This window comes from Kribbella sancticallisti, assembly GCF_039530625.1.
Classification (GTDB): Bacteria; Actinomycetota; Actinomycetes; order Propionibacteriales; family Kribbellaceae; genus Kribbella; species Kribbella sancticallisti.
In genome coordinates, this window is record NZ_BAAAOS010000018.1 from 57,380 (window position 1) to 114,119 (window position 56,740).

The following is a 56,740-nucleotide window of genomic DNA, read 5'->3' on the forward strand; positions in this document are numbered from 1 at the left end:
CGCCAGCATCTTCATCCGCAGCCGACGGTAGGCCTCGCTGGGAGTCTCTGACTCGGACTCAGGGCGGCCGAGCCGCTCCCAGGCCGCCAGAGCCCGGGACTCACCGCGCTGCCGGAGGAGGTCGACCACCTCAGGCGGGTCATCCGGAGTGATGACCTCGTTGAGCACATCCTCGGCCGCCTTGTGAGCACCCTGCAGTACTGCGGCCTCCTGCAGCGCGTCCTCGGCCGGGTCAGGCCCAGGCAGACGCATCCGCCGAACGAGCCACGGCAAGGTCGATCCCTGCACCAGCAACGTGCCGGCAGTCACCACGAGCGCGATGAGCACCAGTACTTCGCGATGCGGCGTCTCCTCCGGCAGCACGAACGCCGCGGCCAGCGTGACCACGCCGCGCATGCCGGCCCACGACACGACCGCCAGGCTCTGCCAACTCACCGGCCCGGGGCGGGACCGGCCGAGGATCATCCGGGACAAATAGGTGGTCGGGAACACCCAGAGCGGCCGGAGCAGCACGACCGCGAGGTACACCCCGATCGTGGCGATCGCGATGGTGCCGGCCGACAGCGGGCTCTCGGACACGTCGTCGAGGATCCAGCGGGTCTGCAGGCCGATGAGCAGGAAGACGGTGTTCTCGAGCAGGAACTGGAAGGTTCGCCAGTTGGTCCGCTCGGAGATCCGGGACGCCGCCGACTGGATGATCGGCGCCTTGTGGCCGAGCAGCAGGCCGGTCACCACGACGGACAGTACGCCCGACGCGTGCACCTCCTCGGCCGCCACATAGGCGATGAAGGGCGCGGTCAGGCTGAGAGTGGTGTCCAGCACCGGGTCGGTGACGCGCTTGCGGATCTTGGCGAGCACGATCGCGACGACCAGGCCGATCGCGACACCGCCGCCGGCCGCGATCAGGAAGTCGAGGGCGACGCTGGCCACCGTGGGGGAGTCGGAAGCCCCTTCCTCGCCGCCGTGACCCGCACTGGCCGCGACTGTGGCGCCGGCGGCGGCGATCGCAGTACGGAGGCAGACCAGGGCGGTCGCGTCGTTCACCAGGCTCTCGCCCTCGAGGATCGTGACGACCCGGCGAGGCAGCCCGACCTTCTTGGCGATCGCGGTCGCCGCGACCGCGTCAGGCGGAGCGACAACCGCACCAAGGGCGAACGCGGCCCAGAGGGGGAGAGGCTCCATGCCCTGCGACCGCGCGGCCGCTCCCAGCAGCCAGTAGGCGACCAGGCCGACCCCGAGGGTGGTGAACGCGACCAGACCGACGGACAGCAGACCGATCGAGCGGCGATGCTTGGAGAAGTCGACCAGGCTGGTCCGGATCGCCGCCGAGTACAGCAGCGGCGGTAGGAAGCCGATGAGCACCACTTCGTGGGAAAGCTCGATCTGCGGGACGAACGGTAGGTAGGAAGCCGCGATTCCGACCACGACAAGCAACAGGGGAGCCGAGATCCCCAGCCTCCGAGCCAGCGCGGCACCAGCCGCGACCACGGCAACGAGGGCAACAACCTCGATCGCGATATCCACGCGCACAGTGTGTCAGGCGAGCCCGCGATCCCCGCCCAGGTTCACCCACAGCGGACGAACCCACCGGTAGCTTCCCCTGTTCACCACCCACCAGGTGATCTACCGTTTCCGCACGGAGACACCACGCTCACCGGGGGTCACAATGGTCCGCCACACCACCTTCACCCGCCTCGCCGCCACCCTCGCCCTCCTCGCACCGGCCGCTCTCCTCCCACCTTTCCCGGCGGCTGCGGTCACCACCGCTCCAACTACCACCAACGGCTGCGTCAACAGCGTCCCCGAGCCAGGCACCACAACCCCAGTCCGCATCTGCTATATCCTCTTCCAACCCGCGAACGCCACAGCCCGCAGTACCGTCCCCCTCATCTTCCACAGCCATGGCTGGGGCGGCAGCCGCACCAAAGACCCCGCCGCCTTCAAGCAGTACCTGGACGCCAACTACGGAGTACTCAGCTTCGACCAACGCAGCTTCGGCGAAAGCACCGGCGTAGCCCACGTCATGAACCCCGACCTCGAAGGCCGCGACGTCGTCGCCCTCGTCGACTTCGTAGCCACCCTCGACTGGGTCACCAAGCAACGCCCCAACGACCCCCTGATCGGCGCCATCGGCGGCTCGTACGGCGGCGGCTACCAATTCGCCGGCGCCTTCACCGAACTGAGAGACAAGGGCCGAACCAGATTCGACGCTCTGGCCCCAGAGATCACCTGGTGGGACCTCAAGCAAAGCCTCGCCCCCGACGAAGCAGCCAGAACGATGTGGCTGACCATCCTCTTCGCCGGCGGCGGCAGCCACCTCCCACCAGAAATCGCCGCCGGTTTCGTCGCCCTGATCACCACCGGCCACTGGCCGACAGGCCAAGCCGGCCGCGACCTCGACGCCTTCTTCGCCAAGAACGGCCCCGCCTGGCACGTGAAGAACGGCCGCAAACTAGACATCCCGGTCCTGATCGGCCAAGGCCTCCCAGACAACCTCTTCAACCTCAACCAGGGCCTGCAGAACTTCGACAAGGCGCTCACCCCGAGAGCCCGTTCCCGCTCGATCCTCGTCGGCTACAACGCCGGCCACATGCTCCCGAGCGTCATCCCGCCAGGTTTCGTGACCCCAGGCGACCCGTGCTCGATCGCCCTCGGCAGCCCGAACTTCACCGCCCTCGCCCAGCGCTTCCTGGCCCTCAACCTGAAGAACCAGGACACCGGCCTGCGCGGTTTCGGTGCCTACCACCTCGCCACCGCCGACGGTCGTTGCCTGACGCAACGCAGCCTCACCCCGAACAAGAGCTACCGCCTAGGCAAGATCAACACCGTGCTGCCGACGAGCATCGCCCTCGCCAAGGGCCCGATCACCGTCGCCGGCGTTCCCCAGTTGAAGGCCGACGTCACCAGCCTCGTCCCGAACGCCGCCGCCTTCTTCGCCCTGAGCGTCGGCACCACCCCGCTCGACGCGAAGATCATCCAGAACAACACCATGCCGCTCCGCGAGCAGCGCCCGGTCCACGGCGCCCGTCGTACGGTCGACCTGCCAGGCATCGCCGTCGACGTCCCGGCCGGCAAGACCTTGTACCTGACCGTGTCGCCGGTTGCCGACATGTTCGCCGGCCAGAACGGCACCATCCCCGGCGCTCTCCGACTGACCGACGTCAGCCTGCGCCTGCACAAGGTCCGCTGATCAGCGGATCTTGTCGAGGTAAGTCTTGTAGACAGTCAGAAAGGGCTCTTCGGTGGCGACGGCGGTGACGAGCCAGTCGCAGGTCTCCTGGGCCTTCGCGATGACGTCGGCCGGGTAGCCGTACTTGACCTGATGCTCGGCGAACTCGTCCTCGTCGTCGACGAGCACCGTGCCGTCGCGCTTGCGGATGACGTCCAGGTCGAGGTCGATCATCGTGACCACGTCGTCTTTGAACTCGACCGGCGTGGTGACGTCGCAGTAGATCTCGGTCGAGCGTGGTTCGTCGTTGAAGATCGCGGTGAACCACTGGTCCCGCGGAAAGAGTTGGACGTGTGGCTGCGTCTGAGTGACCTTGAGCTCGGAACCACGCTGCGAAACGGAGTTCGTCGGCGCGCCGAGCCACACGCCGTACTGGTCCTCGCCCAGCCAGTGGCACCACTGGTGCCAGTGGAGCTTCTCGTCGTACTTGCGGTAGACCACCCGGACGCTACGCATGGCGTCACCGTACCGGCGGGCCCGGTCACGTCGCCGCTGGATATCCTGACGTCATGCGGCGGATGCTGGTCACCGGCGGGGCCGGCTTCATCGGCTCCAACTTCGTGCACGACACGCTGCGGCGCGACCCCGACGCCGAGATCACCGTGCTCGACGCCCTGACCTACGCGGGCAACCAGCGCAACCTCGACCCGGTGTCGGACCGGATCGCCTTCGTCCGCGGCGACATCTGCGACGCCGAACTGGTCGACGGCCTGGTCCGCGACACCGACGTCGTCGTCCACTTCGCCGCCGAGTCCCACGTGGACAACTCGCTGAACGACCCGTCGCCGTTCATCAGAACCAACATCCTCGGCACCTTCACCCTGCTCGAGGCGGTCCGCCGCTACGACAAACGCTTCCACCACATCTCCACCGACGAGGTCTTCGGCGACCTCCCGCTGGACTCGGACGAGCAGTTCACCGAGAGTACGGCGTACGACCCCTCCAGCCCGTACTCCGCCAGCAAGGCCGGCTCGGACCTCCTGGTCCGCGCCTGGGTCCGCTCGTACGGCGTCGCCGCCACCCTCTCCAACTGCGCCAACAACTACGGCCCATACCAACACGTCGAAAAGCTGATCCCCCGCCAGATCACCAACATCCTCCTCGGCGACAGCCCCAAGCTCTACGGCACCGGCGCCAACATCCGCGAGTGGACCCACGTCCAGGACCACAACGACGCCGTCCACCGCATCCTCGCCAACGGCCGAATCGGCGAGACCTACCTCATCGGCTCCGGCGAAGAACTCTCCAACAAACAAATCATCGAACAAATCCTCACCCTGATGAACCGCCCCTCCACCGACTACGACCAAGTCCCAGACCGCCCCGGCCACGACCTCCGCTACTCCAACAACTCCACCAAACTCCGCACCGAACTGGGCTGGATCCCCAAGCACGACTTCACCACCGGCCTGAGATCCACCATCGACTGGTACCGCTCAAACCCCACCTGGTGGAAACCCCAAAAGTCCGAAACCGAAGCCACCTACAAACTCCTCGGCCGCTGATCGCGATCTGCAAAAGTTCGGAGCAAAGCCGCTCAAGCTAGACCCGCGCAGCAGAGGGCGCCAGCGCACGGTCGCCCAGCGGACTGCCACACTGCAGAAGCTGCCTACGTGCCCGGAGATGTTCGGCCGAATCAGTGGTGAGGAATTGGAGGAAATCTAGCCAGGGTCGGTGGTCGGGGGTGTTGGGTCTATCCAGTCGTAGCGGTGGCGGTGACTTGGTAGCTGGGGAGCGGCGGGGGTGGAGTTGACCTTCGCTCGGGCGGCGCGGAAGTGGAAGCCGCGGCGGTGGAAGGCAGCGAGTTCGTCGCAGCGGCTGGACCAGGAGTCGGCGATGTCGCGGGCAGCCTCACGGAGACGCTGTCTGGTCTCTGCGAGTTGACGAAGCTCCTTGGCCGCGGTGGCCAGGGTGGTGCGCTCGGTCTCGATGGTGGCGCGGGTCGCACGCATCATTCTCCGGTTGTCGCTGGCCGCCACGCTTCGTTCGTCGATGGCGGTGGCGGTCGCGTGCTCGAGGGTGGCGCCGAGTTCGGCGATGCTTGCCGCGCGGTGGTTCGCCAGGCCGAGAAGCTCGGCGGAACGCCGGTCGAGTTCCTCCAGGCGCGAGCAGAGCGCGTCGTCGATCTGGGCGGCGACCTGGTCCGCCTGGCGGTGCCACGCAGCGACCGCGGGCTGGAGACCGTCCTCGCCGAACGGCTGGTTCAGGTCCCGAGCGCCGCGGATCTGCGCCACCAGGTTCGCGATCGTGCAGCGAAATCCGCGACGGCGGGCGAACGGCGGTGCCTGCGGAAGCAGGATGGAGCGGGTCGAGCTGGGGATCAACATCGTCGTCGTACCTCCTCAACTGATCCAGTGATGAATGCCGCAGGTGTCACAGAGCAATCCAATGGCGCATCTGCGGCAGGGACCGGCCCGCCAGTCACCCTCGCAGGCCGGACAGGTGTCCACCTCGCCCTCGCAGGACGAGCAGCGGATCGCGGACTGCGCCGGCGCGGACAGCGAGGACCGTCGGCGCAGCCAGAACCATCTCAAGACCTGCCGGATCACGGTTCTGCCGTCCGTGCCTGCGCCGGCGCCTCGCCGGCCGGGAAGGTGAGCAGTTCGGCGCGGACCGACGAGATCTGCTTGCGTGCCTCCTGTACGGCGTACCCCAGTTGCTCGGCCAGAGACTCGACAGCGCTTGCGAACCGCCGGTCGAGTCTCGTCGTCATGGCCGGGTCGCCCGCGGCGAGCGTCAGTCCGCGGAAGTAGGCGTCGAGCCGTTCGACCCGGCGACCGTACTCGGCCATGATGGACGCGTCGGTCTGGTCGCAGAGCGAGCGCAGGACAGTCTCGCTGTTCCGCAACGCGTCAGTTGCCGCGGACTCCGCTTCGACCGCTGTGCGCAGCTCTGCCTTGCGACGTTCTGAGGTGTCGTGGAGCTTCCGGACCCCACCGACCAGCCGCTGTTCCGCAGCTTGTTCCGCCATCGCCTCGGCCGCGCCCGGCTCGGGCCGCGTCTTGGCGATGGTGATCAGGCCGAAGGCAGCGGGCAGGCCGATCGCGAAGGCTAGGATCGCCAGCTTCGTCACCGCAGACAGGCCCCCGTCGACCAGACCCTCCTCGACGGCATCCACGGTGTACCGGTAACGCATCACACCACTGCCGATGACGACTGCCGCGACACAGACCCCGAGGGTCGACGTCCTCAGCCGGCTGCGCGACTGAGCGATGTAGTAGCAGCCTCCGAGGATTGCCGCCGTGGTGGCACCGGCCAGGACCCAGGTCGCCCACAGTGCATCGCGCAAGTACTGCATCGCCAGATAGTTGGTGACGATCTCGAGGATCGCGAACACCGTCATGGCTAGCCAGCTGCGAACGAACGTGCCCAGCGACCGCCGCGCTGGAGCGGCCTCTTCCTGCGCGTCGGCGAACAGGTCCGGTCTGCCCGACGGGAGATGTGTCAAAGCCTTCTGAAGCTCCTCATGCGCCTCCGTCGAGGCAACCCTGGCTTGCTGGAGCTGCTCGACTGCTCCGGCGTGGACAGCACGCGAGTCCTTGCAGATCTCGTACTGGATCATCACCGCGCCCAGCAGGGTGCTGAGAAAGCCCTCCAGATGGATCATGGCGCCGAAGGCAAGCGTGAGCTCTCTTCGTAGTGGCTGTGACGGATCGATCGAGTCCTGGTCGTGGCACCGAGCATCCTGAAGGCCTAGGTGGTGCTCACCGTCGAGGGCTCGCGAGTGCGGACCGGGCTCGTCCACCTCAGGGCCGCGGGCAACGTCCAGCGTCCGGATCGGGATACTCATCGGACCGGCTCCGACGAGACGATGACGCGGCGGTTGGCCTCGTGGTCACCCTCGCGATACCCAGGGCATCGCCAACCCAGACCATCCGGGACGAACTTCGCCCGCACCTTGTGTGCCTGGAGGTCGCGAACGATCGTGCCGGCCCGGCTGCGGGCGCGGCCGGCCATCTGGGTTTCGGTCGATCCAGGGTCCTTGGCTGTGCAGCCCATCACGTGAATTGTCGGGTAGCCGGCCGCCTGCAAGCGGGCGGCCAGCGCGGCGATCGCCTTCTCGGCGCGGTCCCGCTCCGCGTATTCGTCGGAGTTGGGAAGAAAGCGGACCGAGTCCTCGGTGAGCACCTTCACGAGGACCGGGGGGCTTGGTGCCGGTGATGGAGACGGTCCATTGGCGACCAGGCGATGTACGCGCCAGTTGACGATGTCGACGGGAGGCCTGCTCCCCGTCGGCGATACTCCGCCCGCGAGTGGCGCGTCGTCGAAAGCGACAGTGCCACCCGCGTCCTGGACGAGCTGTTCGTAGTACTTCTTCAGCTGCTCCTGTACTCCGGCGCTACAGGCGGGTTGGGGTTGTTCCATGGAGCAGAGGCCGTGCCAACGGACGGGGATGTCTTTGAAGGACCCGAGCAGGATTCCCTTGCTCTGCCTCGCGAGATCCACCACGTCGGTCCCGACGTCGATCACTCCGAGCTGCATCAGAACCGTCCCGGTCGTGGACAGCCCGTTGTCGAAGGCCAGCACCTCGGGGTTCTCTTTGCCGCGGACGGTGTCGCCGGCCAGCTTGAGCGCGGCAGCCGGATCGGCTTGTGCAGCCACGGGACCGGAGGCCTGCAGCGCGTCTTCCAGATGACGCTTGTTGAGGTTGTAGCTGTCCTTGAGGAGCTGAGGCGAGCGGTTGTCGTACTTGAGATCGATCGTCCGCACCGCACGCGGACGTCCGTCGTTCGCGATCACGGTCAATGCTCCGGGACCACGCAGGACGTCGTCGAGTGCCGAGGTCAAAGCAGGGATCGCCTTGCCGCTGCCGTCGAGCAAGCCGGGTGCGCCGACATGCGGGCCGACGATCACGGCGACGTTCCGCTCCGGCAGGTCTTCGCCACAGCCGGGCAGGAAGAGGAACGCCGACAAGGTCGCCGTGGCGGCGACCAGTCTGGTGAGAGGCCCGTGTTGTCCGGGCTCGCGGATGTTCATGCCTGGATCTGCCGATGGATCTGGTGGGTGACCTTCCGCTCCAGCGCGTACTGGAACCGCTTCATCCTGGCGGCGTACGGCGCGAGTCCGAGCATCCGGTAGATGAGATGGGTCAGATTCTTCGACAGTTGCCAGATCGGTGATCCACTCTCGAAGAGCAGTACCCCTCCGATGTAGAGCGAGGTCGCCTCGGCCTCCACCGTGCTACCGGCCTCGTCGGCTGCGGTGATCCTGATCTCGCCGGTGTCTCCGAGCCTCGTCTCGAAGACGAACTCGGCCGGACCCTCCCGGCGAACGGAGACGCCGGAGAAAGTGTTGCGCACCGCCGCCTTCGCTCCCTGGCAGTAGACGGCGCTGATGACGGCTACCACCTGGCCGGGGGGAAGCGGTACCTCGAAGCCGACCCCCGCGAAGGCCGCCGCCTTGGTGCGGTGATTCCACAGCACGCCGCCGACCACGGCGGCGACGACGGCGATGCCGACGATGTATTCCATCTGCGTTCCTCTCTGGTCTCCGTCGGTGCCGGCGAGCGGCAGCGACTGGTAAGGGCACCATCGTCGCGAGCGGTGTTGGACCGATCGTGGATTGATCATCGATGTTTCGGTGCTGCAATCACGGGGGTATTCCGTGGTTCACTCGGCGGCATGAAAAACATTGACGCGAAGTTCGCACAGGCAAGCTGGGTGAAATTGTCCACGGAAATCATTTATCAATCGTCGTGGCTCGAACTGCGTTGCGACGAGACCGTGCTGCCGGAGGGTTCGCGCGGCCGGTACGACCATGTCGTCGTCCCCGGCTCGGCGACCGTGCTGGCGGTCGGCGAGGACGGTCGGGCGGCGGTCACCCGGCAGTGGATCTACCCGCACGCGGAGACGCAGTGGCGACTGCCGACCGGGCGGATCGAGGCGTCCGACGTCGACCCCGAGGCGGCGGCGCGGCGGGAGTTGCAGGAGGAGACGGGAATCAAGGCGGCGAGGCTGCGGCCGTTGGGGGTGGTCAACGGCGCCGACTCCTTCACGAACCACCGGGAGCACACTTTCCTGGCCACCGGCCTGGTTCGCGGTGCACCCGACCTGCGGCCAGGTGAGGCGGATCTCCAGTTGCACTGGCTCCCGTTCGATCAGGTGCTGGCGCTGGTCGTCCGCGGTGAGATGCCCCACGCCGGCAGCGCGTTCGCGGTCCTGGCGGTCCAGGTGAGCGGAATTCTCGACAATCACTGTTGACTGTTTCCCGTCGGCTGGGAAACGGTCAATATCTAGTGCGGCACCGACTGCGGCTCACAGACTCCAAGTATTCGCGAAACAAGGTTCGCGAAATGCATCGAAAGATATTTGGAGGATTGTCATGATCGCATTGCGTGCCATGGTTCGGAGTACCTTCGCCGCGGCTGTCGTCGCCGTGGTCGTCGGAATCGGTGCTGCCGCGAGCGGGTCGGTCGTCGTCGCCGACGACGGCGGATCCGGTCAGGTTCCGCCCCCGCCGCCCCCGCCGACCACCGACAGCCACGGCTGGGTCGGCTGAGCACTCACCGGTCGCGAGGACGGGGTTCCGGGTGGAAGATCCACCCGGAACCCCGTCCTTGTCGCCTGTTGCGATCCGTCCAGGCCGGTGGTCTACTCGATCACCGGGTCATGCCGCGCCTGCTGGAGGTGTCCGTGCCGGAATCGTTCGGCGCGCGACTGCGCGCTTACCGGGTAGCAGCCGGCCTCTCGATGGGCGAGTTGGCGCGACGCGTCAACTACCACAAGAGCTATCTGAGCAAGATCGAGAACGACCACAAACCGCCCAGCCTCGTGCTCGCGAAGCTGTGCGACGCCGCGCTCGGCACCGGTGGTGGGTTGGCCGCGCTGGTTGTCCAGGATGTGCCGGCCGCCGTCGAGGATACGGCCGGAGACGTCGAGGCAGTGGGGGAGACCTGGTTGCTGGACCTGACGGCGAGTGGAGGCTTGCGGTTCGGTCAAGGTGACCGACCGCCCACTTCAGGACTGGCCGGCTTCACCGCGATGGCAGGCTCTGGGCAGAACGCCGACGACCACGTGATCGCTGCCCTGCGCGCGACCTTCGACCAGTACCGTGTCCTCGGCATGACAGTGAGCCCGGCGCTCGTGCTCGGGCCTGTCATCGCCCATCTTCATTCACTGCGCAGCCTCGCCGCCACGGCGTCCGGGCCGGTTCGTACGGAGCTTCTGATGCTGGCCTCCCGGGTCGCCGAGTACGCCGGTTGGATGAGCCAGGAGGCGGGCGACGACCGGGCTGCCGGCTGGTGGACAGACCAGGCCGTCCGGTTGGGCGCGGAAAGCCTCGACCCGCAGATCGTGAGCTATGCGCTGGTACGACGGGCCGAGGTCGCCCTCTATCGGCACGACGCGATCAGCACGATCGAGCTGGCCGTCCGCGCCCAACTCGATCCCCGAACCGCCCCCCGCGTCCTTGGCCTGGCTGCTCGCTGCGAGGCACAAGGACATGCTCTCGCCGGGGATCTCGACGCCTGCCGGCGCGCGCTGGATCGGGCCGCCAAACTGTTCGCGCTAGCCGCTGCCGAACCACCGTCGTCCGCGCCGATCCTTGGTTCGTCGACGGGTTCCGACGAACTGCGCCTCGCGCTGGGCTGGTCCTTGTTCGATCTGGGCCGGCCCGGGGAGGCCGCGGCGATGCTCGACCTGCCATTGGCGTCGATCCCGCCGTTCGCCCGCCGGGCTCGCGCGCGCTTCGGCGTACGGCAGGCGCTGGCGTACGGGCAGTCGGGCGACGTAACCCAAGCCTGCCTCGTCATCCGGGCCGCACTGGACGACGCGGTGCGGGTGGACTCGGCGACGATCCGGGCCGATCTGCGCTATCTGATCCGAACTTTGAACCGCTGGCCCACTCATCAGGCGGTGCGCGAGACGCAACCGCTGCTGCTTCGTGCTCTCAGTACGCAAGCGGGGGAGTAGAGGGAGGACGGCACGAGCAGGTGAGCTGCTCTCGCTCCTTCCGAACGGCACTCAGTTGCGGCATCCGCGCCTCGGCGAAAGCGGACTCCGCCCGACCCCAGTGTGCTGTCGCGTCCTCGTGCCTGCCCTGCTCGTGCATCGTCCGCGCGAGGCCGAGCTGAGCCAGCGCCAGCTTCCCGACGTCGCCGGTCTCGCCGGCAAGATCCTCGGCAGCCCGCCAGGAACGCACCGCGCCGGTGAAGTCGCGCCTGGCCAGACACGTGTCGCCCTGATCGAGTCGTAGCAAGGTGGTCAGATTGGGGTCGCCCAGCGGTTCAGCGAGCTTCAAAGCCCGTTGGTGGGACTCCATGGCGGCGTGCAACCGCCCCTGCCGGCGATGGACATTGCCCATGTTGCCGACGGCGTACGCGGCTACCGCGAGGTCGCCGAGCTCATCGGCCAGCGAGTAGGCCCGCTGGTGGTTCTCCATAGCGTCGTCGAGTTCGCCCAAGTGTTGCTGGGCCGAGCCCAGGTTGTCCAAGGCGTGCGCGAGGCCCTGGTAGTTGCCGATGACTTCCAACAGGTCGGCCGCCGCCTGCTGCTGCTCCGCGGCGAGCGCGTACTCGGCCTGTTGATAGTTCTGATGGCCGAGCAGACTGAGGGCGTTCGCTTGACCGCGCCGGTCGCCGATCTCCACGTACTTGTCGAGCGCGGCCTGGAGATGCGCGATGGCCTCGTCCGGGTCGCCGAGGTCGGCGCTGACTGCCGCGATCGCGCACAGGGTGTCGGCCTGGCCGAGGTCGTCGCCGAGGGCGACCCACTTCGGCAGCGCCTGCGCGGCGACCTCCAAAGCCTCGTTCAGGTGCCCGGTCTGCCAGTACGCGGCGGACAGTCGCAACAGAACCTGCGCGAAGCCGCGTGAATCCGGACGACGAGCGGTGATGTCTCGGGCGATCGAGAGCGTCTCCAGCCAGTCCTGAAGTCTGCCCGTCGTGTAGAGGAACCGCCACAGCAGTACTGCGAGCTGCCACGTGTGTTCAGGTCTGTCGTGCGCCGCGGCATAGCCGATGATCGTGACCAGATTGGCCCGCTCGGCCGCGAGCCAGCCGAGTGCGGCATCCCGGTCGTCGAACTTCCTCTCCAGCTCACTGCTCCGGACGACGACGGGCAATTGGTCGCTGGCAAAGGGGTACGCAGTGGCGATCGCGGCGTGCGTGGTGACGAGGAAGAAGTCGAGCAGGCGATCCAGCGCGGCGCCGCTGAGGTCAGCCGGCTGCTCAGCCGGTGGAGGCACGGAGCGGGCGAACTCCTTGAGGGGGTCGAGCAGGTAGTAGCGCTCCGGTGCCTGCTCCTCCAGCATGCCGACCGAGTGCAGACCGTCCAGCAGGACCCGGGCCCGCGCCACCGTGCAGTCGGCGAGCGCCGCGGCGGCTCGCACATCCAGGTCGGCGCCGGGGGCGAGACCACAGAGCCGGAACATCGCCTGCTGGTCGTCGTCGAGATGCCGGTAGGAGACGAGGATCGCCGACACGTCGGCGGAATCGGCATCCGCGCGCCAGGGCACCTTCTCCTCCAGCAGCGTGGCCAGATGCGAGATCGGCCAGGTCGGATGCCTGCTGAACTGCGCCGCGGCCAGCCGGATGTTCAGCGGCAGCCCGCCGCAGCCGGTCACGATCCGTTCGATCTCCGGAGTCGCATGGTCGAGGCGGCGCGAGTCGACGAGGGTACGGAACTGCGCGGCGCCGTCACCCGCGGAGAAAGGGGCCAGCCGGATCTGGGTGCCGCCGTCGAGGAGATCGCTGACCCGGCGGCTGGTCACGACGGCGAAGCAGTCCGGCGCGTCCGGCAGCAGTTGTCGCACGTGCTCGTCCGAGGCGGCGTTGTCCAACACTACGAGCGTGCGGGTGCCCGCGAGGCGCTGTTGGTAGAGCGCGGCCCGCTCACTCGTGGCCTTCGGGATGCGTTCGGCCGGTACACCGAGGTCCCGGAGCAGGACGGCCAGCGCGTCGGCAGGCGTGACAGGTTCGACGTTGAGGGTGAAGCCGTTGAGCGGAACGAAGAACAGGCCGTCGGCGAACCGCCCGGCCATCGAGTGTGCCGCCTCCACGGCGAACGTCGTCTTCCCGACACCGGGCGGTCCGCTCACCCAGACCAGCCGGGCCGCGCTCTGTGCGGCCAGACTGGCGACCGCGCGCAGTGGTTCGGTGCGGTCGGTGAACGGTTTCGCACGCGGCGGCAGTGTGTTCTTCATGCCTTCGTGGTGCGCCAGCCGCGCCAGCTCGCGCAGAGCGGCCGGCGGATTCATGCCGAACCGGCCCAGCTCGTCGACCGCGTCGTGGTAGACCTGGATGGCGCCGACCCGGTCGCCGTCGGCGATCAGTGCCCGCATCAGCAGGCCCGCCAGGTGGTTGTTCTCCGGGTGTTTGCGCAACAGCGGGCGCACCTTGTCGCGGACCCACCGATGGTTGCCGTCAGCAAGCTTCAGCTCGGCCAGGTCGCTGACGACGTCGATCAGCGACTCGTCGGGAGGCACCACGTCCGGCCCGCCGACGCGGTCGATGTCGAGATCCTCGAGGAAGTCACCGCGCCACCGGTCGATCGCCTCCTCCAGCAGGTCCGATGCCCGCTCGTGGTCACCGGCACGCTGGGCCGAGGCGGCCGCCTCCTTGAGTTCGCTGAATCGCTCGATGTCGAGAGTGTCCGAGCCGAGGTGGAGCACGTACCCGGTCTGGCCGTTCTCGATGGTGGCGTCACCGCCCTGGCGCAACACCGAGCGGATCTTGCTGATGTAGCCGGGAACCAGGTTGGTCGTCGGCCGCTGATTGGGCCAGACGATCTCGACCAGCCGTTCCGTGGACACGGGTCTCCCCGCGTTCAGCAGCAGCACGACCAGAACGAACCTCTGCTGGCGGTCGCCGAGGGCGACCTTCGAACCGTTGTGCCAGGCCTCGAACGGCCCAAGCAACCGAAACTCCATACCGCTGCACTCTCCCCCTCGATCCGGCCGCCCCGATGATGGCCGCTCGCCCCTCTTCCTGCCCTATCGGCCAAAAGGGGCCGGGCGTTTCGGCCGGATCCCTTGTTAATCCACAGTAAGTCCAACCTCGCGGTGCACCGTCGTGGGAAAGACGAGCACGCGACGAGGAGATCCGATGGCACCTGAGACGGTACTGCCCTGCTACGTCGCCTGCGACGGATCGTTGTCAATGGCCGAGCACGACAAGGCGGTCGCTGGGATCGTTGCCAGTTTCGTCGGTCGTCTCCACCGCGCCGCGGCGACCGGATCGGCCGTGGTCCGGCTCGGGCTGATCGGCTTCTCCGACTCCGCTCAGGTTCTCCTCCCGCTCGGGCCCTTGGGTGTCTTCAAGCTGCCCTCCGCGGCGAGACGCGGTACCTCGATCACCAGCTTCCGTACCGCGTTCAGCTTCCTGCTGGACACGATCGACTCGGATCTCGGGCTACTCCTGGCCGGGTCGGCGGCCGTCCGCCGGCCCGTCGTGCTCTTCGTCTCCGACGGGCAGCCGACCGATCCGGCCACCTGGCCACCCGCGCACGCCGCCCTCACCGACCCCGCGCGGCCGACGCATCCCCACCTGTTCACGGCCGGCGTCGGCGATGCGGACGCTGCCACGTTGGACCGCATCGCGACACCGTCACCGCCGCCGGACCGGCGAGACGCCGCCGTCCTCGACGGCTTCACCTGCTCGACGTACTGCTCGCTCCTCATCCCTCCTGAACCAGCGGCGCGGACGAGTTCGTCGCCGTCCAACTCTGATCCATCCGGGGTCCAACCGTCAGCGCAACGCTGAGGTCCTGCGGCCCACGTCCGGTATTTGTTCCCTGCACCGACAGGAGGTGTGGTGATGAGCCACAGCACCCGCACGGGCTTCTCCGCGCACGACCCCGGCGAAGCCGAACCCGCATACCCGCCTTACGAGCGCACGCTGCTCCGGCTCGGCGAGGAGGAGCCGATCCCGTCGCCGGGCTGCCGCGAGGAGCCATGTGCCAAGCCCGAGATCGGGCCGGTCGATCTGTACTGCCCGGATCACGAGCGGCTGATCCCCTTCAGCAAGGTCGATCTCGGTCGCGCGCGCTGGTTCGTCGTCAATCTGTTGCGTGCCGCCGCCTGTGGTGCGGTGGTGCTCGCGGCGCTGACGGAGAACTCGATCCCGTTGTTCCTGCTGTTCGTCGTCGCCGGGCTGGCTGTGGCGGCGGCGCCGCTCTACCGGTACCCGCTGACCTGGAAGGTCGCAGCGGGCGCGTGGCTGGTCGCCGGTCTCGTAGCAGCTCTGCTGCCGTTGCTCGGCCCGGCCACCGAATCGGTACTCCGCGCGGTGCTCGCCGGGCTGGTCCTTGTGCTGGCGGTAGTTCACACCGGCGCGTTCGCCTGGTCCCGTCAGAAGTTGCTCGGTGCCGCTGCGCCGGCGGTGACCCTGGCAGCGTTCGCGGTCGTTCCGGCCATGGCGCTCGGCTGGCTCTTGTCGCACCCCTCGGTCGGCTTCACCTCGGTACCGGCCTGGCTGCGGAACTGGTTGCTCGTGGGTACGGTGACCGCGCTCGCGGGGATGGTACTGATCGCGGCGATCGCGGGAGCCATCCAGGGGCAGTCGAGGGTGGACAGGTCGGTCTTGCCGATCACTGCGGCGCGCGCGGTGCCGTGGCAGGTTGACTGGAAGGCCGCAACCCATCGGGGATCCTGTTCGGCGAGGAAAACTCCACTGGAGCGGGCCCTCAACGAGTTCGCGACCCGCGCGTCGGCCGCGGTCGTTGCCGCTGCACGGGGAGTGGCAAACCTGCTGTTGCGCGCGGCCCACATCGTCCAGGTCGTGGTGGTCCGGCTGATCAACTGGGTTCATCGGCGGCTGGTGATGGGTGTCCGCAGATTCGTCGCCGCGATCAAGGCCACCGGGGCCGTACTCGCGGAGGCTGCACGTTTGGGCCGGCCGGTGCTGGCCAGGACAGCTCGTGTCGTGGTTCTGCCTGCACTGATGGTGGCGATCGGTGCCGCTGCCGCAGTAGTCGGCGCGGAGTACGCCCTGCGCTACCTGCTCGGTGAGGGGCTGGTCATCCTCGCCCCATTGGCGGCGGCGATCGTGGCCGGCTTGGTCGCACTGACGCTGCTGTGGATGTCGCTGGCCGGGCTGTCGCTGCGGGTCAGCGTGGACTCGTGGCTGCACTCGGTCTCGGTCGCCACGCCACAGGTGATCGTCATGTTCACGCTGGGCGGCTGGATCGTCGGTCTGCCCGGAACTCTTGGCCACGGCCCCATCACGCTCGGGCCCGTGACCATCACGTCGACCGTGCTCCTGCTCGCTGTCTTCGCCTGGGCCCGTTGGACCGGGAACGACGAGGTGGGGGACACGGCTGATAGCGCCCGGCCGCCGGTTGCGCCGGCCGGGAAGTCGATCGCAGGAGGGAGGTGATCGACATGGAGAAGGGTCCGGAGAACAAGGAGGCGCCGAACGCGGCGGAGCTGCTCCGGCAGCGGAAGCGGTCGGAGGAGGAGAAGAAGCGCCTGCTGGGCGAGGCCGCGATCAAGGCCGTCAACCGCGGCAAGTGATGAAGGCGAAGGCGGGAACGGTGCTGTGGCGTTCCCGCCTTCGGCCCCGCGGCTCATGCGGCGGTCGGGTCGTCGTCGAGCCGGGGCACCAGCCCTCGGATCTTGCTGACGAGTTGGTTCAGGTCGGCTCGGCCGTCGCGGTGGCGCAACCGGACGAACTGGTTGCCGGCCAGCCTCCGGATGCTCGGCGGGAGCGCGGCCCTCGACAGGGTCGGCACGTCGCCGACGAGGACCGGGACGACGTGGGCGCCGGCCCGGTAGGCCTCGACGATCTCGGTGCGAACCCAGTCGCCGCGCTGGTCGATGAGCCGCCGGCCGTACTCATCGGTGGAGGTGAGCCATCGCCGGCCGATGACCACGAGCAGGACGTCGCACCGTCGTACGGCGGTGCGCAGAGCCTCGTCGAACGGTGCCCCCGCGGCGATCGACCTGCTGTCGAGGAACACGTTCTCGTCGCCGAAGCGGGCCGAGAGCTCGTGGTCCAGCAACATCGCGGCGCTGGGTTCGTCCGTGGACCGGTAGTTGATGAAGATCGAAGCAGAGGTGGCGTTGTTCATGACGCAACCTTGGAACAGGACCATCAGTGCGCACGAGCGTAACCAAGACAAAGTCTCTGCTCGGCGGCGTCGGGCATCGTGCCGGGCTGCGGAAACCGGCACCGGTTCACCTGTTGGCCGCCCGTGAGCTCACAGCTGCCATGCGCCAGATTCGAGGCGCCTCCGGGGTTGAAGCGGCCAACACTACGAAGATCCTCAACGACACCATCAAAGAGCTGTACCCCGATGCTCGTCCAGGACCTCGCGAGGACAAGGTCCGATTGCGTTCCACTCCTCGCCTCGTGTCTCCGCGGTATCTCTTGCAGCTCGAACGCGGTGAACATTCCAACCGCGATGTCAACTCGCTCCCGCACTGGCTCAAGGTTCTGGAAGTCGACCGCATCCGGGCGAACGCGAGCCGGGTGCCGGCGTGGCTCGTTCGAGCATACGACGTCGCCTTTGGTGCTGACGGCTTCCTGGCCGATGTCTACACGTGGAGTGAGGCATTGCAGGAAGACCAGTTGCGAGACCTGCCGCGCAGGGTTCGCGACCGGCCGATCGAGGTGATGCCGGGCGACGAGTACGCCTACCTGACCCGCGATCTCGGGGAGCCGGGCGACAGCCTGCGGCGCCTGTTGCTGACTCAGGCGTCGGAGTTGGCGGGGCAGCGGGACCGCTTCCGAGCAGCACCGCGGATGTGGGCGCCGGTGACTGGCGACAAGACGGGCTTTCTCGGCGAGGCGGAGGACGAGGCGCCGGAAGGGACGATCGCCGCGCCCGGCAGCATGCTGGTCGCGCGGTTCGTCATCCACAACATCGGACAGGTGCGCTGGCGCGACCGGCTGATGTACCGGGTGGGCAGTGCGTCCGTCGGCATGGCCAGTTCTCCGTGCGTCCCACTTCCCGACACCGACCCCGGATCCACCGCCGACGTCCGCTGCGTACTGCGGGCTCCCACGGCACCGGGCACGTACCGCGCCTGCTTCAAGATGGGCTGGATGGACGGCACCTACTGCTTCCCGACGACCCTTCTGGGCGTCCTCTTCACCGTGATCGTGCCGCCCGCGGACATCGCGGACCCCTACCAGGACTGGCCCGATCATGACTGACAACCGGGCGGAGGTCCTGCGAACGCTGCGGGGTACCACTTCCTTGAAGAAGTTCATCGACCGTCTGGTCGAGTACGGACTCACCGAAAAGCTCACCAGGCAACGGCTCAGCAAAATCGAGAAGGGAACGGCCGTCTTCCCACCGGGGTTGGCGGCAGAGATCGCCGAAACGCTGATTCGGTCCGGGGTGCCGCCTCAGCAGGTGGAGCCACTGCGCGTGGTACGGCAACCGCTGATCGAGCCGGTGCCGGCACGTACCGCGGCCATGCGGTGGAAGCAGTGGAGCCGCATGGTGGCCCGGGTCCCGAACAGGAGATGGTGGGAGCAGCCGCTGACGGTGCTGTCCCGGATGACGTCATCCGAATATGCGGGCGCGTACCGGCAACTGTTCGAACGCTACGGCGGCGACAGCGAGGAAGTGCTCCACCTGCTCCGGCGCCGCCTGGAGATCGGAGGGGAAGGCGGCCCGTTCCACCCGGTCGAGGGCGATGCCGTTGGAATCCGCCGTGCCGCCTCCACGCTCCGGGTTTGCGCCGATCGCACGGACCTGTTCCTTCTCGAGGTCAAGCTCCGCAACACCGGGACCGTGCCGTGGCGTGACCGACTGCTCTTCCGGCTGGGGACCCCGGTGTCCGCGAGCCTGCCGTTGACGCCGGCGATCCTGCCGGTGCCCGACACCGACCCGGGTGGTGTCTGCGAACTGATCGTGCCCGGCCGGGCGCAGTGGTTCCAGAATCTCGCGGTGGTGAGCTACGTGATGGTGTTCCCTGATCTGTCGTCTTGTCTGCCGGGCCGGCTCCCTCTGTGGGTCGACACTCGCACGGAGGTGTACGAAAGCACGTTCGACCTGCCTCCCGGCTTCCCGGCTGCAGAGATCGCGGACTGACAGTCAGGCGGTCGGCGCCAGCGAGCGGAGTTTCTCCAGGTACGTCTGGTACGTGGTGGTGAAGGGTTCGGCGGTGGCGATGTTGGCTACCACCCACTCGCAGGTGGCTTGCGCGGTGGCTACCACCTGGGGTGGGTAGTTGTAGAGCTTCTGGTGGGTGTGGAACTCGTCTTCGTCCATCACCTTGATGGTGCCGTCTCGGAGGAGGCGGATGTCGAGGTCGAGATCGATGGTGGTGACGGAGTTGACGCCGAATTCTGCGGGCATGGTGATGTCGCAGTAGATCTGGGTGGGGTGGGGGGTGTCGTTGAAGAGGGCGCTCCACCATTGGCCGTGGGGGAAGAGGCGGACCCGGTGGTGGTCGATGGTGACCCAGGTGCCGTCGGCGCGTTGGGCGCGGGAGCCGGGGAGGGAGCCGGTCCACAGGCCGTGGTCGTCCTCGCCGAGGTTGATCGACTCGAGCCTGCGGTGGGGGCGGCCGTCGTACTTGCAGAACAGTGTCCTCACCAGCTCCATGCGATGACTTTAGGTGAGGTCGACATCACAAGCGAGCAAGCTCTGCGGGGAGGCGTCCCGGAGTGTGAGATTCGTCGGGACGGCCCGGCCAGGTTCGGATTCGTCGCTGACCGTGCATAGACTCAAGCATTCGAGGACAACCGCGGAGGAGCTCGATGCGCGTGCTGGAGACGGTCGGAGGACCAGAGGACCTCAAACGCATGACCGACCACCAGCTGCGTGAGCTGGCCTCGGAGATCCGTGACGTGCTGGTCGAGACGGTGTCCAGGACCGGGGGACATCTGGGCCCGAACCTGGGCATGGTCGAGATCACCCTGGCGATGCACAGAGTGTTCGAGTCGCCCCGCGACCGGCTGGTCTACGACACCGGCCACCAGACCTATGTCCACAAGCTGCTGACCGGCCGGGCGCCGAAGTTCGACACGCTCCGTCAGCAAGGCGGGCTGTCGGGGTACCCGAGCCAGGCCGAGTCCGAGCACGACATCGTCGAGAACAGCCACGCCTCCACCTCCCTTTCGTACGCCGACGGCCTGGCCAAGGCGTACCGCCTCCGGGGTGAGGACCGGCACGTGGTCGCGCTGATCGGCGACGGCGGCCTGACCGGCGGGATGGCCTGGGAGGCGCTGAACAACATCGCCGCGGCCAAGGACCTCAAGCTCGTCATCATCGTCAACGACAACGGCCGCTCGTACTCCGCGACCGTCGGCGGCCTCGCCACTCACCTGACCAGCCTCCGCACCAACCCGCGGTACGAGAAGATCCTCGACCTGGTGAAGAAGAACCTCAGCCGTACTCCGTACGTCGGCCCGCCGATGTACGAGGTGCTGCACGGGGTGAAGAAGGGCCTGAAGGACATGCTCGCCCCGCAGGGCATGTTCGAGGACCTCGGCCTCAAGTACGTCGGCCCGGTGGACGGCCACGACCGGGAGGCGATGGAGGACGCGCTGGCCAAGGCGAAGGCGTTCGGCGGCCCGGTGATCGTGCACGCGGTGACCCAGAAGGGCTTCGGGTACGCGGCGGCCGAGCAGGACGAGGAGGACAACTTCCACCAGATCCGGCCGAAGAACAAGCCGCGCGGCTGGACCGACGTGTTCGCCGACGAGTTGGTCGAGATCGGCCACCGCCGGCCGGACGTGGTCGCGATCACCGCCGCGATGCTGCACCCGACCGGCCTGGCCGCCTTCGCGCAGGAGTTCCCCGACCGCATCTTCGACGTCGGCATCGCCGAGCAGCACGCGGTGACGAGCGCCGCGGGCCTTGCGATGGGCGGCCTGCACCCCGTCGTCGGCCTGTACGCGACCTTCCTGAACCGTGCGTTCGACCAACTCCTGCTGGACGTCGCGCTGCACAAGTGCGGCGTCACCTTCGTGCTCGACCGCGCCGGCGTCACCGGTGACGACGGCCCGAGCCACAACGGCATGTGGGACATGTCGCTGCTGCAGGTGGTCCCCGGCCTCCGGCTCGCCGCGCCGCGCGACGGCTCCCGGGTCAAGGAACTGCTGAACGAGGCGATCGAGGTGGACGACGCCCCGACCGTACTGCGGTACGCCAAGGGCGAGGTGTTCCCCGACATCGACGCGATCGACCGGGTCGGCGGCTGCGACGTACTCGTTCGCACCGGCACCGACGTCCTCATCGTCGGGATCGGGTCGATGGCGGCCACGGCCGTGAACGTCGCGCACCGGCTCCAGGCCCAGGGATTCGGCGTCACCGTGCTGGATCCGCGCTGGGTGAAGCCGGTCGATCCGGCACTGATCGACCTGGCCGGCCAGCACAAGTTCGTCGTCACCATCGAGGACAACGGCCGGGTCGGCGGCTGTGGCGCGGCCATCGCGCAGGCGCTGCGGGACGCCGGCGTGAGCACTCCGGTCCGGGACTTCGGCATCCCGCAGGAGTTCCTCGACCACGCCAAGCGGGACGCGGTCCTGGCGGAGATCGGGTTGACGGGCCAGGGACTGGCCCGGGACGTGATCGAGATGATCGCCAGTCATCAAGGGGACGCGATCGCCAGTGAGCCGGACACCGCGACGCGCAGGCCAGGCGGCGCCTGACCCGGGGCCGGCGAGGGGCCGTCACGCGGCGGCTTCCCGGCAGCGGCGATGGTGGCCGCTGCTGCTCTCGCTGGTTCTCGTGGCCGGGGCCGTCGCCGGTGGTCTCGCCCTGCATCGCTCCGGCTCCGGAGCCCAAGCGGAGTCACCCGTCGTCAGCGGCGGAGCACCCAGCACCACCGGAGTCGACGAGGCCGCGCGGTCCAGCGCGGTCGGCAAACTGCTCGAGGCGCGGGCCGCGGCGATCCAGTCGGGCAGCGGGGCGGATTTCCTCGCCACCGTCGACGCGGGCAACAAGTCCCTGGTCGCGCGGCAGAAAGTACTGTTCGCGAACCTGCGCCAGTTCGGATTCGCCAGCCTGCGCTACGACCAACTCAGGGAACAGTTCGACCAGCGCCTCGTCGACAAGTACGGCCCGTCGACGTACCTGGTCGCGGTCGCGATGACGTACCAGCTTCAGGACATCGATCCGCAGCCCGTCCGGACGATGCTCGGCTACACGTTCACCCAGAAGGCCGACGGCAACTGGATGCTGGTGTCGGACTCCGACATGGACCACCTGCTGCCGCGCGGGTCGCACCAAGAGGCCTGGGACATCGGCGAGGTGCTGGTGAAGCGCGCTCCGCGGGTGCTGGTCGTGGTCGAGCGAGAGCAGGAAAGGCTCGCGAACAACCTGGCCGCGAAGGCCGCCAGCGCGGTCCGGGCGGTCAGCAAGAGCTGGCCCGGTGGGTGGACCGGGTCCGGGGTGGTGATCGCGCTCGACGACAAGGTGGTGCGCGGCGCCGACTACACGTTGCCGAAGAACGCCGAGGACGCGCTCGCGATGGCGACCTGGGTGTACCGGACGCTGCCGGGCGAAGTGTCCGGGATGGGGGAGCGGGCCGACTCCTACGTGGTGATCAACCCGCGCAACCGTTCGAAGGTCGATGCCCGCACGCTCGCGCACGAGTTCACCCACGTGGCGACCGCGTCGTACGGGGCCTACGCGCCGCGGTGGCTGGTCGAGGGCGCGGCGGCGTACGTGGAGTTCCTGCCGATGGACGGGGCGACGGACCTTGCCCTCGACAAGTACCGGGACGAGGTACGGACGAAGTACCTCGCGAAGGCGAAGAGTCTGCCGCTGGATGCCGTCTTCTTCGAGGACTCGAACAGCTCGTACCCGATGTCCTGGCTGGCCGTGGACTACCTGTTCACGAAGTACGGCGGGACCGAGGTCGGCACCCTCTACCAGGAGCTGGCGGCGCTGGGCTCGACCCAGGCCGAGCGGAACCGCATCATGCTGGAACACCTGGGTACTACCGAAATAAACCTTTTCCAAGCCCTGAAAGCAGCAGCGGCCAACTAGGGGCAAGTTGTATACCCGGCGTGTCGGTGGTGGATCCGGCAGGACCGAGTAGGGTAGCCGGGCTGTGACAGACGGGCGCGGACCGGAGGAATCGACCCGACGTGAGTGTGATGCCACCTAGCGCCGCCCCGCCCGGCGCTCAGGTTCCGCCCCACGGGCCCCGCCGCTGGCTGGGCCTGATCGTCGTCGTGGCCTTGGTCTCCGGTGGTGTCGGCTACGCGGTGCACGACCGGGAACGGGATGCCCGGGCCAGGCCGGTCCCGTCCGTGACCGTGTCGGCCCAGCCCACTCAGGGCACCAGGCCGCCGTCCAAGACCGCCGCCGCCGTGGCCGCTCGCCGGCTCGCCGTCGACACCTTCCTGCTCCGCCGGGCCAAGGCCGTCCGGACCGTCGACGAGCGGCTGTTCCTGCAGGACCTCGACCCGGCGAACGTGAAGCTGAGGCAGGAGCAGAAGATCCTCTTCGCGAACCTCGTCGAGCTGGGACTGGACGAGATCGGGTACAGCCAGGCCGAGGAGCGGTTCGACCAGGTGGCGGTGAAGGAGCACGGCTCCTCGACGTACCTGGTTCGGGTGCTGATGCGGTACCAGATCCACCAGGTCGACCTGACCCCGGTGACGACAGAGCTCGGCTACACCTTCGTCCAGCGTGCCGGCCGCTGGATCCTCGTCGACGACACCGACCTGGACGACGATCTCGGACCAGGCGCGCACCAGGAGGTCTGGGACCTGGGTCGCTTCGAGGTGCACCGCGCGCCGCGGGTGCTGGTGGTGGTGGAGAAGGGCGACACCAGACGCGGCCGCGCGATCGTCACCGAGGCCAGGGAGGCGCTGGTCCAGGTGACGACGTACTGGCCGCGCAAGTGGCGTGGATCGGTCCTGATCGCGGCGCTCGACGAGGCCGAGATCCGGGACGCGCGGTTCGCCGACGAGGACATCGAGTCGGCCGCGAGCGCCGGTTCCACCTTCTCCTCGCTGCCTGGTGAGGACACCGCTGACGGCACGGTGGCCGGCGCCTACATCGTGATCAACCCGAAGGAACGCGACCGGATCGACGAGATCCTGCTGTCGCACGAGGTCACCCACGTCGCGACCGCCGACCTCGGCGGGTACGAGCCGCTCTGGCTGGCGGAGGGCGCGGCGGAGTACGTGTCGTGGCGGGGGATCGAGGCGATCAGCGGCCCGGGCGACGTGGCCGAGTGGGAGCAGGAGGTCATCGACGAGGCGCTGCCGCTGCTGCAGGCGCTGCCGTCCGACTTGGGTTTCTACTCCAACAACGCCGACGTGTACGGCGTGAGTTGGCTGGCCGTCCGCTTCCTGGTGCAGCGGCTCGGACTGACGGCCGTGGCGGAACTGTACGAGGACCTCGCCCGGCACGGAACCGACCAGGCGGCGCGCGACCGGATCCTGCTGACCCGGACCGGATTCACCGAGGCGACGCTGTGGATCTACCTGAAAGAGTACGAACCTCAACGCTGAGTGGCGGTTTGACCTCGTGCCGTCAGACGGGCACGCTCGGATGATCCGTCCGAGCTCGAGGAGGCGTCCAGATGAGTCTGTTGCGGAAGAAGACGATCGAGCAATCGATCGCTGACACCGACGAACCGGAGTACCAGCTCAAGAAACGACTCACCGCCGTCGACCTGACCGTCTTCGGCATCGGCGTCATCATCGGCGCCGGCATCTTCACGCTGACCGGCCGCGCGGCCAAGGATTTCGCCGGTCCCGGTATCGCGCTGTCGTTCGTGCTCGCGGCGATCTGCTGCGCGCTGGCCGCGCTGTGCTACGCGGAGTTCTCCTCGACCGTGCCGGTGTCCGGTTCGGCGTACACGTTCTCCTACTTCTCCCTCGGCGAGATCTTCGCCTGGATCATCGGCTGGGACCTGCTGCTCGAGTTGATGCTCGGGGCGAGCGTGGTGGCCCAGGGCTGGTCCACCTACGCCGCCTTGTTCCTCGACCAGATCGGCCTCGGCTGGCCGGAGTCGATCGGCCCGGACAGCAGCGTCAACGTGCTGGCGATGCTGCTGATCATCGTGCTGACCATCCTGGCGACGATCGGCATCAAGGAGTCGCTACGGGTCAACCTGGTCCTGGTCGCGGTCAAGCTGTTCGTGGTGCTGTTCGTGATCGTGGCCGGCCTGTTCTACATCAACGGTGACAACCTGACCCCGTTCATCCCGCCGAGCGTGCCGGCCGAGAGCGGCGAGGTCAGCATCACCACCCCGCTCTTCCAGGCCCTGTTCGGGTTCACGCCCTCGACCTTCGGGGTGATGGGCCTGGTCTCCGGTGCGTCGCTGGTGTTCTTCGCGTTCATCGGGTTCGACGTGGTCGCGACCACCGCCGAGGAGGCGAAGAACCCGCAGCGCGACCTGCCGCGCGGCATCCTCGGCTCGCTGGCGATCTGCACGGTGCTGTACGTGCTGGTCTGCATCGTGATCACCGGCATGGTCAATTACCAGGACATCAGCAGCGAGGCCGCGCTGGCGGAGGCGTTCCGCTCGGTGGGCCGGCCCGGTTTCGCCACGCTGATCTCGGCGGGCGCGGTCGCCGGTCTCACCACCGTGGTGCTGACGCTGATGATCGGTGCCGCCCGGGTCGTCTTCGCGATGAGCCGGGACCACCTGGTGCCCGCCAAGCTGGGCATCACCCACCCGAAGTTCGGTACGCCGTACCGGCTGACGCTGGGCATCGGTCTGGTCGTCGCGGTGGTGGCCGGGGTGACGCCGATCGGCAAGCTGGAGGAGATGGTGAACATCGGCACGCTGGCCGCGTTCACCCTCGTCTCGATCGCCGTGCCGCTGCTGCGCAAGCGCCGCCCCGACATCCAGCGGTCGTTCCGGGTCCCGGGGAACCCGGTGGTGCCGATCCTGGCGGCGCTGATCTGCATCTACCTGATGCTGAACCTGTCTCTGGAGACCTGGCTGCGGTTCGCGATCTGGATGGCCATCGGCTTCGTCATCTACTTCGTCTACGGCTACCGCAAGAGTCGCGTCGGCGAGTCCGAGCGCACCGGCGAGAGCACCAGGGCCTAGCGCCTGGCGCCAGGGCTTAGCTCCAGGTGCTGCGTCCAGAAGCCGTCGCGGGTGGGGATCTCGTCGTGCAGAGCGTCGGGGAGTCCGTCATGGCCCGAGCGTCGCAGGGCGGAACCGGTCCGTCGAAAGGTTGGACGGGGTAGGATCCGTCCGGCTGGGACAGGGGTCGGTCGGGTGGAGAGAGCACGAGAATGGTGAAGCAGCGGGGACGCCTGCTCGCGGGGGTGGTAGCGCTCGCCATCGCCGGTACTACGGGGGTCCTCGTCGCGACCCGCTCCGACCAGGTTGACGTGCCCGGTGGTTCCGTGGCCGCGGCTCAAACGCCCGCCAATGATGGAATCGATCCCGCGGTCCGCACGAAGCAACTCGACGCGATCGTCGCCGGCCGCTCGACCGCGGTGCTCAGGGGTGACCTGAAGGGCTTCCTGGCCTCGGTCGATCCGAAGCAACCGAAACTGGTCGCGCGGCAGAAGACGCTGTTCACGAACCTCCGGCAGTTCAGGTTCACCACCCTCAAGTACTTCCTGGCCGACGAGCAGACGGACTCGACCGTGGCGGCGAAGTACGGGCCGAACGCCTACTCGACCCGGGTGATGATGCGGTACCAGGTGGCCGGGCTCGACCCCAAGCCGGTGCAGACCGACGTCGGCTACACCTTCGTGCACCGCTCGGGCCGGTGGCTGCTGGCAGCGGACAATGCGATCGACGCCGCGCTCAGCAGCGACGGGCATCGCCAGCCGTGGGATTTCCAGCCGATCACCGTACTGCGCCGCGGCAAGGTGCTGGTGGTGGTCGACAAGAAGGAGGCGGCGCTCGGCCGGGAGATCGCCGAGGTGTCCGAAGGGGCCGTCAAGGGTGTCCGCCGGCACTGGCCGCGGCGGTGGGACGGTGCCGTGATGGTGGTCGCGATGCCCGAACCGCAGGTGATGTCGATGCAGTGGACCGCCGGCGACGGCAAGGGCTGGACGATCGCCGCGAAGGCGGTCACCTTGTACGACGGGGAACCGCGCGATGACAGGACGGCGACTCCGGTCGGCAGCCGGATCGTGGTCAACCCCGCGGTGCGCAAGGACCTCGACGAGGACCTGCTCGCGCACGAGATGACACATGTCGCGACCGTGCCGATCGGGATCCGTACGCCGATCTGGCTGGTCGAAGGCATCGCGGAGTACGTCCGGTGTCACTCCATCGAGGATGACCCGCAGTGGACGGTCGACCCGTACCGCAAGACGGTACGGACGAAGTACCTGGCGTCGATGAAGGTGTTGCCGACCGAGGCCGAGTTCAACGCGAACGGCGACCGCTCGTACGGGCAGTCCTGGTGGGCGGCGGAGTACCTCGCGGATGCGGAGGGTGTGAAGGGGATGGCCGCGCTCTACACGGACCTGGCGGTGAACAACACCAGCCCGGCGGCGTACGCGGCGATCATCAAGAAGCACACCGGCAAGACCCCCGCGCAACTCACCGCCGCGGTGAAGAAGTTCAAGGGCTGACCAGGTTGCCGGGGGCCGGAGCGGCCTGTACTGCGAAACACGGTCGGCGCCGCACCGACCCCCAGCAGTTTTTGGTCAGGCGACGCTGGCAACGCCCTTCGGGAGGAATCGCTTGCCGTTGACCTTCTCGGCGATCCCGCTGCGGTCCAGGTACGGCGTGATGCCGCCGAGGTGGAACGGCCAGCCGGCGCCGAGCAGCAGACACAGATCGATGTCCTGCGCCTCCGCGACGACACCCTCGTCGAGCATGATCCGGATCTCCTCGGCCAGCGCGGTGAGCACCCGGCTGCGCAACTCCTCGGCGGTGGACGGCTTGTCCCCGACGGTGACGAGCGCCTCGACCTCCGGGTCGACCGACGGCTTGCCCTCGGCGCTCCAGACGTAGAAGGAACTCTTGCCGGCAGCAACCACCTTCGCCAGGTTCGCGGAGACGGCGAAGCGGTCCGGGTAGGCCCGGTTCATCGTCTCGGCGACGTGCAGCGCGACCGGCAGGCCGACCAACTGCAGCAGCACGAACGGCGGCATCGGCAGGCCGAGCGCGGACAGTGCCTTGTCCGCCGCCGGGATCGGCGTGCCCTCGTCGACCGCCGCGCTGACCTCGCCGAGGAAGCGGGTCAGCAGCCGGTTCACCACGAAGGCCGGCGCGTCCTTGACCAGCACGCAGGACTTCTTCAGCGTCTTGCCGACCGCGAACGCCGTCGCCAGCGACGCGTCGTCGGTCTGGTCGGCCCGGATGATCTCCAGCAGCGGCAGCACCGCGACCGGGTTGAAGAAGTGGAACCCGACGACCCGCTCGGGGTGCTCCAGGTCGGCGGCCATCTCGGTGATCGACAGCGAACTGGTGTTGGTCGCGAGGATGGCGTCCGAGCGGACGATCTTCTCCAGGTCGGCGAAGATCCTCTTCTTCAGCTGCAGCTCCTCGAAGACAGCCTCGATCACGAAGTCCGCGTCGGCGAAGACCGCGCGATCCACCGATCCGCTGACCAGCGCCTTCAGCTGGTTGGCCTTGTCCGGGCGGATCCGGCCCTTGCCGAGCAGCTTGTCGATCTCGCCGTGCACGTAGCCGACGCCACGGTCCACCCGCTCCTGGTCGAGATCCGTGAGCACCACGGGCATTTCGAGGCGGCGTACGAACAGCAGCGCGAGCTGACCCGCCATCAGGCCGGCACCAACGACGCCGACCTTGGTCACCGGGCGGGCGAGCGACTTGTCCGGCGCACCGGCCGGACGCTTGGCGCGCTTGTTCACCAGGTCGAACGCGTAGAGACCGCTGCGCAGTTCCTCGCTCATGATCAGGTCGGCGAGCGCCTCGTCCTCGGCCGCGAAGCCTCGGTCGCGATCGTTGTCCTTGGCCGCGGCGATCAAGTCCAGCGCCCGGTACGGCGCCGGCGCCGCGCCGCTCACCTTGAGGTCGGCGAATCCCTTGCCGCGGGCAACAGCAGCGTCCCAGGCGTCACCGCGGTCGATCTCGGGACGGTCGACCGTGACCTCGCCGGTGAGCACCTTGCTCGCCCACAGCAGCGACTGCTCGAGGAAGTCGGCCGAGTCCAGCAGGACGTCACCGATGCCGAACTTCACCGCCTCGGGACCGCTGAGCATCTTGTTCTGGTTGAGGGCGTTCTCGACCACGACCTTGACGGCCTTGTCGGCGCCGATCAGGTTCGGCAGCAGGAAGTTGCCGCCCCAGCCCGGGATCAGGCCGAGGAAGACCTCGGGAGTCGAGAGCATCCCGGCCGCGACCGAGACCGTCCGGTACTGCGCGTGCAGCGCCACCTCGAGGCCGCCGCCCAGCGCGACACCGTTCACGAAGGCGAACGACGGCTTGCCACCGTCCTGCAGTTTCCGCATCACCCCGTGGCCGATCTTGCCCAGGTTGAGCGCCTGCTCCCGGTCGGTCAGCTTCGGTACGCCGGTCAGGTCGGCGCCGGCCGCCAGGATGAACGGCTTGCCGGTGACACCGATGGCGACGACGTCCTCGCGAGCCAGCGCGGCGTCGATCGCCTTGTTCAGCTCGGCCAGACCCTTCGGGCCGAAGGTGTTCGGCTTGGTGTGGTCGTGGCCGTTGTCGAGGGTGATCAGAGCCATCGTGCCGGCCTTGTTCGGCAGCACGACGTCGCGGCTCGGCGCCGACGTGACGACCTCGTCGGTCTCGATCGCGACCGCCTGGTCGATCAGGTCCTGGAGGCTCATGCCTTGTTCCCCTCGAAGTTCGGGTTCTCCCAGATGATGGTGCCGCCCATGCCGAGGCCGACGCACATGGTGGTCAGGCCGTACCGGACCTCCGGGCGCTGCTCGAACTGCTTGGCCAACTGGTTCATCAGCCGGACGCCGGACGAGGCCAGCGGATGGCCGTAGGCGATCGCGCCGCCGTACGGGTTGACCCGAGGGTCGTCGTCGGCGATGCCGTAGTGCTCGAGGAACGCCAGCACCTGGACGGCGAACGCCTCGTTCACCTCGAAGGCCTGGATGTCGTCGATGGTCAGGCCGGCCATCTTCAGCGCCTTCTCGGTCGCGGGGACCGGGCCGATGCCCATCACCTCGGGCTCGACGCCGACGAAGCCGTAGGAGACCAGCTTCATCTTCGGCTCGAGGCCGAGCTCCTCGGCCGCCTCGGCCGAGGTGAGCAGGCAGGCCGTGGCGCCGTCGTTGATGCCCGCGGAGTTGCCGGCCGTGACCCGGCCGTGCGGGCGGAACGGCGTCTTCAGCTTCGCCAGATCCTCCATCGTGGTGCCCGGGCGCATCGGCTCGTCGGTGGTCGCGTAGCCCCAGCCGAGCTCGGCCGAGCGGGTCGCGATCGGGACCAGGTCCGGCTGGATCAGGTCGTTCGCGTACGCCTTGGCGGCACGCTCCTGGGAGGCGACGGCGAACGCGTCGGTGCGCTCCTTGGTGATGCCCGGGAACCGGTCGTGCAGGTTCTCGGCGGTGGAGCCCATCACCAGCGCGGAGGTGTCGACCAGCTTCTCGGAGATGATCCGCGGGTTCGGGTCGACGCCCTCGCCCATCGGGTGCCGGCCCATGTGCTCGACCCCGCCCGCCACGACCACGTCGTACGCGCCGAACGCGATGCCGGCGGCGGTGGTGGTGACGGCGGTCATCGCGCCCGCGCACATCCGGTCGATGGCGTAGCCCGGGGTGGTGTTCGGCAGGCCCGCCAGCAGCGCCGCGGTCCGGCCGATAGTCAGGCCCTGGTCGCCGATCTGGGTGGTGGCCGCGATGGCGACCTCTTCCACCCTCTCCGGGGGCAGCGACGGGTTGCGTCGCAGCAGTTCCCGGATGCACTTGATCACCAGGTCGTCGGCCCGCGTCTCGGCGTACTGGCCCTTGGCCTTGCCGAACGGGGTGCGAACGCCGTCGACGAACACGACATCGCGGATCTCACGGGGCACGGGGGCCCTCCTAGTCTTTCCGGAGTGGGAGCAGGAATGATGCTACCCGTCGGTAACACATCGCCCCAAGACGGCGCGCCTGTGCCGCTGCTCACAAGCGGTGGCGAATTACCCGTGGCATCCCGGAGCTTTCAGGCGCATTCTGGGAGCAGGAGCGTCTCAGGAGCCGCAATGAACAACTTCGATCTCACTGTCCCGATCCTGTCCCGGGGCAAGCACCGAAACCCCCGCAAGGGCGCCTGCTTCATGGAGTTCGCGTCGTACCTCGCGGGCGAACCGTGGTCCGACCACCCGAGTTGCACCCACCCGCTGCTGGCCGGAGTGGCCCGCGACGTCAACGACTGTACGACGGACGCCGGCCGGGCTCGGCTGGCTCCGATGATTCCTTCGGTCATCGGCCTGGTCCCCGACGACCCGCACGTCGTACCGCGAATCACAGCCGTGTGCATCCAGCACGCGCTGCCAGTGGTCTCGCAGGAGCGCCAGTACATCCTGGCGGTGGGTCTGCTGGTGGGGGAGCGGAACCTGGCCGTGCTGGACGGGCGTCCCTTCGACAGTTTGGAGCCTGCCTCGCAGGAGGCGCTGGACTCCGTACCGGCGGCCACCAAGTGGGCGAGGACCTTCACTGCTCGGCCGCACCGCGGGAACCCGGACTTCGCCCGGCGGACGGCTCCACGGGCCGTGTCGTGCGCAGTGGAGGGCATCTCCCAGGCGTGCATCACGAACCCGGACGAGCGGCTCTACGACCTGCTGGAGGCGGCCATCGCCGAGGCCAAGGCGTGGATGCCCGCTCCGGCGCCGGTTGTTCAGCGGGAGTCGGTCAAGGTCAGATAGGACCTGTCGCCGGGCCGACGTAGGCTCCACTGTGTGGCTTTGGAGATCGATACCGGCTCGGGACTGATGCCGGCACACGTGTGGGAACCTGCCGGCGGATCTGGGCCCGGCTTGCTGCTGCTCCAGGAGATCTTCGGAGTCTCCAGCTACATCAAGCAGCGAGCCGAGGACCTGGCCGGGCTCGGCTACTTCGTCGTGGCGCCGGAGATCTACTGGCGCCTGGACGACACGTCGCTGGACGAATCCGCGCCCGACGTACTCGACCAGGCGGTGGCGATCACGAGCCGCCTCGACTGGTCGACGGCGGTGTCGGACTCGGTCGCCGCGGTCGAGTACCTGCGCGGCCGGGACGAGGGCGTGGGCGTCGTCGGGTTCTGCTTCGGCGGCGGACTGGGGTTCAACGTGGCCGCCGAGTCGTCGCCTGACGTTCTGGTGAGCTACTACGGCTCTGCGCTCCCGCAGTTGATGGACCTGGCGCCGCAGGTGGATGCGGTGAGCCTGCACCACTTCGGCGACGCCGACGACTACCTGAGCACCGAAGTGGTCGACAAGATCGTCGCGGCCGTGGACGGGCCCTACAACGAGATCTGCCGGTACCCCGGCGCCGGCCACGCCTTCGACAACCCCATGCCTGCCTTCCACCACGCCGAGGCCTCAGCGCTCGCGTGGAGCCGTACCGAGTCCTTCCTGTCCCGTCATCTGCCCACTGTTTGAGGAGCTCCATGAGCCTGTACGACATCCCGTTGCACACGCTGTCCGGCGCCGACACTTCCCTCGCGGAGTACAAGGGCAAGGCCGTGCTCGTGGTCAACGTCGCCTCCAAGTGCGGCCTGACCCCGCAGTACGAAGGGCTGGAGCGCCTGCAGAAGCGCTACGAGGACCGCGGCTTCACGGTGCTCGGCGTGCCGTGCAACCAGTTCGGCGGCCAGGAGCCCGGTTCGGCTGAGGAGATCGAGACGTTCTGCTCGATGACGTACGGCGTCACCTTCCCGATGCTGGCGAAGCTCGAGGTCAACGGCGAAGGCCGGCACGCCCTGTACTCCGAACTCACGGCGACCCCGGACGCCGCAGGTGCCGCCGGTGACGTCCAGTGGAACTTCGAGAAGTTCCTGGTGACTCCCGCGGGCACGGTCGCCGCTCGCTTCCGGCCGAACGTGCAGCCGGAGTCCGACGAGATCACCAGCCAGATCGAGACGAACCTGCCGTAGTACTCAGTCGAGCGGTTCGGCGGGGGTGTCGAGCGGTTCGGCGGGCGCGGCCTCGGTGGCGATGGCGTCGGTCAGGACCTGCGCGGTCAGGCCGATCTGCCACTCGCGGGCGCCGTGCTCGCGAAGGAAGGTGCTGACGACCTCCAGGTCCGCGTCCGGCGGGGGAGTCCAGGCGAGGCGGCGGATGGTGTCGGGGGACAGCAGGTTCTCGGTCGGGAGCCGGTGGGCCTCCGCGATCTCGCTCACGGCCGAGCGGGCGGCGGACAGGCGTGCGGCGGCGTCGGGGTCGCGGTCGGCCCAGGCGCGGGCAGGCGGCGGGCCGTCGTACCGCGGGCCTTGCTTCGGCAACTCCGCCTCGGGCAGGCGGCGGGCGTGGTCGATCGCCTCCCACCACGTACGCATGTGGCGGTGAGCGCCGCGGCCCTTGAAGGCGGTGAGGCGCTGCAGCGTGTCGCGGTCGACGGGCATCGCCGCGGCGGCCTCGACGATCGCGGCGTCCGGCAGGATGCGACCGGGGGAGATGTCGGCGGACTCGGCGATCTGGTCGCGAGCCTGCCAGAGCGCACGGACCACGGCGAGACTGCGGCGGTTGCGCACCCGGTGCATCCCGGACGTACGCCGCCACGGGTCCGGCTTCGGCTCACGCGGCGGCGCGTTCAGGATCGCGGTGAACTCCTGCTGCGCCCACTCCCACTTGCCTTCGCGCCGCAGCTCGGCCTCGATCGCGTTGCGCAACTCGATCAGCATTTCCACGTCGAGCGCGGCGTAGATCAGCCAGGGCCCGGGCAGCGGCCGGGTCGACCAGTCCGCCGCCGAGTGCTCCTTGCGCATCTTGTAGCCGAGCACTTCGCTCACGAGCGAGGCCAGCCCGACCTTGGGATAGCCGAGCAGGCGGCCGGCGAGTTCGGTGTCGAAAACGGTGCGCGGAACCATCCCGACCTCGGCCAGACAGGCCAGATCCTGGTTGGCCGCGTGGATGATCCACTCAGCGTCGATGATCGCGTCGCCGAGCGCGGACAGGTCACCGAACGGGATCGGGTCGACCAGTGCGGAACCGGATCCCTCCCGGCGCAACTGGACCAGGTAGGCGCGGTGCGAGTACCGATAGCCGGACGCGCGTTCGGCGTCGACGGCCACCGGGCCGGTGCCGGACCCGAACGCCTCGACCACCTCGGTCAGGGCGGAGTCGGTCTCGACGACGTCGGAGAGTCCGTCGCGCAGTTCGAGCAGTGGCAGGTTCTCGGTCGGGTCGTCCGGGACGGGCGGCTGCTGCTGGGTCTCGGCCGGGCTCATCGGCCCCGCTGACCGCGCCGGGTCGGCATCGCGACCACCCCCGGCGGAACCGGCGGCAGTCCGGCCGCGGTGCAGAGCACCTCGCCCCACGCCTCGGCATGACGGGTCACGTCGAGCGCTCCGTCCGGCCCGGGCACAGGGCTCCAGGACGCACGGATCTCGATTTCCGCCGTTGCTTCGTCATCGGCCATTCCGCCGAAACTCTCGGACACCACCCGAGTGACGGTACCGCTCGGCGCCAAGTAGTCCGCGCCCCGGTCGGCCAGAGCCTCCATCAGCCAGGTCCAGCCCACGCCACCGAGCAGCGCGTCCGTCACCATCTCCGGCTCGACGGCAGCGCGCACGTACGCGACACAGCGGAAGGTCTACTGCCAGGCGTCGTTCCCGGCCGGGTCGTAGAGGACGACCAGGCGGCCGGTGGCGACATCGTCACCGTCGACCGTCACGTCAGCGCTGACCGCGGCCGCGTGCGGTGCGATCCGCTGCGGTGCGGGCATCTCCTCGACGAAAACCTCGGGCCGGAACCGGGCCTCACGCAGTTGCGTCAGGGCCTCGGCGAACTCCGCGGGTGGCGCGTCGACCTGCTTGCGGGCACCCATGCTTGGCAGCCTACGACTGATTACTCACCGACGCCGGTGACGACGCGCCGGTGACAGGGTTTGACGGCCGGCCCTCCGGCACCGGCGTGGTCACGGGGCTTGCTCTCCCGTGACCGCGAGTGAGCAGGTCTGAGACCCGTGGGATCATCGGTCTTGTGCCCGTGACGCAATCGCCTCAATCACCCACCGCTGCCGACGCTCTCGAGAACTCCGCCTTCCTCCGTGCGGCCCGGGGTGAGTCGGTGCCGCACACGCCTGTCTGGTTCATGCGCCAGGCGGGCCGCTCGCTCCCGGAGTACCGGGCGATCCGCGCGGGCACGACGATGCTCGAGTCCTGCATGCGTCCCGACCTCGTCGTGGAGATAACGCTGCAGCCGGTACGCCGTTACGGTGTCGACGCCGCGATCTTCTTCTCCGACATCGTGCTGCCGCTCAAGGCCGTCGGCGTCGACCTGGAGATCCAGCCCGGCGTCGGCCCGGTCGTCGCCTCGCCGGTCCGGTCACTGGAGGACCTCGACCCGGTACGGCCGGTGACGCCCGCCGACGTCACGTACATCACCGAGTCGGTCCAGGAGTTGGTCTCCCGGCTCGGTGGCACGCCACTGATCGGGTTCGCGGGAGCGCCGTTCACCGTCGCGTCGTACCTGGTCGAGGGTGGGCCGAGCAAGGACCACGCGAAGACGAAGGCGTTGATGCACGGCGACCCGAAGCTGTGGCACGCGCTGGCCGACCGGCTCGCCGACGTGGCGATCGCGTATCTGTCGGTGCAGATCGAGGCGGGCGCCTCGGCGATCCAGTTGTTCGACTCGTGGGCGGGCGCGCTGTCGCCGCGGGACTACGCGGAGTTCGTCCAGCCGCACTCGGCGAAGGTGTTCGACGCGCTGGCGCAGTACGGCGTACCGCGGTTGCACTTCGGGGTGAACACGGGCGAGTTGCTCGGGCTGATGAGCGCGGCCGGCGCCGACGTGGTCGGTGTCGACTGGCGGGTCCCGCTGGATGAGGCGGTCCGCCGGATTACCGCGGACGGGACTCCGGCCAAGCCGGTCCAGGGCAACCTCGACCCGGCTCTGCTGTTCGCCGGCTGGGACGCCATCGAGCCGGAGATCGACCGGATCCTGGCCGAGGGCAAGGCCGCCCCCGGCCACATCTTCAACCTCGGCCACGGGGTCCCTCCGAGCACGGATCCCGAGGTCTTGCACCAGGTCGTGCGTGCGGTCCACGAGAAGTCGAAGCATGGCTGACGGGTTGCCCGACGGACTGCGGATCGAGCGGCTGGCTGCTGAGCATGCGGAGGCGGTGCTCGCCTTCGAGGTGGAGAACCGGGCGTACTTCGCGGCGTCGGTGAAGGACCGCGGGGACGACTACTTCACCGAGTTCCCCGCCCGGCACGCGGCGCTGCTGTCGGAGCAGGAGGTCGGGACGATCCAGTTCCACCTCGTACTGGACGGCGACCAGGTGATCGGCCGGGTGAACCTGGTGGATCTCGCGGACGGGTCGGCTGAGTTCGGCTACCGGATCGCGGAGAAGGCGGCCGGCCGGGGAGTCGCCACGGCGGCCGTTGGGAAGGTGCTCGAGTTGGCGGCAGCGCAGTACGGGCTGACCAGCCTGCGGGCGGGGACCTCGGCCCGTAACAAGGCGTCGCAGGCAGTGCTGCTCCGCGCGGGCTTCGTGCAGACCGGGGAAGTCGTGGCCGGTGACGAGCCACAGGTCTTCTACACCCGGCAACTGACCGCCTGACACCGTCTGTTGTGATGGGGGCGTGGAGCCTAGGTCGGTAGTGGTCGTAGGTGGCGGGATCAGCGGGTTGGCGGCGGCTTACGCGCTGGCGAGTAGGCCGAATCCGCCTCGGATCACCGTCGTGGAGTCCTCCCCTCGGCTCGGCGGCAAGCTCGCGGGGGCCGAACTCGAAGGCGTTCCGGTCGATCTGGGCGCGGAGTCCGTGCTCGCCAGGCGCCCCGAGGCCGTCGACCTGATCCGCGCGGTCGGGCTGTCCGACGACCTGGTGCACCCGGCAACGACCTCGGCCGGGCTCTGGATCGGCGACAAGATCCGGGCCATCCCGCCAACCGTCATGGGCGTACCGACCGACCCCGCGTCGACCGTCGATGTCCTCGGTGAGGAGGCGGCCGAGCAGGTTGCCCATGAGCGGGAACTCCCCGAGCCGGCGCTCACCGAAGACGTCGCGATCGGCCCCTTCGTAGCCGACCGCATGGGCCAAGCTGTAACCAACCGGTTGGTAGATCCTCTGTTGGGCGGTGTGTACGCAGGCCGCGCCGAGGAGATCTCCCTCGCCGCAGCCGTTCCCGAGCTCTACGCCAAGCTCCGTACCGCGCCCAGCCTGCTCGCCGCCACCGCAGAGATGCGGGAGACCGGCCAGCGCCGCAACGCCGAGGGCATTCCGGTCTTCGCCGGCATCCGCGGCGGCATCAACCGCCTCATCACTGCGCTGGAAGCCGACCTCGCAGCCCGCGGCGTGCAGATCCACCGCAGCGCGACCGTACGCCGCATACGCAGCACTGAGACCGGCTACGAGCTGGAGACAGGCCCAGTACCTGCTCCGTCCCTCCTGCAGGCCGACGCGATCGTTGTAGCCGTTCCTGCGTCCCCAGCAGCCCGCATGCTCGCGGAGGTGGCCCCTCAGGCGTCTACTGACCTGGCTGACATCGCCTACGCGAGTATGGCGATCGTCACACTCGCTGTCCGCAAGGAGGACTGGCCATCGGGCGCGAGCGGTTCCGGCTTCCTCGTGCCGTCCGTAGAGGGCCGCACGATCAAGGCCTCGACGTACTCGCACGCCAAGTGGCAGTGGTCCGCCGAGGCCGGGGGAGACCTCGCAGTACTGCGTTGCTCGGTTGGGCGGCTCGGCGAGGAGTACGTGCTCCAGCGGTCGGATGAGGAGCTAGCCGCACTCGCAGCAGCCGATCTGCAGAAGGCGATTGGCCTGGAGGCCCCTGTAGTGGGCTCCCTAGTCACCAGGTGGGGCGGAGGCCTTCCGCAGTACGCCGTGGGGCACTTGGACCGGGTTGATCGAGTGGAAGCCGCTGTAGCGGAACAGCCGGGGCTGGCGGTCTGCGGAGCGGCGTACAGGGGGGTGGGGATCGCTGCTTGTGTGGCCTCGGCCAGCAAGGCGGCAACCCGGGTGCAGGCTCACCTGGACGCATTGGCGACAATGGCCAGGTGACCGAGACGAAGCCGAAGGCGCGCGAGCTGAACAATGTGATCCGCTACACCATGTGGTCGGTCTTCAAGGTGGAGACGCCGCTGGGCGACGCGGACCGCGACGAGTTGGCCACTGAGCTGGCGGAGGTCACGGCGAAGCTCCTGGCCGACGAGGATGTGGTGATCCGCGGCTGGTACGACGTCGAGGGATTCCGCGCCGACGCCGACTTCCTGGTCTGGTGGCACGCGCCGACCTCGGACGCGCTGCAGAAGGCGTACCACGCGCTGCGTCGCTCCCGGCTCGGGCGGCACCTGGCGCCGATCTGGTCGCAGCTCGCGCTGCACCGGCCGGCCGAGTTCAACAAGAGCCATATCCCGGCGTTCCTGGCCGACGAGGAGCCGCGCGCGTACGTATGCGTCTATCCGTTCGTGCGCTCGTACGAGTGGTACCTGCTGCCGGACGAGGAGCGCCGCTTCATGCTCGCCGAGCACGGGAAGATGGCCCGCAGCTACCCCGACGTACGGGCCAACACGGTCGCGTCGTTCGCGCTCGGCGACTACGAGTGGATGCTGGCGTTCGAGGCGGACGAACTGCACCGGATGGTTGACCTGATGCGCGACCTGCGCGCGTCCACGGCCCGGCGGCACGTGCGGGAGGAAATCCCCTTCTACACCGGCAAGCGGGCCGAGCTCGGCGAGCTGATCGCCAACCTGGCCTGATCGATGGAGCGCAAAGCCTTCCCGGTCCTGTACGTGACCAACGTGCGCCGGTCGGTCGAGTTCTACGCCCTGCTCGGCTATGAGTCGCGGTACCAGTTTCCGCTCGAGGGTGACCCGCACTACGTCGGTCTGGAGCGCGGCGAGTCCTCCCTGGGCATCGCCGACTCCGGCTGGCCGGAGGCGCAGCTCGGCATCACCGTCGGCACCGCGCCGCGCTTCGAGCTGTTCGTGTACGTCGACGACGTCGACGGTGACGTGGAGACCTTCCGCGCGGCCGGCTACCCGGTCCTCCAGGAGCCGGCCACGATGCCCTGGGGTGAACGCCAGGCCTACATCTCCGACCCGGACAACAACCCAGTGGCCCTCGCCAAGCCGATCTGAGCTGCTCCGCTCCGAGCTGCTCCGCTCTGAACTACTCCGCCGGAGCCAGCGAGAGGCTGACGGAGTTGATGCAGTAGCGCAGGTCGGTGGGGGTGCCGTAGCCCTCGCCCTCGAAGACGTGGCCGAGGTGCGAGCCGCAGTTGGCGCAGCGGACCTCGACCCGCTTCATGCCGAGCGCGCGGTCCTCGATGTACTCCACCCGGTCCTCGGCCAGCGGCGCGAAGAACGACGGCCAGCCGCAGTGCGAGTCGAACTTGGTCTCGCTGCGGAACAACTCCGCGTCACAGGCCCGGCACTTGTAGACACCGACGGTCTTGCTGTCGGTGTACTCACCGGTGAACGGCCGCTCGGTGCCCGCCTTGCGCAGTACCTGGAACTCCGCCGGCGACAGCTGGGCCCGCCACTCCTCGTCGGACTTCTGTACGGCGTACTGCCTGGTGCTGCTGTCTGTCATGCGTCCTCCTCAGTCGAGGAGCCGGACCCCTGGGGAATCCGGCTCCTCTCCATTATCGGCGGCTGCTCAAGTGAAACCCCGCTCAGGTGGGGTCCCGTAAGGCAGCCGTCATCACCGCACCCAGGACGGCAGCGGAACCACCCGCACCAACTGGGGGTCGTGGTCACTGATCTGGTCCGGGAACTCGGCGTTCATGTGCACGATGTCGTACGACGACGCCGGCTGCAGGTTCCTCGACATCAGGATCTGGTCGAGGATCTGGCTGTTCCCCTCGAACACGTAGCTGTAGCGCTCCTTGACCGGCAGCGTGCGCGGCAGGTCGATCAGCGCGGTCTTGCCGGCGCCGACCAGGATGTCGGTGGTCTCGGAGAAGTCGAAGTCGTTGATGTCGCCGAGCACGATCACGTTCGCGCCGGTGTCCTCGGCCAGGATCTGGTCGACGAAGGCGCGCACCGAGCGGGCCTGCTCGTGCCGCTTCACCGTGGAGCTCTGCACCGGCGGCTGGAACCGGCCCCACAGCGGGTTGTCGCCGCCCTTGGAGCTGAAGTGGTTGACCACCACGAACAGGCTCTGGCCACGCCAGGTGAACTCGCCGGCCAGCGGCACCCGGGCGGCCGCCCAGGCCGGGTTGGCCGGGTCGACGCGGCCGGGGGACGAGCTCAGGTGCGGCCGGCCGAACCGGTCGGTGATCACCGTGGTCGGTGTGGTCGAGCCACCGCCGGCCCGGTCGACGAACTTGACCGGCCGGTCGGTGCGGTACATGAACGCCACCCGGATGTTGCCGCCCGGCTCGCCACCCTCGGCGTTGTTCACCGGATCGATCTGCCGCCACGCGTACTTCGGGCCGCCGGCCTTCTGGATCGCCGCGGCCAGCATGGTCAGGGTGAGGTCAGCGCCGGTAGTCCCTGAGTTCACCGCGCCGTCATTGTCCTGCACTTCCTCCAGCCCGAGGATGTCAGGAGAGGCGAGATTCCTGACCACAGCCTGAGCCAGTCCGTCGAACTTGGCGTCGCCGTCGGACGGGTCCAGGTTCTCCACGTTGAACGTCGCGACCGACACCTGCAAGGGAGAGGAGGGCCTGGTGACCTCACGCTGAAGATTGCCGTCGACAACGGCCGGGGTCTGCGTGACGAGCCACTTGAAGTTGCCGAACGAGTAGTCCAGGACGCCGGTGACGAGGCCGGCGAGGGTGTCCCCGGTCTTGGCGTCGGGGATCGGTGCCAGCAGGTCGTCGAGCAGGATCCGCTCGGGGTTGCTGTCGGTCTTCTGCAGGACGATGCCGCCCCGCACGGTCCGGACGCCGGCGCCGTCGGGAACGACGGGGAGTTCACGGAAGGAAGTGGGTGGGCCAGTCACGTTCGGCGTGTTCATGCCGAGCCACATGCCCTCGAGCGATTCCCAGAAGTCGATGCCGTCGGTGGCCGCCTCGAAGGTGCCGGTGGTCTCGACATCGCCTTCGGAGTCGTCGTCGATGACGGTCGACGGCGGGACCCGCCCACCGGGGCCGACGACGGTCGGCGCCGGGACGGCGGCAGTGCCGGTGACGGTCACTGTGGGGTTCGTCAGTTCGGTGGTGGTCAGGTTGGTCGTGCCACCCGAGCCGCCGGGCCGGAACTCGGCCACGGTGCCGACGACGGAGACGGCGTCGCCGACCGAGGCGTTCGGGGCCGCGCTGGTGAAGACGAACAGGCCTTCGCTGGTCGCCGGGTCCTCGTCGGGCTGCGGGTCCTGCATCCAGAAGCCGTTGGCGGACTTGGCGGTGACGACACCGGTGGTGGTGACCTTCACGCCGGCCATCGGCGAGCGGTGCGCGGAGCCCTGGATGGCGTGGATCTTGGCGTCGACCGGGTCAGGATCCGGCGGGGTCGTGGTCAGCGTCTTCGGCGACGGCGCGACGGCCTCGAACTCGGTGCCGTTGTTGTCGGCGTCCTTGGTCGGGTCCTTGCGGGTGGCCGAGGTGGTGTTCGAGGTGCCCGGGGCCGGAGTGGTCTCCGCGTCGTTGGCGGAGCCGTAGCCGACGAAGTCGACGACGCCGGCGGCCGTGGCGCAGCCCGTGGTACAGGTCAGGCTGGTGGTCGAGGTGACCAGGGCGACCTTGCCGGAGGAGGCGGACATGTTCACGCTGCCGGTCGCGTCGGGGGTCGGGAGCGGCTGGCCGGCGGTTCCACCGGCGCCTTGGGCGAGGTAGACGCCACCAGGGGCGATGCTGCCGGACAAGGTGATCTTGTTCGCCCAGGAGGTGCCGGCGGCGGACGCGTACTGGATCGACCAGCCGGTCAGGTCGACCGCTGAACCGCTGTTGTTCGTCAGTTCGATGAAGTCGTTCGTGTACGGCGCGCCGGAGTTGCCGCCGCCGCCGTACACCTCGGTGATGACCACGGTGGACGAGGCGGCGAGTGCCGGGGCGGCCGCGATCGCGGAGACCGTCCCGGCGGCGATGAGACTGGAGGTGACCACAAGGGCGCCCAGGCGGCGCCGTGATCGGTTCAGGGCTGACATGAGGCGGATTCTCACACCCGGACCAGGCCGCGCCAAGGGCCAACAGGTGAACACCCGGAAGGGACGGGAAGGTCAGGGGTGATCATGCGAGCGAGAAGGGCAGCCGAGTGCCGTCGCCGGCGGGCCGCAGCGAGATCAGTGGCGCTCGTGCACCGGCGGACGGCGCGATCAGTGGTGCTCACTCGCCGGTATGGCAGAGCGCGATCAGCGGTGATCATTGGCCGGTGGGGTGCAGCGCGATCAGGTGGTGCACCTCCAGTGGTTCTGCCTTGCCCTTGAGGGGGAGTAGGCCGAGGGACTCGGTCACCGCGTCCGGGAGCAGCGCCTTCGTGCCCGGCCCGATCGCGACCCCTCCGCCAGGAGCCTTGCCCTCGATCCGGGAGGCGACGTTGACCGTGTCGCCGATCACGGTATGGGTCCGCCCGCCCTCGGTGCCGAGCAGGCTCACCGACGCGATCCCGCTGTTGATACCGACCCGGAACCGCGGCCAGTCGGGATGCGCCGCCTGGACCGCCGCCGCGGCCTCCTGCAACGCGAGCCCGGCGGCGGCCGCCCGGGCCGCGTGGTCGGCCTGATCGCCGCGCTTGTTGAAGGTGACCATCAACGCGTCCCCGATGATCCGGTCCACCTCGCCGCCGTGCCGCCGGACCACCGGCGGGACCACGACCTCGAAGTACGTGTTGAGCATGCCGGTCACCTCGGTCGGCTCGTGGTTCTCCGAGAAGGTGGTGAACCCCTGGAGATCCGCGAACAGCACGCTCAGTTCCCGCCGGCCGGACACGGTGTCGGCGAGGTACAGGTCGGAGAACCGTTCCTCCCGCCACTGGATCCGCACGCCCGCGACAACCAGGACGAACGCGGCCAGCAGGAGCAGATGCCACTCCCACCACGACAACGCCCAGTTCCGGGAGAAGACCAGCGCGATCATCGCCTCGCCCAGCAGCACGAAGGCGGTGATCATCGAGAGCAGCATGAGGGAAGGCCGCTGCCACCACAGCCGCAGGTAGCGCGCGGCGGCGACGGCGTACAGGACGACTGCCGGTACGGCGAGAGCGGTGAGGATCCCGTCGGCGCTCTCGGGAACCCTGGTGCCGTGCAACGGCGGCAACCGCAACAGGGAGGCTACGGCCCACAGCACCATCAAGAGGAGCAGCCCGGCGCGCAACCACCGTCCCCAGCGCATGGCCGCCGGCAGCCGGCTCCCGGACAGCCTGAGGCTGGACAGCAACGCGAACACCGAGCCGAGCGCGATCCCGATCGGAGTCGCCAGGACGAACCCCGCGTTCGGAGTGTCGAGCAGGATGCCGGGCGTCGCCAGCGCGTGCAGGCCGAGGAATCCGGCCGCCGACAGGAAGGCCAACGCGACCAGGAACACCCGGGGATCACCTCGCTGCAGCGCCGCCGCACCACTCGCATGAGCCAGTACTGCGCTGAGCAACGCCGTGGTGAGCACCAGCCAGAAGTGCGACGGGTGGTGTTGCCAGTGCACGTCGAGCCGTGGTTCGCGGATCAGCACGGCCAGGCCAACCAGCGGCACCAGCAGCACCAGCGAGGTGGCGACCAACATCGCAGGGGAGTAGACGAACTTCCGCTCAGGCATTCGTGACCTTGAGATGCTCGTGGACCTGCGACACCACCACCGATCCCTCACCGACCGCGGAGGCGACCCGTTTGACCGAGCCGCACCGGACGTCGCCCACCGCGAACAGGCCGGGAACCGTCGACTCGTAGGGCTGCGGCGGGCGAGAACAGGTCCACCGGGAGTCAGCGGCGGCATCCGCCCCGGCCAGGATGTACCCGTGCCCGTCGTGCCCGACGGCTTCGGGGAGCCAGCCGGTCCCGGGCTCGGCGCCGATCATCACGAACAGCCCGTCGACCGCCAGTCGGCTCTCCTCGCCGGTCTGGCGATCTCGCAGCGTGATGCTCTCCAGCCGACCCTCGCCACTGCCGCCGACGATCTCGGTCGACGGCCGGACGACCACGTTCTCGGCCGCGTCGATCGCTTCGATCAGGTACTGCGACATGGTCCGGACGAGGGAGTCGCCGCGGATGACGAGGCTGACCTGGCGGCAGTAGCGAGCCAGGTGCAGCACCGCCTGCCCGGCCGAGTTGCCGCCGCCCACCACGCACGCGTCACGGCCGGTCAGCCCGTGCGCCTCGGAGACGCTGGCGCCGTAGTACACGCCGGCGCCGGCGAGCGCTTCGAGGTCGGGAACCCCGAGCCGGCGGTACGCGACGCCCGTCGCCAGCACGACCGCCTTGGCCGACACCTCGCCGACCTCACCGATCTCGGCGCGGAATCCGTGCTCCATCGGCTCGATCCGATCGACCTGCCGCATCAGCACGAAGTGCGCCCCGAACACCCACGCCTGCTGGTAGCCGCGCTGAGCGAGTTCCGAGCCGGTGACGCCGCGGGAGAAGCCCAGATAGTTGCGGATCAGCGAACTCGTGCCGGCCTGCCCGCCGATCGCCTCCCGCTCGACGACCAGGGTCCGCAGGCCCTCCGACGACGCGTAGACCGCGGCCGCGAGCCCGGCCGGACCGGCACCGACGACCAGTAGGTCGAACTCGCGCCGCTCACCGGCCAGAGTGGTCCGCACACCCCAGGCCTCGGCCACCTCGGCATCGGTCGGATCGTGCAGCACCGCACCGCCGACCGCGGCCATCCAGACGAGGACGCCGGCGCCCGGATCGGGTTCGCCGATCTCGTGCAGGACGTCGTTCGCCGGTGGTGAGCCGCTCGGCCGGAAGGCGTTGGGGATGCCGTTGCGGGTCAGCAGGCTGGTGATGGCATGGCCGCGGGCGTTGTGTTCCTCGGCGATCACCACCACCTCACGAAGGTTGGCGATCTCGTTGCGGGACCACTCCTGGACGAACTCCGCGACCGTGCGGTGGAACAGTTCGTCGTGCGCGATCCACGGCTTCAATACGTAGTAGCTGATGTCGCCGACGGCCATCGCCGCCAGGATCGCGGCGGCCGTCTCCCGGTCCGCCCAGGCGCCCCATTCGATCAGCAGCGCCCGCCGGGCATCCGGATGCAGGGTCCGCGCCCGGCCGAGGATCTGCGACCGCTCGGCATCGGTGAACGCGTGGTCGACCAGCACGACCGCGACCCGCTGGTCGAGGTCGCGGGCCTGTTGCAGACAGCGGAGCGCGTCGGCCGCGGTCAGCTCACCGCGGACTCTGAAGTCGACTCCGAAACTGCGCTCCAGTTCGGTCTCGAGCCGGTCCAGTCGCTCCGGGTCTCGGTCGGCCACAAGGATCAGTGGCCGTGCCGCCCGAAGGCTCGGCTTTCCTTCCGGGTCCCCACCCATGAAGCGACAGTAGGTCCGGCAGGTCGGCCGGGCAACGAATCATTCGTTTGATCGCCGGTCCTGTCCGCCCCAGTGGGACAGGACCGGCGAAGCCTCAAACGGTCAGCAGGCTGATCCCGGCCTAGTTGACGTTGACGGCGGACCAGGCCGCTGCCACCGTCGCCCGCTCGGTGCTGGTGGCGCCGTACAGGTCGGTGGCCGCGTTCAGGGTCGCGGTCCGGGCCTGTGCGTAGGTGGTACCCGTCGTCATGTAGACGGTCAGGGCGCGGTACCAGATCTTGCCGACCTTGGCCTGGGTGATGCCGGTGACGGTCGAGCCGTTGCAGGTGGTGGAGTTGTGCGGCAGGCCGCCGATCTCCTTGGCCCCGCTGCCCTCGGAGGCGAGGTAGGCGAAGTGGTTGGCGACACCGGAGGAGTAGTGCACGTCGATGTTGCCGATCCCGGAGTACCAGCAGTCCTTGGAGTTGCCGTCCTTGCTCGGCTGGTCCATGTAGCGCAGCGCCGGGCGGTCCTTCATGATCTCCTCGCCGATGTAGTAGTCGCCCGGGTCGGCGGCGTTGTTGGCGGAGAACTCGACGAAGGTGCCGAAGATGTCGCTGGTGGCCTCGTTCAGGCCGCCGGACTCACCGGAGTAGGTCAGGTTGGCGGTCGCCGTGGTGACGCCGTGGGACATCTCGTGGCCGGCCACGTCGATCGACACCAGCGGTCCAGCGACGACGCCGTCACCGTCGCCGTACGTCATCTGCTTGCCGTCCCAGAACGCGTTCACGTAGTTGACGCCGTAGTGGACGCGGCTCGGAACACCCTTGCCGTTGTTGAAGATTCCGTTGCGGCCGTGGTTGACCTTGAAGTAGTCGAACGTGGTCGCCGCGCCGTAGTGCGCGTCCACGGCGGCCGAGGCCCGGTCGGTGTTCAGCCCGTTGCCCCAGTGGTTGTCCGCGTCGGTGAACTTGACCGCGACCGGGCAGCCGATGCCGAAGATCTGGCACCAGATCGAGTCGGTCTTGTTCTGCGCGTCGAGGGTGGTGCCGCCGCCGCGGACGCCGTCGGTCAGCGTGAACCCGCCCGTCGCCGCGGTGGTGTCGATCGGCACCGTCCCGGAGTACAGGCTCTTGCCGTCGCCGGTCGCCGTGTGGATGTGCTGCTCGGTGACGAGTTTGGCGCCGGTCAGGGCGTCGATCGTGGTGGTGACGTGGCTGGGCGTGCCGTCGGCCTGGGTGCCGCCGGTCGCGACTCGGTAGGCCAGGCGCGGTGCGCCCTTGCGGGCCTCGATCACCAAGGTCGGCTTGCCTTCGGCCTCGAGGCCGCGGGTGACCGCCTTGGCGGTGGCGGTGGCGGCACTGACCTTCGGGGTCCGGCCGACGTTGGCCGACCGGTCCAGGGTCAGGCTGGCGCCCTTCAACGTGCCGTCCTTGGCCTGGTGGACGACGATGTCGCCGCCGAGCACTGGCAGGCCGCCGATGCTGCGGTCCATCCGGACGTGGCTGGAGCCGTCGGCGTCGACGATGACGTCGCGGACCGCGAACGCGTCGGCGGCGGTGGCCTTGACCGTGCCGGGATTCTGGCCGATCGCGGCCTTGGCCCGGGCGACCGCCGCGGCGGGGGTCGGACCGGGTTCTGCCGTGGGGGCACCGGTGGCTGTCGAGACGCCGGTCAGCCCGAGGGCGGTTGCGGTCGCCACTGCGGTGGCAGCGGCGAGCAGGGCGGATTTGTTCATCCTCGCGCTCCTTCAAGAGTGTCCCGGAGGCCTCACGCCCCAGGAACGAGGTGCTGGAACGTTACCGCTCAGTCACCTAGGGTGGCCAGAGGTCGGGAAAACTTGTCTTTCCCGCGCGCTCCCGGCCTTTTGGTCCGAGCCGGGCGATACCGTCGCTGCATGGCGGCGACCAAGGCAATCGAGCTGGAGATCGGCGAGCGGACGGTCCGGATCAGCAACCCGGACAAGCCGTACTTCGCCGACCGCGGACTGACCAAGCTGGACATCGTGAACTACTTCCTCGCCGTCGGCGACGGCATCCTCGGCGCGCTGCGGAACCGTCCGACCACGCTGGAGCGCTGGCCCGGCGGCTGGTTCGAGGGCGCCAAGCTGTCCACCCGGATGGACAACAAGGGCGACGCGTTCTACCAGAAGCGGGTCGCCAAGGGCGCGCCCGAGTGGGTCGAGACCGCGACGATCAAGTTCCCCAGCGGGCGGCCGGCCGACGAGGTCTGCCCGACCGAGCTGGCCGTGGTCGCCTGGGCAGCCAACCTCGGCACCCTCACCTTCCACCCCTGGCCGGTCCGGCGCCCCGAGCTGGACTCACCCGACCAGTTGCGGATCGACCTGGACCCCCAGCCCGGCACCGATTTCAAGAGCGCCGCCGCGGTCGCTCCCGTACTGCGTGAGCTGCTGGCTGAGCACGGCCTGGAAGGCTTCCCGAAGACGTCGGGAGGCCGCGGACTGCACGTGTACGTGCCGATCGAGCCGCGCTGGAACTTCGTCGAGGCCCGGCGCGCGGTGATCGCGGTCGGCCGCGAGCTGTCCCGCCGGATGCCCGAGCAGGTGACGGTGAACTGGTGGAAGGAGGAGCGCGGCGAGCGCGTCTTCATCGACTACAACCAGATGGCCCGGGACCGCACCATCGCCTCGGCGTACTCCGTCCGGCCCAACGAGCGGGCGCGGGTCTCCGCGCCGCTGCGCTGGGAGGAGGTCGACGAGGTGGTTCCGGACGACTTCGACGTGCTGACCATGCCGGCCCGGTTCGCGGAGGTCGGCGATCTGCACGCGGCGGTGGGGGAGAAGGCGTTCTCGCTGGAGTCCCTGCTGGAGCTGTCGGCGAAACACGAACGAGACTTCGGCGAGGGCGACATGCCGTACCCGCCGGAGTACCCGAAGATGCCCGGCGAGCCCAAGCGCGTCCAGCCGTCGAAGGACCGCGACCGGCCGAAGGAGTAGCTCTGCTGCCGCCGGGGGCGGGTCAGAAGGTGCGGAGGGCGCCGCCGTCGACGGGGATGATGGCGCCGGTGATGTAGGACGCGACGGGCGACAGCACGAACGCGGCCACCCGGCCGAACTCGTCGGGGGTGCCATAGCGGCGCAGCGGGATGGTCTTCTCCGAGGCCCGCCGGGCGGCGATCGGGTCGCCGCTCTTGCCGTCGAGCTCCTTCAGCCGGTCGGTGGCGATCCGGCCGGGCATCAGGCCGTTCACCCGGATCCCGTTCGGGCCGAGCTCGTCGGCGAGCGTCTTGGCCACCATCGCCAGACCCGGGCGCAGGCCGTTGGAGATCGCCAGGCCGGGGATCGGCGACTTGACCGACGACGAGAGCACGAACGCGATCGACGTACCGTCGGTGCCGGCCCGGGCGACCGCGCGGGCGATCCGCAGACCGCCGAGGAACACGCTGTCGAACGCCGCGCGCCAGTCGTCCTCCTCGGTCTCGAGCGCGGTACCGGGCCGGGGCCCGCCGACGCTGATCAGCGCGCCGTGCAGACTGCCCCACTTGGCGATCGCTGTCGCGGCCAGCCGCTCGGCGCTCTCCGGGTCGGCGTTGTCCACCGAGATCCCGACCACCTGGTCACCGAGCTGGGCAGCGGCCCGGGAGATCGAGTCCTCGTTCCGGCTCGAGATCACCAGCCTGGCACCCTCTTCCGCCAGCGCCTTGGCGGTTGCATAGCCAAGCCCACCGCTGGCGCCGGTGACGATGTACACGCGATCGCGAAGTCCGAGGTCCACGCGACCATCCTGCCTCACCGGCCCCGATCCCGCCGCCGAGCGCGCCGCGAACTGTGGCATCGATCTCATCTGTCGGACGTCTGTCTCATCTCCCAGCGCGGAAATTCACCGGCGAACCGTCGGCTCCACCTCGCCCGGCAGCCGACACGCCGGTGATGGTTGTAGCCGAGGGCAATCAGCAGCCGTCAGTACGCCGAGCGGCGGAGTGGGGTGTCGGTGGTGGTGGTGTTGAGGTGCCAGGCGGTGTTGACCAGGCCCAGGTGGGAGAAGGCTTGCGGGAAGTTGCCGAGCATGCGTCGGGCGACCGGGTCGTACTCCTCCGCGAGCAGACCCACATCATTGCGTAGGGCAACGAGTTTGGCGTACAGGTCGCGGGCCTCGCCGACGCGGCCGATCATCGCCAGGGCGTCGGCCAGCCAGAAGGAGCAGATCAGGAAGGTGCCCTCGTGGTCGGGCAGTCCGTCGTCGACGTCGTCGGTCAGGTACCGCCGGACGAAGCCGTCGGAGCCGAGTTCTGCGCGGACCGCCTCGACCGTGCCGACGACCCGTGGATCGCCGGGCGGGAGGAAGCCGACCTGCGGAATGAGCAGCACCGAGGCGTCGAGCGCCTTGCTCCCGTAGGCCTGGGTGAACGTGTTCCGCTCGGCGTCGAATCCCTCCGCACAGACCTGTCGGTGGATCTCGTCGGCCGTCGCCCGCCACTGTTTCGCCGGACCACTCATGCCGAATCGCTCGACCGCCCGCGCCGCCCGGTCGAACGCCACCCACGCCATCACCTTGGAGTAGGTGAACTGCTGCCGCGCGCCGCGGACCTCCCAGATGCCCTCGTCCGGGAGGTGCCAGACGTCGCCGAGGTGCCGCATCAGTCCGCTTTGCATCGCCCAGGCGTCGTCGCTCGGCCCGATCCGCGTCTCCCGGGCCAGGGCGAGCACGTCCATCACCTCGCCGAACACGTCGAGTTGCAACTGGTCGGCCGCCGCGTTCCCGATCCGCACCGGCGCCGAACCACCGAACCCGGGCAGCCACGGCGCCTCGAACTCGGGCAACCTGCGCTCGCCCGTGACGCCGTACATGATCTGCAGGGCCGAAGGCGAGCCGGCGATCGCCCGAAGCAGCCAGTCGCGCCAGGCTTGCGCCTCCTCGGTGAAGCCGGACCGCAGCAGCGCGGCCAGCGTCATCGTTGCGTCTCGCAACCAGCAGAACCGGTAGTCCCAGTTCCGCCCACCGCCCAGCGCCTCGGGTAGCGAGGTGGTCGGCGCGGCGACGATCCCGCCCGACGGGGTGTAGGTGAGTGCCTTCAGGGTGAGCAATGACCGGGTGACCTCCTCGCTCATCTCGCCGGCATCCGTACTGCGTCCGATCCACTCGCTCCAGTAGCTCTCGGTCGGCTTGAGCGCGGCGAGCGCATCGGTCGGGGTCGGCGGCGGCAGGTGCGACGGGTGCCAGGTGAGCACGAACCAGGCCCGATCGCCCGCGCTGACCTCGAAGTCCGCGTACGTCGCGAAGTCGCGCCCGTACTGGTGGACGTCGCTGCGCAGGGCGACGGAGTCGGGCCCGGCGATCGCGACGATCTGCCCGTCCACCTGGCGCACCCACGGGACCACGTGCCCGTAGTCGAACCGCAGCCGCAGCTCGGACCGCATCGAGACGGTGCCGCTGATCCCCTCGACGATGCGCACCACGTCGGGCGCGACATCGCGCGGCGGCATGAAATCGATCACCCGGACAGAGCCGCTCGGGGTGGACCATTCCGTCTCGAGCACGAGCGTGTCGCCGCGGTAGTGCCGGGTGCTCCTGGCGCTGCCGTCGCGCGGCCGGAGCCGCCAGTGGCCGTTGTCGTCGGTGCCGAGCAGGGCCGCGAAGCAGGCGGGGGAGTCGAAGCGGGGGAGACAGAGCCAGTCGATCGAGCCGTCAGTCGAGACCAGCGCCGCCGTCTGGGTGTCCCCGATCAGCGCGTAGTCCTCGATCCGCCGGTCCGGAAGCGGCTGCCGCCGGTTCGGGTCCACCTTCGGAGCCGACGGCGCCGTCTGGGGCCGCTGCTGTCTCGTCACCGTTCACGTCCCGTCGGGAGAAGTACACCAAGCCGCCGATGGCCAGCATGGCGAAGAAGAACCACTGCAACGCGTAGAAGAAGTGTGGCCCGTCGTCGATCTCCGGTCCGGGAAACCCGCCGAAGGCCGGGTCTGCCGCCGGCACCTGCTGATCCACGGTCAGGTACCCGTCGTACAGGTTCAAGCCGAGTGCCGAGGCGAACGCCGGCCCGTTGATCAGCCGTGCGGTGCCGTCCACCGGAGTGCCGCCGCTGGTGCGACCACCGCGCTCACTGCGGCGAAGTCTGCCGGTGATGGTGACCTCTCCACTCGGAACCGCGGGAATGGTGCTCGGAGCGAGCTGCCCGCCCTGCCGAGGCAGGAACCCCCGGTCAACCAGTACTGCGCTGCCGTCGTCCAGCATCAGAGGGGTGACGATCTCGAAGCCCGGCTTGTCCCGGACGTTGCGGTAGCGCAGTACGACCTGCTTGGTGGCGTCGTAGCGCCCGGTGACCGTCGCGGTACGCCAATCGTGCTGGTCGCCGACCACTCGCTGCGGTCCGACCACCTCGGCCAGGGGAGCCGGGGGAGCGGCGAGGTTGCTCCGCGTGACGTCGTTGCGGGTTTTGCGCTCGTCGAGCCGGTGCAACTGCCAGCGGCCGAGCTGCACACACGCCCCGGCGAGCACCAAAATCACCAACGCGGCGGCGATCCACCGGGTATTCAGCAAGGGGTGTGAGCTTCGGGGCACGCTTCGAACTTAAGCCATCCTCCGAAACGCCCACCCCTCGCCCGCCGATGGCACGTAGGCTGGGGGCGTGACAGCGCCCAGCAGCACCCCGCTCGGCCTGGCCGACAACTACGGCCGGGTCGCCACCGATCTGCGTGTCTCCCTCACCGACCGGTGCAACCTACGCTGCACCTATTGCATGCCGGAGGAAGGCCTCGACTGGCTCGCCAAGCCCGAGTTGCTGACGGACGACGAGATCGTCCGGCTGGTCTCGATCGCGGTCACCCACCTGGGCGTCGACGAGATCCGCTTCACCGGCGGCGAGCCGCTGCTGCGCCGCGGCCTGGTCGGCATCGTCGCCCGTACTACGCAACTGCAGCCCCGGCCGCAGGTCTCTCTCACCACGAACGGCATCGGCCTGTCCCGCCAGGCGGAGGCGCTCCGCGAGGCCGGCCTCGACCGGGTGAATGTGAGCCTCGACACGATCCGGCGGGACACCTTCCAGGAACTCACCCGGCGGGACCGGCTGCAGGACGTCCTGGACGGCCTGGCGGCAGCTCACAAGGCAGGTCTGGCCCCGGTGAAGGTCAACGCCGTGCTGATGCGCGGGATGAACGACGACCAGGCGCCCGACTTGCTGCAGTTCTGCCTGGACCACGACTACGAGTTGCGCTTCATCGAGCAGATGCCGCTCGACGCCCAGCACGGCTGGAGCCGCGACACGATGATCACCGCCGACGAGATCCTCGAGCGGCTCGCCGACCGCTTCGACCTGCAGCCGACCGACGCGGCCAGCCGGGGCAGCGCTCCGGCCGAGTCCTTCACGGTGCGGGGCGGCCCGGCGACGGTCGGCATCATCGCCTCGGTCACCCGGCCGTTCTGCGGCGACTGCGACCGGGTCCGGCTGACCGCCGACGGCCAGGTGCGCGACTGCCTGTTCGCGCGGACCGAATCCGACCTGCGGACGGCGCTGCGGGCCGGCGCCGACGACGAGGACCTGGCCGACCGCTGGCGGCGGGCGATGCGGGGCAAACTGCCCGGCCACGGCATCGCCGACCCGGCCTTCCTGCAACCCGCCCGGCCGATGTCGGCCATCGGCGGCTGAACCGCGCGCCGGACGTTCTGAACCGGAAATTTACTTTTTCAGCTGTAACGCGCTCGATACCTCGAGTTTCAGCCCACGAAAGGCTCTACCTCGCGCAGGAAAGAACGCCGGGCGAGGAAGTCGGAGAGGCTGTCCTTGTGCTCGTCACAAGCCAGCCAGGTCTTGCGCCGGTCGGGGGTGTGGATCTTCGGGTTGTTCCACAACAGCGCCCAGGTGGCCGGTTGGCCGCATCCCCTTGCAGAGCAGACGGACGGCAGTGCTTCTTCGGTCATCGGTGCGCTCTCCTGAGGCCATTCCTGTCGGTGCAGGCAATTGTTCCTGACCACTCAATAATCAATAGCCTGGGCAAAATGAAGCGACGTCGGACAGCCACGGGGGGAGCCGTCCGACGCCGCATCAAGTCTCTGAATTCCATCCGTGAACTTCAGAGCACGCGGGAGATTCTGACACGGATCAGTCTTGAGAATCCAGTCCCGACGCGGATCACTTTTCGGTGTCGAGATCGCGGCCCAGTTCCGCCCGCGCCGGCGGTAGGTAAACCTCGGCTCCGGACACCTTCGCGGTCCGCCGCGCATTGGCCAGCACCACCGCCACCGAGGGCAGGAAAACCGCACCGACGATGAACATCCACCGCCACGGCGACGGGGTCAGGACGGCGAGCACGAAGCAGACGATGCGCAGCGACATCATCCAGGCGTAGCGGACGATCCTGCTGTCCAGATCCTCTGACCGGGCGGGCTGCGCACTCGTCACCGAGATGACGGTTTCGTCGGCCCGTTCACGGCGTTTCGACATCTATCCTCCTCAGCAACACCAACGGTACGCCGCCACGGAAGCGTGGGCGCACCCAGGAGAAGGGGAACTGTCATGACCGATCGCACCTACCGAGTCACCGAGATCGTCGGAACGTCCAAGGAGGGCGTCGACGCGGCGATCACGAACGCGATCACCAGGGCCGGCGAGACGCTGCGGCACCTGGACTGGTTCGAGGTGACCCAGGTCCGCGGCCACATCGTCGACAACGCGATCGACCACTACCAGGTCGGCCTGAAGGTCGGCTTCCGCCTGGAGGACAGCTGATCCACCCAGACGGCCGGTACCGCGAACCGCCCGGGCCCGCCCGGTTCGCAGTACCGGCGGGTGCGGGCGATAGCGTTCGTCCGGCAGTGGCAGAAGACTTCAGTGAGGAGACGTAGTCGTGGCTAGATCGGTACTCGTGACCGGCGGTAACAGGGGCATCGGCCTGGCGATCGCGACCGCCTTCAAGGAGGCCGGGGACCAGGTCGCCGTCACCTACCGCAGCGGTGAGCCGCCCGAGGGCTTCCTCGGCGTCAAGTGCGACGTCACGGACGCCGAGCAGGTGGAGGCCGCGTTCGACACGATCGCGACCGAGCACGGCCCGGTCGAGGTGCTGATCGCGAACGCCGGCATGACCCGCGACACGCTGCTGCTGCGGATGTCCGACGACGACTGGGACGCGGTCATCCAGACCAACCTGACCGGCTCGTTCCGGGTCGCCAAGCGGGCGGCCAAGGGGATGCTGCGGCTGCGCAGGGGCCGGATCGTCTTCATCTCCTCGGTGGTCGGCCTGCTCGGCTCGCCCGGCCAGGTGAACTACGCGGCCAGCAAGTCCGGCCTGATCGGGATGGCCCGCTCGATGGCCCGCGAACTCGGCAGCCGTGGCATCACCGCGAACGTGGTCGCGCCGGGCTTCGTCGAGACCGACATGACCGCGGTGCTGCCCGAGGAGACCCAGAAGCAGTACCTGAGCCAGATCCCGCTCGGCCGGTTCGGGTCGACCGACGAGATCGCCAAGGCGGTCCGCTGGATCGCCTCGGAGGAGGCCGGCTACATCACCGGCGCCGTGATCCCGGTCGACGGCGGTATCGGCATGGGTCACTGACCGGCCACCGTCCTCCTCGTATTCCGTACCAGACCTCTCCGCTCCAGCTCATCAGAAAGGGCCTGCCCGTGGGCATCCTCGACGGCAAGCGCATCCTGGTCGCGGGCGTCACGCTCGACTCCTCGATCGGTTTCGCCACGGCCAAGGTCGCGCAGGAACAAGGCGCCACCGTGCTGATCTCCAACTTCGGCCGCGCGCTCGGCATCACCAAACGGATCGCCAAACGGCTGCCGGTGGAGCCGCCCGTGCTGGAGTTGGACGTCACCGACGAAGCGCATCTGGCCGCCCTGCCGGACGCGATCCGCGAGCACGTGGACGGCCTGGACGGGGTCGTGCACTCGATTGCCTATGGCAACCCGGAGACGATTCTGGGCGGCAAGTTCCTGGACGGACCGTGGGACGACGTGTCCCGCGCCGTGCACGTCTCGGCGTACAGCCTGAAGGCGCTGGCGGTGACGTGTGCGCCGTTGATGAGCCGTGGTGGCAGCATCGTGGGGCTGACCTTCGACGCCACCGTGGCCTGGCCGGGGTACGACTGGATGGGCGTCGCGAAGGCGGCGCTGGAGTCGACCTCGCGGTACCTGGCGCGCGACCTCGGCGCGCAGGGCATCCGGTGCAACCTGGTGTCGGCAGGACCGCTGAAGACCCTGGCCGCGAAGGCGATCCCCGGCTTCGAGAAGTTCGAGGAGCCGTGGCTCGAGCGGGCTCCGCTGGGCTGGGACCCGTCCGATCTGGAGCCGACCGGCAAGACCATCGTCGGCCTGCTCAGCGACTTCTTCCCCTCCACCACCGGCGAGATCATCCACGTCGACGGCGGCTATCACGCGATGGGTGCCTAAGTGCTCACTTCCCTGGTCGAGCTCCGCGTCCTGGACGGGGCCAACCTCTACTTCAGCCGTGCGGCGGTCAAGCTGACCCTCGATCTGACCGCACTGATCGACGCCCCGGCGCCGGCCGCGAAGGCGTACGCGTCGGCGCTCGGTCTCGGCGCCACCCGGCCCGGCCGGATCGGGTCGGGCTTCCGGCAGCGGTTCGCGGTCCGGGTGGTCGGGCACATCGTCCGGCGGATCGCCCGGGAGGCCGGCATCGGCCGGATCGGTGTCCGGGTCCGGTCGGAGTCCGACGTGCACCGGCTCGTCGTCGCTTTCCCGTGGGCGCACGAAGGACGGGCCCGGGCGCTCGGTGCGGCGATCGTCGAGGTCGTCGACGCGTTCGGCTCCGAGGACCTGCCCGACCTCGTCAGCAGTGTGGGTGACCGGGTCCGCAACGAGCCGGCCGGCGACCCGCCGCCGACCCTGCGGCCCAAGGTCCCGGTCGTCGCCGTGACCGGCACGAACGGCAAGACGACCACCTCGCGGATGATCGCGCACATCGGCCGCGCGGCCGGCCTGCACGTCGGCTGGTCGAGCACCGACGGCGTGTACTACGACGGCGAACTCGTCAAGTACGGCGACTTCTCCGGGCCGAGCGGCGCCGGCCAGGTGCTCTCGCAGCCCGGCGTGCAGTTGGCGGTCACCGAGACAGCCCGTGGTGGCATCCTGCGGCGCGGCGTCGGCGTCGCGTACAACGACGTCTCGGTGGTCACGAACGTCACCGCCGACCACCTCGGCCTGGGCGGGATCGACACCGTCGACCAGCTCGCCGAGGTGAAGGCGGTGATCACCAAGATCACCCGGCCGCGCGGCTGGTGCGTGGTCAACGGCGACGACCCGCGGACCTTCGCGATGCGGCTCGACTCGCCGGCCAAGTGCTGGGTCTTCTCCCGGGACC

General features: G+C 68.8%; 51 protein-coding genes and 1 pseudogene (2 of these 52 cut by a window edge). 29 read left to right on the top strand and 23 right to left on the bottom strand.

The features are described from left to right. On the bottom strand, positions 1-1,524 hold the 5' portion of the coding sequence (locus ABD255_RS10650; protein ID WP_344212456.1) for a Na+/H+ antiporter. 426 nt of this gene lie to the left of the window's left edge; only the first 1,524 of its 1,950 coding nucleotides appear in the window; it begins with the start codon at positions 1,522-1,524; its stop codon lies beyond the left edge, outside the window. Positions 1,525-1,666: 142 nt separating this feature from the next. On the opposite strand from ABD255_RS10650, the gene ABD255_RS10655 reads away from it, so the two are divergent. Further along, a complete protein-coding gene (locus tag ABD255_RS10655) occupies positions 1,667-3,190 on the top strand; it encodes a CocE/NonD family hydrolase (RefSeq protein WP_344212458.1) in 1,524 nt (507 codons plus the stop codon). Here ABD255_RS10655 and ABD255_RS10660 read toward each other — a convergent pair whose 3' ends face one another. After that, positions 3,191-3,685, bottom strand: a complete 495-nt coding sequence (locus ABD255_RS10660; protein WP_344212460.1) for a DUF402 domain-containing protein — start codon at positions 3,683-3,685, stop codon at positions 3,191-3,193. A gap of 53 nt (positions 3,686-3,738) precedes the next feature. Here ABD255_RS10660 and rfbB point away from each other — a divergent pair, with 53 nt between their 5' ends. Continuing rightward, complete coding sequence (gene rfbB / locus ABD255_RS10665; RefSeq protein ID WP_344212462.1) at positions 3,739-4,734, top strand: dTDP-glucose 4,6-dehydratase; 996 nt, start codon at positions 3,739-3,741, stop codon at positions 4,732-4,734. A gap of 156 nt (positions 4,735-4,890) precedes the next feature. Here rfbB and ABD255_RS10670 read toward each other — a convergent pair whose 3' ends face one another. The 4 genes from ABD255_RS10670 to ABD255_RS10685 all read right to left on the bottom strand — a co-directional run bounded on the left by ABD255_RS10670 (position 4,891) and on the right by ABD255_RS10685 (position 8,700). Continuing rightward, positions 4,891-5,556 carry a hypothetical protein gene (locus tag ABD255_RS10670; protein WP_344212464.1) on the bottom strand — a complete coding sequence of 222 codons (666 nt, stop codon included), beginning with the start codon at positions 5,554-5,556 and terminating at the stop codon, positions 4,891-4,893. Positions 5,557-5,774: 218 nt separating this feature from the next. Then, positions 5,775-7,019 carry a hypothetical protein gene (locus tag ABD255_RS10675; RefSeq protein ID WP_344212466.1) on the bottom strand — a complete coding sequence of 415 codons (1,245 nt, stop codon included), beginning with the start codon at positions 7,017-7,019 and terminating at the stop codon, positions 5,775-5,777. After that, positions 7,016-8,206, bottom strand: a complete 1,191-nt coding sequence (locus ABD255_RS10680; RefSeq protein ID WP_344212468.1) for a hypothetical protein — start codon at positions 8,204-8,206, stop codon at positions 7,016-7,018. Before ABD255_RS10680 ends, ABD255_RS10675 begins: the two co-directional genes overlap by 4 nt. After that, a complete protein-coding gene (locus tag ABD255_RS10685; RefSeq protein WP_344212470.1) occupies positions 8,203-8,700 on the bottom strand; it encodes a hypothetical protein in 498 nt (165 codons plus the stop codon). The genes ABD255_RS10680 and ABD255_RS10685 overlap by 4 nt, the downstream gene beginning before the upstream one ends. 150 nt (positions 8,701-8,850) lie before the next feature. Between ABD255_RS10685 and ABD255_RS10690 the strand changes: the two genes are divergently transcribed. The 3 genes from ABD255_RS10690 (at position 8,851) to ABD255_RS10700 (ending at position 11,139) form a co-directional block, all read left to right on the top strand. Beyond that, complete coding sequence (locus tag ABD255_RS10690) at positions 8,851-9,429, top strand: NUDIX domain-containing protein (protein ID WP_344212472.1); 579 nt, start codon at positions 8,851-8,853, stop codon at positions 9,427-9,429. 121 nt (positions 9,430-9,550) lie between these two features. After that, positions 9,551-9,727, top strand: coding sequence for a hypothetical protein (locus ABD255_RS10695; protein ID WP_344212474.1), 177 nt, complete (start codon positions 9,551-9,553; stop codon positions 9,725-9,727). A gap of 110 nt (positions 9,728-9,837) precedes the next feature. Then, positions 9,838-11,139 carry a helix-turn-helix domain-containing protein gene (locus ABD255_RS10700; protein ID WP_344212476.1) on the top strand — a complete coding sequence of 434 codons (1,302 nt, stop codon included), beginning with the start codon at positions 9,838-9,840 and terminating at the stop codon, positions 11,137-11,139. Here ABD255_RS10700 and ABD255_RS10705 read toward each other — a convergent pair. Further along, positions 11,117-14,095 (bottom strand): AfsR/SARP family transcriptional regulator, encoded by a 2,979-nt coding sequence (locus ABD255_RS10705; RefSeq protein ID WP_344212478.1) that lies wholly within the window; start codon positions 14,093-14,095, stop codon positions 11,117-11,119. The two genes, ABD255_RS10700 and ABD255_RS10705, sit on opposite strands and share 23 nt — an antisense overlap. A 175-nt stretch (positions 14,096-14,270) precedes the next feature. Between ABD255_RS10705 and ABD255_RS10710 the strand changes: the two genes are divergently transcribed. From ABD255_RS10710 to ABD255_RS10720, 3 genes are read left to right on the top strand one after another with little or no spacing between them, the layout of a single operon-like run. After that, on the top strand, positions 14,271-14,927 hold the full coding sequence (locus ABD255_RS10710; RefSeq protein ID WP_344212480.1) for a vWA domain-containing protein: 657 nt from the start codon (positions 14,271-14,273) through the stop codon (positions 14,925-14,927). Positions 14,928-14,981: 54 nt separating this feature from the next. Continuing rightward, positions 14,982-16,541 (top strand): hypothetical protein, encoded by a 1,560-nt coding sequence (locus ABD255_RS10715; protein ID WP_344212482.1) that lies wholly within the window; start codon positions 14,982-14,984, stop codon positions 16,539-16,541. A gap of 5 nt (positions 16,542-16,546) precedes the next feature. Then, on the top strand, positions 16,547-16,678 hold the full coding sequence (locus ABD255_RS10720) for a hypothetical protein (RefSeq protein WP_344212484.1): 132 nt from the start codon (positions 16,547-16,549) through the stop codon (positions 16,676-16,678). Between the two features lie 53 nt (positions 16,679-16,731). Here ABD255_RS10720 and ABD255_RS10725 read toward each other — a convergent pair whose 3' ends face one another. After that, complete coding sequence (locus ABD255_RS10725; protein ID WP_344212486.1) at positions 16,732-17,235, bottom strand: toll/interleukin-1 receptor domain-containing protein; 504 nt, start codon at positions 17,233-17,235, stop codon at positions 16,732-16,734. 281 nt (positions 17,236-17,516) lie between these two features. Between ABD255_RS10725 and ABD255_RS10730 the strand changes: the two genes are divergently transcribed. Then, positions 17,517-18,323, top strand: coding sequence for an NBR1-Ig-like domain-containing protein (locus ABD255_RS10730; RefSeq protein WP_344212488.1), 807 nt, complete (start codon positions 17,517-17,519; stop codon positions 18,321-18,323). Beyond that, positions 18,316-19,209 carry a hypothetical protein gene (locus ABD255_RS10735; RefSeq protein WP_344212490.1) on the top strand — a complete coding sequence of 298 codons (894 nt, stop codon included), beginning with the start codon at positions 18,316-18,318 and terminating at the stop codon, positions 19,207-19,209. The genes ABD255_RS10730 and ABD255_RS10735 overlap by 8 nt, the downstream gene beginning before the upstream one ends. Before the next feature lie 3 nt (positions 19,210-19,212). Here the strand turns inward: ABD255_RS10735 and ABD255_RS10740 are convergent, their stop codons facing one another. Then, positions 19,213-19,725 (bottom strand): DUF402 domain-containing protein, encoded by a 513-nt coding sequence (locus ABD255_RS10740; RefSeq protein WP_344212492.1) that lies wholly within the window; start codon positions 19,723-19,725, stop codon positions 19,213-19,215. A gap of 155 nt (positions 19,726-19,880) precedes the next feature. On the opposite strand from ABD255_RS10740, the gene dxs reads away from it, so the two are divergent. From dxs to ABD255_RS10765, 5 genes are all read left to right on the top strand, one after another. Next, a complete protein-coding gene (gene dxs, locus ABD255_RS10745) occupies positions 19,881-21,776 on the top strand; it encodes a 1-deoxy-D-xylulose-5-phosphate synthase (protein ID WP_344212494.1) in 1,896 nt (631 codons plus the stop codon). A gap of 79 nt (positions 21,777-21,855) precedes the next feature. Then, complete coding sequence (locus tag ABD255_RS10750) at positions 21,856-23,118, top strand: hypothetical protein (RefSeq protein ID WP_344212496.1); 1,263 nt, start codon at positions 21,856-21,858, stop codon at positions 23,116-23,118. Between the two features lie 110 nt (positions 23,119-23,228). Further along, positions 23,229-24,596 carry a gluzincin family metallopeptidase gene (locus ABD255_RS10755; RefSeq protein WP_344212498.1) on the top strand — a complete coding sequence of 456 codons (1,368 nt, stop codon included), beginning with the start codon at positions 23,229-23,231 and terminating at the stop codon, positions 24,594-24,596. Between the two features lie 71 nt (positions 24,597-24,667). Then, positions 24,668-26,149, top strand: coding sequence for an APC family permease (locus ABD255_RS10760; protein WP_344212500.1), 1,482 nt, complete (start codon positions 24,668-24,670; stop codon positions 26,147-26,149). A 191-nt stretch (positions 26,150-26,340) separates the two neighbouring features. After that, positions 26,341-27,642: a hypothetical protein gene (locus ABD255_RS10765; RefSeq protein ID WP_344212502.1), complete on the top strand. Its 1,302-nt coding sequence runs from the start codon at positions 26,341-26,343 to the stop codon at positions 27,640-27,642. A gap of 75 nt (positions 27,643-27,717) precedes the next feature. Here ABD255_RS10765 and ABD255_RS10770 read toward each other — a convergent pair whose 3' ends face one another. Together ABD255_RS10770 and ABD255_RS10775 are read right to left on the bottom strand one after the other, a co-directional pair. Beyond that, positions 27,718-29,832, bottom strand: a complete 2,115-nt coding sequence (locus tag ABD255_RS10770) for a 3-hydroxyacyl-CoA dehydrogenase NAD-binding domain-containing protein (protein WP_344212504.1) — start codon at positions 29,830-29,832, stop codon at positions 27,718-27,720. Further along, positions 29,829-31,028, bottom strand: coding sequence for a thiolase family protein (locus tag ABD255_RS10775; RefSeq protein ID WP_344212506.1), 1,200 nt, complete (start codon positions 31,026-31,028; stop codon positions 29,829-29,831). Before ABD255_RS10775 ends, ABD255_RS10770 begins: the two co-directional genes overlap by 4 nt. Positions 31,029-31,199: 171 nt before the next feature. Between ABD255_RS10775 and ABD255_RS10780 the strand changes: the two genes are divergently transcribed. From ABD255_RS10780 to ABD255_RS10790, 3 genes are read left to right on the top strand one after another with little or no spacing between them, the layout of a single operon-like run. Beyond that, positions 31,200-31,862 carry a hypothetical protein gene (locus tag ABD255_RS10780; RefSeq protein ID WP_344212508.1) on the top strand — a complete coding sequence of 221 codons (663 nt, stop codon included), beginning with the start codon at positions 31,200-31,202 and terminating at the stop codon, positions 31,860-31,862. Between the two features lie 33 nt (positions 31,863-31,895). After that, on the top strand, positions 31,896-32,576 hold the full coding sequence (locus ABD255_RS10785) for a dienelactone hydrolase family protein (RefSeq protein WP_344212510.1): 681 nt from the start codon (positions 31,896-31,898) through the stop codon (positions 32,574-32,576). Positions 32,577-32,584: 8 nt separating this feature from the next. After that, on the top strand, positions 32,585-33,070 hold the full coding sequence (locus ABD255_RS10790) for a glutathione peroxidase (protein ID WP_344212512.1): 486 nt from the start codon (positions 32,585-32,587) through the stop codon (positions 33,068-33,070). A gap of 3 nt (positions 33,071-33,073) precedes the next feature. Here the strand turns inward: ABD255_RS10790 and ABD255_RS10795 are convergent, their stop codons facing one another. Further along, the gene (locus tag ABD255_RS10795; protein WP_344212514.1) at positions 33,074-34,363 is read right to left on the bottom strand and encodes an HRDC domain-containing protein; all 1,290 of its coding nucleotides are present in this window, start codon (positions 34,361-34,363) and stop codon (positions 33,074-33,076) included. Then, a pseudogene (locus ABD255_RS10800) lies at positions 34,360-34,962 on the bottom strand (DUF3000 domain-containing protein). Before ABD255_RS10800 ends, ABD255_RS10795 begins: the two are co-directional and overlap by 4 nt. Before the next feature lie 155 nt (positions 34,963-35,117). Here ABD255_RS10800 and hemE point away from each other — a divergent pair. The 5 genes from hemE to ABD255_RS10825 are packed head-to-tail and all read left to right on the top strand — an operon-like array spanning position 35,118 to position 39,222. Continuing rightward, on the top strand, positions 35,118-36,203 hold the full coding sequence (hemE, locus tag ABD255_RS10805) for a uroporphyrinogen decarboxylase (protein ID WP_344212516.1): 1,086 nt from the start codon (positions 35,118-35,120) through the stop codon (positions 36,201-36,203). Beyond that, entirely contained in the window at positions 36,196-36,699 is a 504-nt protein-coding gene (locus tag ABD255_RS10810; protein ID WP_344212518.1) for a GNAT family N-acetyltransferase, read from the top strand. Before hemE ends, ABD255_RS10810 begins: the two co-directional genes overlap by 8 nt. A gap of 40 nt (positions 36,700-36,739) precedes the next feature. Continuing rightward, on the top strand, positions 36,740-38,143 hold the full coding sequence (gene hemG / locus ABD255_RS10815; protein ID WP_344213852.1) for a protoporphyrinogen oxidase: 1,404 nt from the start codon (positions 36,740-36,742) through the stop codon (positions 38,141-38,143). Next, on the top strand, positions 38,140-38,841 hold the full coding sequence (gene hemQ, locus ABD255_RS10820; RefSeq protein ID WP_344212520.1) for a hydrogen peroxide-dependent heme synthase: 702 nt from the start codon (positions 38,140-38,142) through the stop codon (positions 38,839-38,841). Before hemG ends, hemQ begins: the two co-directional genes overlap by 4 nt. 3 nt (positions 38,842-38,844) lie before the next feature. Further along, complete coding sequence (locus ABD255_RS10825) at positions 38,845-39,222, top strand: VOC family protein (protein ID WP_344212522.1); 378 nt, start codon at positions 38,845-38,847, stop codon at positions 39,220-39,222. Between the two features lie 31 nt (positions 39,223-39,253). Here the strand turns inward: ABD255_RS10825 and msrB are convergent, their stop codons facing one another. From msrB to ABD255_RS10850, 5 genes are all read right to left on the bottom strand, one after another. Further along, a complete protein-coding gene (gene msrB / locus ABD255_RS10830) occupies positions 39,254-39,676 on the bottom strand; it encodes a peptide-methionine (R)-S-oxide reductase MsrB (protein WP_344212524.1) in 423 nt (140 codons plus the stop codon). 111 nt (positions 39,677-39,787) lie between these two features. Then, the gene (locus tag ABD255_RS10835; RefSeq protein ID WP_344212526.1) at positions 39,788-42,175 is read right to left on the bottom strand and encodes a lamin tail domain-containing protein; all 2,388 of its coding nucleotides are present in this window, start codon (positions 42,173-42,175) and stop codon (positions 39,788-39,790) included. 214 nt (positions 42,176-42,389) lie between these two features. Beyond that, complete coding sequence (locus ABD255_RS10840) at positions 42,390-43,775, bottom strand: adenylate/guanylate cyclase domain-containing protein (RefSeq protein ID WP_344212527.1); 1,386 nt, start codon at positions 43,773-43,775, stop codon at positions 42,390-42,392. Then, on the bottom strand, positions 43,768-45,489 hold the full coding sequence (locus ABD255_RS10845; RefSeq protein WP_344212529.1) for an NAD(P)/FAD-dependent oxidoreductase: 1,722 nt from the start codon (positions 45,487-45,489) through the stop codon (positions 43,768-43,770). The genes ABD255_RS10840 and ABD255_RS10845 overlap by 8 nt, the downstream gene beginning before the upstream one ends. Positions 45,490-45,610: 121 nt before the next feature. After that, positions 45,611-47,206, bottom strand: a complete 1,596-nt coding sequence (locus ABD255_RS10850; protein WP_344212531.1) for a M4 family metallopeptidase — start codon at positions 47,204-47,206, stop codon at positions 45,611-45,613. Between the two features lie 159 nt (positions 47,207-47,365). On the opposite strand from ABD255_RS10850, the gene ligD reads away from it, so the two are divergent. Further along, on the top strand, positions 47,366-48,424 hold the full coding sequence (ligD, locus tag ABD255_RS10855) for a non-homologous end-joining DNA ligase (protein ID WP_344212533.1): 1,059 nt from the start codon (positions 47,366-47,368) through the stop codon (positions 48,422-48,424). 22 nt (positions 48,425-48,446) lie between these two features. Here ligD and ABD255_RS10860 read toward each other — a convergent pair whose 3' ends face one another. From ABD255_RS10860 to ABD255_RS10870, 3 genes are all read right to left on the bottom strand, one after another. Further along, positions 48,447-49,202, bottom strand: a complete 756-nt coding sequence (locus ABD255_RS10860) for an SDR family oxidoreductase (RefSeq protein WP_344212535.1) — start codon at positions 49,200-49,202, stop codon at positions 48,447-48,449. Positions 49,203-49,387: 185 nt separating this feature from the next. Then, positions 49,388-51,208, bottom strand: coding sequence for a glycoside hydrolase family 15 protein (locus ABD255_RS10865; RefSeq protein ID WP_344212537.1), 1,821 nt, complete (start codon positions 51,206-51,208; stop codon positions 49,388-49,390). Further along, positions 51,114-51,983: an SURF1 family cytochrome oxidase biogenesis protein gene (locus tag ABD255_RS10870; protein ID WP_344212539.1), complete on the bottom strand. Its 870-nt coding sequence runs from the start codon at positions 51,981-51,983 to the stop codon at positions 51,114-51,116. The genes ABD255_RS10865 and ABD255_RS10870 overlap by 95 nt, the downstream gene beginning before the upstream one ends. A gap of 67 nt (positions 51,984-52,050) precedes the next feature. Here ABD255_RS10870 and moaA point away from each other — a divergent pair, with 67 nt between their 5' ends. Further along, positions 52,051-53,067: a GTP 3',8-cyclase MoaA gene (gene moaA, locus ABD255_RS10875; protein WP_344212541.1), complete on the top strand. Its 1,017-nt coding sequence runs from the start codon at positions 52,051-52,053 to the stop codon at positions 53,065-53,067. A 68-nt stretch (positions 53,068-53,135) separates the two neighbouring features. On the opposite strand, the gene ABD255_RS10880 is transcribed toward moaA, so the two are convergent. Then, positions 53,136-53,339, bottom strand: a complete 204-nt coding sequence (locus tag ABD255_RS10880; RefSeq protein ID WP_344212543.1) for a hypothetical protein — start codon at positions 53,337-53,339, stop codon at positions 53,136-53,138. Positions 53,340-53,550: 211 nt separating this feature from the next. Beyond that, the gene (locus ABD255_RS10885) at positions 53,551-53,862 is read right to left on the bottom strand and encodes a DUF3099 domain-containing protein (protein WP_344212545.1); all 312 of its coding nucleotides are present in this window, start codon (positions 53,860-53,862) and stop codon (positions 53,551-53,553) included. 72 nt (positions 53,863-53,934) lie between these two features. Here ABD255_RS10885 and ABD255_RS10890 point away from each other — a divergent pair, with 72 nt between their 5' ends. The 4 genes from ABD255_RS10890 to ABD255_RS10905 all read left to right on the top strand — a co-directional run. Further along, a complete protein-coding gene (locus ABD255_RS10890; RefSeq protein WP_344212547.1) occupies positions 53,935-54,147 on the top strand; it encodes a dodecin in 213 nt (70 codons plus the stop codon). Positions 54,148-54,265: 118 nt separating this feature from the next. After that, positions 54,266-54,970: a 3-oxoacyl-[acyl-carrier-protein] reductase gene (gene fabG / locus ABD255_RS10895; protein WP_344212549.1), complete on the top strand. Its 705-nt coding sequence runs from the start codon at positions 54,266-54,268 to the stop codon at positions 54,968-54,970. Positions 54,971-55,038: 68 nt separating this feature from the next. Further along, positions 55,039-55,809, top strand: a complete 771-nt coding sequence (fabI, locus tag ABD255_RS10900; protein WP_425554404.1) for an enoyl-ACP reductase FabI — start codon at positions 55,039-55,041, stop codon at positions 55,807-55,809. Then, positions 55,810-56,740, top strand: partial view of a Mur ligase family protein gene (locus ABD255_RS10905; RefSeq protein WP_344212551.1) — the 5' portion only. The gene runs 755 nt beyond the window's last position; 931 of the gene's 1,686 nt are visible here — the first part of the coding sequence; its start codon is at positions 55,810-55,812; its stop codon lies off the right edge, out of view. It begins immediately after the preceding gene.

Excerpts from the sequence above, each read along its gene's own strand:
- ABD255_RS10675 (WP_344212466.1), bottom strand. The coding sequence starts at position 7,019 with ATGAGTATCCCGATCCGGACGCTGGACGTTGCCCGCGGCCCTGAGGTG.
- ABD255_RS10825 (WP_344212522.1), top strand. The coding sequence starts at position 38,845 with ATGGAGCGCAAAGCCTTCCCGGTCCTGTACGTGACCAACGTGCGCCGG.
- ABD255_RS10790 (WP_344212512.1), top strand. The coding sequence starts at position 32,585 with ATGAGCCTGTACGACATCCCGTTGCACACGCTGTCCGGCGCCGACACT.
- ABD255_RS10715 (WP_344212482.1), top strand. The coding sequence starts at position 14,982 with ATGAGCCACAGCACCCGCACGGGCTTCTCCGCGCACGACCCCGGCGAA.
- ABD255_RS10705 (WP_344212478.1), bottom strand. The coding sequence starts at position 14,095 with ATGGAGTTTCGGTTGCTTGGGCCGTTCGAGGCCTGGCACAACGGTTCG.
- ABD255_RS10690 (WP_344212472.1), top strand. The coding sequence starts at position 8,851 with ATGAAAAACATTGACGCGAAGTTCGCACAGGCAAGCTGGGTGAAATTG.
- ABD255_RS10835 (WP_344212526.1), bottom strand. The coding sequence starts at position 42,175 with ATGTCAGCCCTGAACCGATCACGGCGCCGCCTGGGCGCCCTTGTGGTC.
- ABD255_RS10655 (WP_344212458.1), top strand. The coding sequence starts at position 1,667 with ATGGTCCGCCACACCACCTTCACCCGCCTCGCCGCCACCCTCGCCCTC.
- ABD255_RS10760 (WP_344212500.1), top strand. The coding sequence starts at position 24,668 with ATGAGTCTGTTGCGGAAGAAGACGATCGAGCAATCGATCGCTGACACC.
- ABD255_RS10770 (WP_344212504.1), bottom strand. The coding sequence starts at position 29,832 with ATGAGCCTCCAGGACCTGATCGACCAGGCGGTCGCGATCGAGACCGAC.
- dxs (WP_344212494.1), top strand. The coding sequence starts at position 19,881 with ATGCGCGTGCTGGAGACGGTCGGAGGACCAGAGGACCTCAAACGCATG.
- ABD255_RS10720 (WP_344212484.1), top strand. The coding sequence starts at position 16,547 with ATGGAGAAGGGTCCGGAGAACAAGGAGGCGCCGAACGCGGCGGAGCTG.
- ABD255_RS10685 (WP_344212470.1), bottom strand. The coding sequence starts at position 8,700 with ATGGAATACATCGTCGGCATCGCCGTCGTCGCCGCCGTGGTCGGCGGC.
- ABD255_RS10700 (WP_344212476.1), top strand. The coding sequence starts at position 9,838 with ATGCCGCGCCTGCTGGAGGTGTCCGTGCCGGAATCGTTCGGCGCGCGA.
- ABD255_RS10680 (WP_344212468.1), bottom strand. The coding sequence starts at position 8,206 with ATGAACATCCGCGAGCCCGGACAACACGGGCCTCTCACCAGACTGGTC.
- ABD255_RS10755 (WP_344212498.1), top strand. The coding sequence starts at position 23,229 with ATGCCACCTAGCGCCGCCCCGCCCGGCGCTCAGGTTCCGCCCCACGGG.
- ABD255_RS10780 (WP_344212508.1), top strand. The coding sequence starts at position 31,200 with ATGAACAACTTCGATCTCACTGTCCCGATCCTGTCCCGGGGCAAGCAC.
- ABD255_RS10810 (WP_344212518.1), top strand. The coding sequence starts at position 36,196 with ATGGCTGACGGGTTGCCCGACGGACTGCGGATCGAGCGGCTGGCTGCT.
- ABD255_RS10795 (WP_344212514.1), bottom strand. The coding sequence starts at position 34,363 with ATGAGCCCGGCCGAGACCCAGCAGCAGCCGCCCGTCCCGGACGACCCG.
- ABD255_RS10660 (WP_344212460.1), bottom strand. The coding sequence starts at position 3,685 with ATGCGTAGCGTCCGGGTGGTCTACCGCAAGTACGACGAGAAGCTCCAC.
- ligD (WP_344212533.1), top strand. The coding sequence starts at position 47,366 with ATGGCGGCGACCAAGGCAATCGAGCTGGAGATCGGCGAGCGGACGGTC.
- ABD255_RS10735 (WP_344212490.1), top strand. The coding sequence starts at position 18,316 with ATGACTGACAACCGGGCGGAGGTCCTGCGAACGCTGCGGGGTACCACT.
- ABD255_RS10840 (WP_344212527.1), bottom strand. The coding sequence starts at position 43,775 with ATGCCTGAGCGGAAGTTCGTCTACTCCCCTGCGATGTTGGTCGCCACC.
- ABD255_RS10695 (WP_344212474.1), top strand. The coding sequence starts at position 9,551 with ATGATCGCATTGCGTGCCATGGTTCGGAGTACCTTCGCCGCGGCTGTC.
- ABD255_RS10885 (WP_344212545.1), bottom strand. The coding sequence starts at position 53,862 with ATGTCGAAACGCCGTGAACGGGCCGACGAAACCGTCATCTCGGTGACG.
- ABD255_RS10845 (WP_344212529.1), bottom strand. The coding sequence starts at position 45,489 with ATGGGTGGGGACCCGGAAGGAAAGCCGAGCCTTCGGGCGGCACGGCCA.
- ABD255_RS10880 (WP_344212543.1), bottom strand. The coding sequence starts at position 53,339 with ATGACCGAAGAAGCACTGCCGTCCGTCTGCTCTGCAAGGGGATGCGGC.
- ABD255_RS10725 (WP_344212486.1), bottom strand. The coding sequence starts at position 17,235 with ATGAACAACGCCACCTCTGCTTCGATCTTCATCAACTACCGGTCCACG.
- ABD255_RS10850 (WP_344212531.1), bottom strand. The coding sequence starts at position 47,206 with ATGAACAAATCCGCCCTGCTCGCCGCTGCCACCGCAGTGGCGACCGCA.
- ABD255_RS10670 (WP_344212464.1), bottom strand. The coding sequence starts at position 5,556 with ATGTTGATCCCCAGCTCGACCCGCTCCATCCTGCTTCCGCAGGCACCG.
- ABD255_RS10765 (WP_344212502.1), top strand. The coding sequence starts at position 26,341 with ATGGTGAAGCAGCGGGGACGCCTGCTCGCGGGGGTGGTAGCGCTCGCC.
- ABD255_RS10710 (WP_344212480.1), top strand. The coding sequence starts at position 14,271 with ATGGCACCTGAGACGGTACTGCCCTGCTACGTCGCCTGCGACGGATCG.
- ABD255_RS10890 (WP_344212547.1), top strand. The coding sequence starts at position 53,935 with ATGACCGATCGCACCTACCGAGTCACCGAGATCGTCGGAACGTCCAAG.
- rfbB (WP_344212462.1), top strand. The coding sequence starts at position 3,739 with ATGCGGCGGATGCTGGTCACCGGCGGGGCCGGCTTCATCGGCTCCAAC.
- ABD255_RS10740 (WP_344212492.1), bottom strand. The coding sequence starts at position 19,725 with ATGGAGCTGGTGAGGACACTGTTCTGCAAGTACGACGGCCGCCCCCAC.
- msrB (WP_344212524.1), bottom strand. The coding sequence starts at position 39,676 with ATGACAGACAGCAGCACCAGGCAGTACGCCGTACAGAAGTCCGACGAG.